This window comes from Clostridium pabulibutyricum (assembly GCF_058242705.1).
Map to the genome: position 1 here is coordinate 57,672 of NZ_JBZAYZ010000009.1, position 57,671 is coordinate 115,342.

The 57,671-nt window shown below is 33.6% G+C and carries 49 protein-coding genes, 1 riboswitch and 1 other annotated feature (2 of these 51 cut by a window edge); of the genes, 8 read left to right on the forward strand and 41 right to left on the reverse strand.

Annotated elements, in window-relative coordinates:
* The 5 genes from rho to ypeB form a co-directional block, all read right to left on the reverse strand.
* A protein-coding gene (gene rho, locus AC4CVH_RS10705) for a transcription termination factor Rho (protein ID WP_490787749.1) crosses the window boundary here: on the reverse strand, positions 1-708 show its 5' portion. The gene continues 840 nt to the left of window position 1, outside the view; only the first 708 of its 1,548 coding nucleotides appear in the window; it begins with the start codon at positions 706-708; its stop codon lies off the left edge, out of view.
* 307 nt (positions 709-1,015) lie between these two features.
* The gene (pyrG, locus tag AC4CVH_RS10710) at positions 1,016-2,623 is read right to left on the reverse strand and encodes a CTP synthase (protein WP_490787750.1); all 1,608 of its coding nucleotides are present in this window, start codon (positions 2,621-2,623) and stop codon (positions 1,016-1,018) included.
* 199 nt (positions 2,624-2,822) lie between these two features.
* Positions 2,823-3,134, reverse strand: a complete 312-nt coding sequence (locus AC4CVH_RS10715; protein ID WP_490787751.1) for a ribose-5-phosphate isomerase — start codon at positions 3,132-3,134, stop codon at positions 2,823-2,825.
* A gap of 80 nt (positions 3,135-3,214) precedes the next feature.
* A complete protein-coding gene (locus AC4CVH_RS10720; protein WP_490787752.1) occupies positions 3,215-3,631 on the reverse strand; it encodes a YwiB family protein in 417 nt (138 codons plus the stop codon).
* Positions 3,632-3,706: 75 nt separating this feature from the next.
* On the reverse strand, positions 3,707-5,071 hold the full coding sequence (gene ypeB, locus AC4CVH_RS10725) for a germination protein YpeB (protein ID WP_490787753.1): 1,365 nt from the start codon (positions 5,069-5,071) through the stop codon (positions 3,707-3,709).
* 314 nt (positions 5,072-5,385) lie between these two features.
* Here ypeB and AC4CVH_RS10730 point away from each other — a divergent pair, with 314 nt between their 5' ends.
* Complete coding sequence (locus tag AC4CVH_RS10730) at positions 5,386-6,639, forward strand: MGDG synthase family glycosyltransferase (protein WP_490787754.1); 1,254 nt, start codon at positions 5,386-5,388, stop codon at positions 6,637-6,639.
* Between the two features lie 33 nt (positions 6,640-6,672).
* Here the strand turns inward: AC4CVH_RS10730 and spoIIR are convergent, their stop codons facing one another.
* From spoIIR to AC4CVH_RS10780, 10 genes are all read right to left on the reverse strand, one after another.
* The gene (gene spoIIR, locus AC4CVH_RS10735) at positions 6,673-7,353 is read right to left on the reverse strand and encodes a stage II sporulation protein R (RefSeq protein ID WP_490787755.1); all 681 of its coding nucleotides are present in this window, start codon (positions 7,351-7,353) and stop codon (positions 6,673-6,675) included.
* Positions 7,354-7,445: 92 nt separating this feature from the next.
* Positions 7,446-9,683, reverse strand: coding sequence for a Ger(x)C family spore germination protein (locus AC4CVH_RS10740; RefSeq protein WP_490787756.1), 2,238 nt, complete (start codon positions 9,681-9,683; stop codon positions 7,446-7,448).
* A gap of 18 nt (positions 9,684-9,701) precedes the next feature.
* The gene (locus AC4CVH_RS10745) at positions 9,702-11,168 is read right to left on the reverse strand and encodes a spore germination protein (RefSeq protein ID WP_490787757.1); all 1,467 of its coding nucleotides are present in this window, start codon (positions 11,166-11,168) and stop codon (positions 9,702-9,704) included.
* Between the two features lie 141 nt (positions 11,169-11,309).
* On the reverse strand, positions 11,310-12,152 hold the full coding sequence (gene ispE, locus AC4CVH_RS10750; protein ID WP_490787758.1) for a 4-(cytidine 5'-diphospho)-2-C-methyl-D-erythritol kinase: 843 nt from the start codon (positions 12,150-12,152) through the stop codon (positions 11,310-11,312).
* 140 nt (positions 12,153-12,292) lie between these two features.
* On the reverse strand, positions 12,293-14,923 hold the full coding sequence (cphA, locus tag AC4CVH_RS10755) for a cyanophycin synthetase (protein WP_490787759.1): 2,631 nt from the start codon (positions 14,921-14,923) through the stop codon (positions 12,293-12,295).
* Positions 14,924-14,938: 15 nt separating this feature from the next.
* Positions 14,939-15,745 (reverse strand): cyanophycinase, encoded by an 807-nt coding sequence (locus AC4CVH_RS10760; protein WP_490787760.1) that lies wholly within the window; start codon positions 15,743-15,745, stop codon positions 14,939-14,941.
* A 157-nt stretch (positions 15,746-15,902) separates the two neighbouring features.
* Positions 15,903-17,456, reverse strand: coding sequence for a DUF3794 and LysM peptidoglycan-binding domain-containing protein (locus AC4CVH_RS10765; RefSeq protein ID WP_490787761.1), 1,554 nt, complete (start codon positions 17,454-17,456; stop codon positions 15,903-15,905).
* A 239-nt stretch (positions 17,457-17,695) separates the two neighbouring features.
* Positions 17,696-17,932, reverse strand: coding sequence for a Veg family protein (locus AC4CVH_RS10770; protein ID WP_490787762.1), 237 nt, complete (start codon positions 17,930-17,932; stop codon positions 17,696-17,698).
* A 203-nt stretch (positions 17,933-18,135) separates the two neighbouring features.
* Positions 18,136-19,017, reverse strand: a complete 882-nt coding sequence (gene yabG, locus AC4CVH_RS10775; protein WP_490787763.1) for a sporulation peptidase YabG — start codon at positions 19,015-19,017, stop codon at positions 18,136-18,138.
* A 137-nt stretch (positions 19,018-19,154) separates the two neighbouring features.
* Positions 19,155-20,162: a CotS family spore coat protein gene (locus AC4CVH_RS10780; RefSeq protein ID WP_490787764.1), complete on the reverse strand. Its 1,008-nt coding sequence runs from the start codon at positions 20,160-20,162 to the stop codon at positions 19,155-19,157.
* A gap of 114 nt (positions 20,163-20,276) precedes the next feature.
* On the opposite strand from AC4CVH_RS10780, the gene AC4CVH_RS10785 reads away from it, so the two are divergent.
* A complete protein-coding gene (locus tag AC4CVH_RS10785; RefSeq protein WP_490787765.1) occupies positions 20,277-21,404 on the forward strand; it encodes a glycosyltransferase family 4 protein in 1,128 nt (375 codons plus the stop codon).
* Positions 21,405-21,459: 55 nt separating this feature from the next.
* On the opposite strand, the gene AC4CVH_RS10790 is transcribed toward AC4CVH_RS10785, so the two are convergent.
* From AC4CVH_RS10790 to AC4CVH_RS10805, 4 genes are read right to left on the reverse strand one after another with little or no spacing between them, the layout of a single operon-like run.
* Entirely contained in the window at positions 21,460-22,482 is a 1,023-nt protein-coding gene (locus AC4CVH_RS10790) for a CotS family spore coat protein (RefSeq protein ID WP_490787766.1), read from the reverse strand.
* 34 nt (positions 22,483-22,516) lie between these two features.
* Positions 22,517-23,251, reverse strand: coding sequence for a spore coat protein (locus AC4CVH_RS10795; RefSeq protein WP_490787767.1), 735 nt, complete (start codon positions 23,249-23,251; stop codon positions 22,517-22,519).
* 37 nt (positions 23,252-23,288) lie between these two features.
* On the reverse strand, positions 23,289-23,480 hold the full coding sequence (locus AC4CVH_RS10800; RefSeq protein ID WP_490787768.1) for a hypothetical protein: 192 nt from the start codon (positions 23,478-23,480) through the stop codon (positions 23,289-23,291).
* A gap of 20 nt (positions 23,481-23,500) precedes the next feature.
* Positions 23,501-24,508 (reverse strand): CotS family spore coat protein, encoded by a 1,008-nt coding sequence (locus AC4CVH_RS10805; RefSeq protein WP_490787769.1) that lies wholly within the window; start codon positions 24,506-24,508, stop codon positions 23,501-23,503.
* Positions 24,509-24,674: 166 nt separating this feature from the next.
* Here AC4CVH_RS10805 and AC4CVH_RS10810 point away from each other — a divergent pair, with 166 nt between their 5' ends.
* On the forward strand, positions 24,675-25,799 hold the full coding sequence (locus AC4CVH_RS10810) for a glycosyltransferase family 4 protein (protein WP_490787770.1): 1,125 nt from the start codon (positions 24,675-24,677) through the stop codon (positions 25,797-25,799).
* Positions 25,800-25,938: 139 nt separating this feature from the next.
* On the opposite strand, the gene AC4CVH_RS10815 is transcribed toward AC4CVH_RS10810, so the two are convergent.
* From AC4CVH_RS10815 to larC, 4 genes are all read right to left on the reverse strand, one after another.
* Positions 25,939-27,195 carry an ABC transporter substrate-binding protein gene (locus AC4CVH_RS10815; RefSeq protein ID WP_490787771.1) on the reverse strand — a complete coding sequence of 419 codons (1,257 nt, stop codon included), beginning with the start codon at positions 27,193-27,195 and terminating at the stop codon, positions 25,939-25,941.
* A gap of 115 nt (positions 27,196-27,310) precedes the next feature.
* Entirely contained in the window at positions 27,311-28,699 is a 1,389-nt protein-coding gene (locus AC4CVH_RS10820) for a radical SAM/SPASM domain-containing protein (RefSeq protein ID WP_490787772.1), read from the reverse strand.
* Positions 28,700-29,040: 341 nt separating this feature from the next.
* Complete coding sequence (gene larB, locus AC4CVH_RS10825) at positions 29,041-29,790, reverse strand: nickel pincer cofactor biosynthesis protein LarB (RefSeq protein WP_490787773.1); 750 nt, start codon at positions 29,788-29,790, stop codon at positions 29,041-29,043.
* Between the two features lie 46 nt (positions 29,791-29,836).
* On the reverse strand, positions 29,837-31,066 hold the full coding sequence (gene larC / locus AC4CVH_RS10830; RefSeq protein ID WP_490787774.1) for a nickel pincer cofactor biosynthesis protein LarC: 1,230 nt from the start codon (positions 31,064-31,066) through the stop codon (positions 29,837-29,839).
* Between the two features lie 138 nt (positions 31,067-31,204).
* Between larC and AC4CVH_RS10835 the strand changes: the two genes are divergently transcribed.
* Both AC4CVH_RS10835 and AC4CVH_RS10840 read left to right on the forward strand, forming a co-directional pair.
* Positions 31,205-31,828, forward strand: coding sequence for a DNA-3-methyladenine glycosylase (locus AC4CVH_RS10835; RefSeq protein WP_490787775.1), 624 nt, complete (start codon positions 31,205-31,207; stop codon positions 31,826-31,828).
* A 7-nt stretch (positions 31,829-31,835) separates the two neighbouring features.
* Positions 31,836-32,090 (forward strand): GIY-YIG nuclease family protein, encoded by a 255-nt coding sequence (locus AC4CVH_RS10840; RefSeq protein ID WP_490787776.1) that lies wholly within the window; start codon positions 31,836-31,838, stop codon positions 32,088-32,090.
* A gap of 23 nt (positions 32,091-32,113) precedes the next feature.
* On the opposite strand, the gene AC4CVH_RS10845 is transcribed toward AC4CVH_RS10840, so the two are convergent.
* The 6 genes from AC4CVH_RS10845 to AC4CVH_RS10870 form a co-directional block, all read right to left on the reverse strand.
* On the reverse strand, positions 32,114-33,181 hold the full coding sequence (locus AC4CVH_RS10845) for a mannose-1-phosphate guanylyltransferase (RefSeq protein WP_490787777.1): 1,068 nt from the start codon (positions 33,179-33,181) through the stop codon (positions 32,114-32,116).
* A gap of 82 nt (positions 33,182-33,263) precedes the next feature.
* The gene (locus AC4CVH_RS10850; protein WP_490787778.1) at positions 33,264-37,343 is read right to left on the reverse strand and encodes an AAA domain-containing protein; all 4,080 of its coding nucleotides are present in this window, start codon (positions 37,341-37,343) and stop codon (positions 33,264-33,266) included.
* Positions 37,344-37,565: 222 nt separating this feature from the next.
* Positions 37,566-38,171, reverse strand: coding sequence for a DedA family protein (locus AC4CVH_RS10855; RefSeq protein ID WP_490787779.1), 606 nt, complete (start codon positions 38,169-38,171; stop codon positions 37,566-37,568).
* 58 nt (positions 38,172-38,229) lie between these two features.
* Positions 38,230-39,231 carry a LacI family DNA-binding transcriptional regulator gene (locus AC4CVH_RS10860; protein ID WP_490787780.1) on the reverse strand — a complete coding sequence of 334 codons (1,002 nt, stop codon included), beginning with the start codon at positions 39,229-39,231 and terminating at the stop codon, positions 38,230-38,232.
* A 168-nt stretch (positions 39,232-39,399) separates the two neighbouring features.
* Positions 39,400-42,510, reverse strand: a complete 3,111-nt coding sequence (gene ileS / locus AC4CVH_RS10865) for an isoleucine--tRNA ligase (protein ID WP_490787781.1) — start codon at positions 42,508-42,510, stop codon at positions 39,400-39,402.
* Between the two features lie 54 nt (positions 42,511-42,564).
* Positions 42,565-42,785 (reverse strand) — a binding site (T-box leader).
* A gap of 79 nt (positions 42,786-42,864) precedes the next feature.
* Positions 42,865-44,472: an N-acetylmuramoyl-L-alanine amidase gene (locus AC4CVH_RS10870; RefSeq protein ID WP_490787782.1), complete on the reverse strand. Its 1,608-nt coding sequence runs from the start codon at positions 44,470-44,472 to the stop codon at positions 42,865-42,867.
* A 175-nt stretch (positions 44,473-44,647) separates the two neighbouring features.
* Between AC4CVH_RS10870 and AC4CVH_RS10875 the strand changes: the two genes are divergently transcribed.
* Positions 44,648-45,283: an MBL fold metallo-hydrolase gene (locus tag AC4CVH_RS10875; RefSeq protein ID WP_490787783.1), complete on the forward strand. Its 636-nt coding sequence runs from the start codon at positions 44,648-44,650 to the stop codon at positions 45,281-45,283.
* A gap of 50 nt (positions 45,284-45,333) precedes the next feature.
* Here AC4CVH_RS10875 and AC4CVH_RS10880 read toward each other — a convergent pair whose 3' ends face one another.
* Genes AC4CVH_RS10880 through nrdD form a run of 3 tightly spaced genes read right to left on the reverse strand, consistent with a single transcriptional unit; the run spans position 45,334 to position 48,401 of the window.
* Positions 45,334-45,702, reverse strand: a complete 369-nt coding sequence (locus AC4CVH_RS10880) for an ArsR/SmtB family transcription factor (protein WP_490787784.1) — start codon at positions 45,700-45,702, stop codon at positions 45,334-45,336.
* A 48-nt stretch (positions 45,703-45,750) separates the two neighbouring features.
* Entirely contained in the window at positions 45,751-46,260 is a 510-nt protein-coding gene (gene nrdG / locus AC4CVH_RS10885) for an anaerobic ribonucleoside-triphosphate reductase activating protein (protein WP_490787785.1), read from the reverse strand.
* A 32-nt stretch (positions 46,261-46,292) separates the two neighbouring features.
* The gene (gene nrdD, locus AC4CVH_RS10890; protein WP_490787786.1) at positions 46,293-48,401 is read right to left on the reverse strand and encodes an anaerobic ribonucleoside-triphosphate reductase; all 2,109 of its coding nucleotides are present in this window, start codon (positions 48,399-48,401) and stop codon (positions 46,293-46,295) included.
* Between the two features lie 189 nt (positions 48,402-48,590).
* Here nrdD and AC4CVH_RS10895 point away from each other — a divergent pair, with 189 nt between their 5' ends.
* Together AC4CVH_RS10895 and thiT are read left to right on the forward strand one after the other, a co-directional pair.
* The gene (locus AC4CVH_RS10895; protein WP_490787787.1) at positions 48,591-48,782 is read left to right on the forward strand and encodes a hypothetical protein; all 192 of its coding nucleotides are present in this window, start codon (positions 48,591-48,593) and stop codon (positions 48,780-48,782) included.
* A gap of 27 nt (positions 48,783-48,809) precedes the next feature.
* Positions 48,810-48,908: riboswitch (TPP riboswitch) on the forward strand.
* Positions 48,909-48,978: 70 nt separating this feature from the next.
* Entirely contained in the window at positions 48,979-49,620 is a 642-nt protein-coding gene (thiT, locus tag AC4CVH_RS10900; RefSeq protein WP_490787788.1) for an energy-coupled thiamine transporter ThiT, read from the forward strand.
* 69 nt (positions 49,621-49,689) lie between these two features.
* On the opposite strand, the gene AC4CVH_RS10905 is transcribed toward thiT, so the two are convergent.
* The 9 genes from AC4CVH_RS10905 to metG all read right to left on the reverse strand — a co-directional run.
* Positions 49,690-49,878, reverse strand: a complete 189-nt coding sequence (locus tag AC4CVH_RS10905; protein ID WP_490787789.1) for a ferredoxin — start codon at positions 49,876-49,878, stop codon at positions 49,690-49,692.
* Positions 49,879-49,962: 84 nt separating this feature from the next.
* Positions 49,963-50,817, reverse strand: a complete 855-nt coding sequence (locus AC4CVH_RS10910) for an Mrp/NBP35 family ATP-binding protein (protein ID WP_490787790.1) — start codon at positions 50,815-50,817, stop codon at positions 49,963-49,965.
* Between the two features lie 127 nt (positions 50,818-50,944).
* On the reverse strand, positions 50,945-51,439 hold the full coding sequence (locus AC4CVH_RS10915) for a hypothetical protein (protein WP_490787791.1): 495 nt from the start codon (positions 51,437-51,439) through the stop codon (positions 50,945-50,947).
* Positions 51,440-51,528: 89 nt separating this feature from the next.
* Positions 51,529-52,797: a DUF7922 domain-containing protein gene (locus AC4CVH_RS10920; protein WP_490787792.1), complete on the reverse strand. Its 1,269-nt coding sequence runs from the start codon at positions 52,795-52,797 to the stop codon at positions 51,529-51,531.
* An 85-nt stretch (positions 52,798-52,882) separates the two neighbouring features.
* Positions 52,883-53,722 carry a 16S rRNA (adenine(1518)-N(6)/adenine(1519)-N(6))-dimethyltransferase RsmA gene (gene rsmA, locus AC4CVH_RS10925; RefSeq protein WP_490787793.1) on the reverse strand — a complete coding sequence of 280 codons (840 nt, stop codon included), beginning with the start codon at positions 53,720-53,722 and terminating at the stop codon, positions 52,883-52,885.
* Positions 53,723-53,740: 18 nt separating this feature from the next.
* Positions 53,741-54,280, reverse strand: a complete 540-nt coding sequence (rnmV, locus tag AC4CVH_RS10930) for a ribonuclease M5 (protein WP_490787794.1) — start codon at positions 54,278-54,280, stop codon at positions 53,741-53,743.
* Positions 54,281-54,343: 63 nt separating this feature from the next.
* Complete coding sequence (locus tag AC4CVH_RS10935; RefSeq protein ID WP_490787795.1) at positions 54,344-55,381, reverse strand: resuscitation-promoting factor; 1,038 nt, start codon at positions 55,379-55,381, stop codon at positions 54,344-54,346.
* 280 nt (positions 55,382-55,661) lie between these two features.
* Positions 55,662-56,438: a TatD family hydrolase gene (locus AC4CVH_RS10940; protein ID WP_490787796.1), complete on the reverse strand. Its 777-nt coding sequence runs from the start codon at positions 56,436-56,438 to the stop codon at positions 55,662-55,664.
* Between the two features lie 94 nt (positions 56,439-56,532).
* Positions 56,533-57,671, reverse strand: partial view of a methionine--tRNA ligase gene (gene metG, locus AC4CVH_RS10945; protein ID WP_490787797.1) — the 3' portion only. It continues 796 nt past the right edge of the window; 1,139 of the gene's 1,935 nt are visible here — the last part of the coding sequence; its start codon lies beyond the right edge, outside the window; the stop codon is at positions 56,533-56,535.

Sequence of the window (57,671 nt, forward strand, 5' to 3'; positions counted from 1 at the left end):
CGTTGACAAATCAGATCTTCCCGTTTCAAGCCTTATCTTCTGATTTGGATATATTGGTGTGAGAGTTTCGAAAGGTTTTCTTCCAACTGCCCTTTCAGGATTTTCTCCATTTATTTTCTGAACATAAAGAAGTGCCTTGAATTTTTCCCCCTCTTTAGGAATTCTAACCTTTCCAATAACCTCATCACCTGTTTTTAAATTGAATCTTCTTATCTGCGATGGCGACACATATATGTCATTTGGTCCCGTAAGGTAGTTTTTACCTCTTAAAAAACCATAATTATTGTTCTCAATGATCTCAAGTACTCCCTTGGCACTATCGGACTCATTTATCATTTCCTTCAGTTTTTCTTTTTTGCTCTCTTCATTCTTATGCTCTTCAGGTTTGTGTTCCTCACTTTTGTGTTCTTCGGATTTGTGAACGTCAGTTTGTTTTTGAACTACTTCAATTTTCGTCTCTGCAATTTTCTCTGAATTTTCCTCTTTATCGACAGTATGTTTGACTTCACTTTGGATTTGATTCTTAGGACTTATTTTTTCCCTGAGTATAAGTCCGTCTTTTTTTATGCAGGCAGGAGACATTGATTTTATTTTCTCAATTAATTCAGCCTTTTTGTATTTATAGGCATTTTTCATTCCTAACTTTTTTGCAGCTTCTTTAAGCTCTGCCAATTTCATATCGGCAAGTTCTTTATCTTTATTGATCAACAGGTAACACCTCTCATTATTAACTTTATAAACTTCTACAGGGAAAACTCAAAAGAGAACCGAAAATAAACAAAAAATTTATTTTAAGGAAATTTTTCATATTGAAGGGTAATATATCATAATTTATATTATAACCTCTTGGAGATTTTTAATCCATATATTGTAATAATACTCAGCATCATAAATTACTACACTTACATTATATAATATTATTATTACGTAGGATAATCAACTAGTAAACAAAAATAATTTTATGTTTTATTAAAAGGCCAGGATAAATAATATCCCAGCCTTTCCATTTAATATCTTACTGAAGAGATTTTTTTAAAACAGCTGCAATAAAATCCCTGAACAAAGGGTGAGGCTTATTTGGCCTTGATCTTAATTCCGGATGGAATTGCACAGCTACAAACCATGGATGATCTTTGATCTCGGCAATCTCAACCAGCCCTGAATCTGGATTTATACCTGAGAATTCAAGTCCAGCTTCAGTAAACTCTTGCTTGTATTTATTGTTGAATTCATATCTGTGTCTATGTCTCTCATATATAACTTCTTTATTATAAGCTTTAAAGGAATTGCTTGATTTTTGAAGCCTGCATGGATATGCTCCAAGCCTCATGGTACCGCCCTTTTCATCCATGTTTTTCTGATCCGGCATTAAATCTATTACTGGATACTTGGTGTCAGGATTAATTTCCGAACTGTGAGCACCTTTATATCCAAGTACATCCCTTGCAAATTCTATAACTGCACACTGCATTCCAAGACATATTCCAAAGAATGGCACTTTATTTTCCCTAGCCCATCTTGCTGCTTTTATTTTTCCTTCTATTCCCCTGTCTCCAAATCCTCCAGGAACAAGTATTCCGTCTACATCTTCAAGGTAACTTTGTACATTGTCCCTAGTTACATCCTCAGAATTTATCCACTTAATTTTCACATGGGTATTATTGGCATATCCTCCATGATTTAAGGCTTCAACCACAGATATATATGCATCATGAAGCTCTACATATTTTCCTACAAGTCCTATTGTAACACTACCTGATAAATTCTTTATTCTGTGAACCATGTCTATCCATTCAGTATTATCTATATCACCACATTGGAGTTTTAATTTCCTGCATACTAAATCATCAAGGCCTTCATTATGAAGCATCAGTGGAACTTCATACAAGTTTCCAGCATCAAGATTTGGTATAACTGAATCTTTGTCCACATCACAAAATAAAGCTATTTTCTCCTTCAAATCATCTGAAATCTCGTTTTCGGATCTGCATACTATTATATCCGGCTGTATTCCAATACTCCTAAGTTCTTTTACCGAATGTTGTGTAGGTTTGGTCTTTAATTCTCCAGACTTACGCAGATAAGGAACCAGGGTTACGTGTATAAAACAAACATTCTCTATTCCTACATCATATTTTATCTGCCTTATTGCCTCAAGAAACGGAAGTGATTCTATATCTCCTATTGTTCCACCAATTTCAGTTATTACAACGTCTTCGTGTTTTTCTTTTGCTACTTTATACACACGCGATTTTATTTCGTTTGTAATATGAGGAATCACCTGTACTGTACTTCCAAGGTATTCACCCTTTCTTTCCTTGGTTATTACAGACCAGTATATCTTACCCGTAGTTACATTATTGTTTTTACCAAGGCTTTCGTCGATAAATCTTTCGTAATGACCCAAATCCAAATCTGTTTCCGCACCATCATCTGTTACAAAAACTTCTCCATGCTGGTATGGACTCATTGTGCCTGGATCTACATTTATGTATGGATCAAACTTTTGTATTGAAACCTTAAGTCCTCTATTCTTTAAAAGTCTTCCTAGTGAAGCTGCAGTTATCCCCTTTCCAAGTGAAGACACTACTCCTCCAGTTACAAATATATACTTTGTACTCATAAAATTTCTGCTTTACAGCAGCATTCACCCCCTGGTTTGTGTTATTATTATCCAAGTCTATATAAAATTATAGTTGACAATAAATTTATTTAGTATTATAATAAAAATTACTCGAATAATATAAGTATTAATATAGGTTTTTTAACATACCTAATATAATAGCATATTGTACAAATATATGCTAGGTCTTTTATGATTTTTATTTTATCTTGTCTATTAAATTTTCCGCTTCAAAGTACATATCTCTTATTTTCTTGTTGAACAGCAAGTTTTCTTTGGCTTTTTTTATATTACCTTCAAGATTTGTTTCATTTATGAAAGGCAGGTCTTTTTGTAGCATTTCCACATCAAAACACTTGTATTTTTTAATCAGAAGGAAAAAAAGATATTTGCACTCCTTATCCTTCAATATTTCAAGCAAGTCATTTTCAGTTAAACCCTTGTATTTGCGCAATATATCGATAATTGCAACATATCGTGCTTCCTTGTCTATAAAATATTTATTCATCATTCATCTTCCCCATTATTTATATTAATTTTCTGAATTATACTATTTGTATTACTGTCCAGAATGGGGATATTTAAACATACTTATTTTTCAATCTTAATATTGACTTTTAATTTTGTATCCTGATACTCTTGTCCGGATATGCTTAAGCTATAATCTATGTACACATCTCCGCCTGTTTCATCCACATTTATTTCAAGTTTATTCGTTTTTATTTTAAGCTCTATAGCACCATATGGAGTATCATACACAGACATACTTTTAATTTTCTTGTTAAAATCCATACTTGTATTGGTAGTTCCTATCCTCATAAGTGAAAAACTATCCTTGTCTATTTTAAAAGTTGTATCGGTGCCTTCCATACCTGAAACTTCCGTTTCTTTATATTTTGCATAGTATGAGTCATCTTCCTTGTAGAAACTACCTGGAGTAACAACTTGTATATTGTCTTTTTCATCTTTTCTGCTGCTTGATACTGATATAATAGCCTTTTTAATCATGGATATTCCTCCTGAAATAGTAGATTGTTCTTAACCACAGGTTAATTATATCAAAACAATCAAATCATGCAAAGCTTACATTGTCAACTCTCCATTTGGTGTATTTATTATTTGAATTATACGTTCCTCATATCCAGTATCTGTATTTATATATATTTTGAAATTATCTTCCTTATATTTTCCTGAAAATTCATAGCACAATACCTCTTTGTTATTTTCTCCCGGAATAATAACAAGTCTTTCTCCTGTAATATCAAGCCTTTTACCCACTCTTTTTTTCGCCAAGTCAACACTAACCTTCGGATATTTTATATTTCTTTTATCTTCGTGGGCAGTCAGATATTTCTCCGATTCCATACTTACAATTTTTCCATTGTCCAAGGCTATTTTCAATTTTATCTGATCGGGGTAAACTACAACATCTCCTTGTTTATATACATAATTAACTACAGCTTCATTTGAATATCTTAAACTGTACGTTGGCTCCATACCTTTGTATCCAATGCTTTCCAAATACTTCTTCCCTTTTAAGATAGCACTTTTCATATCTATCTTGGAGTTGTTTATAGGCCTTGTATTTATAAAATAAAGTATTTTTCCACCGTTTTTGCTGACTTCACATACTATATTTTTATTCTTATCCGATGACAGGTTTGCGGTAAATCTATATACCTTTATTCCTTTATTCTCCACAATGTTCTCCTCTTTTAATTTTTCAGTTTTAACATTTCCAACAGCTTTTTTTGCAATACTTTCTGCAGTTTTAAGTGGAACTTCCTTCTGTGATAAAATTTTAGGCTTTATAGAAAGTACATTGTCTGAAAAAGGACCGTCATAAATCAATGCGGGATATTGAAGCACCTGTTTTTGTACATTCTGAAACATATTTGCTGCATCTTCTGAATTATTTTTTGCAAACGCTCCGCTCACTTTTTTTCTTATTTCTCCCCAGCCTATTTTTCCCTGATTTATATCATTGGATATACTACTTAATTGTGTTTCAAGTCCTGAAGATTCTTTTTTAAGTTCATCTATATCCTCGTAATCTTTATTTGTAAGGCTCTTGCCCTGACTTGACGCCTTGCCTAGACTATAGCAAAAATCACCAACCTGATTCAAAAATTTGCTTGTTTCAGATATTGCCGGCTGGGATACCGGGAGGGAGTGCAATTTGTCGCTGGCAATACTTGAATATCTGAATATTTCCTCAAATACAGCTATTCCCTGTTCTCTGGATCCTACAACCTCAGCCTTTGCAAGATTTACTCTTATATTTTGAACCGCATCTATCAATTCAAACATGTTTTTACCATATTCTCCCTGCAGATAATTTCTATAATCATTTCTCTCCAAAGTCATAAGAACAGCAAATGTACTTGAAAATACAATTATGAGAGTAACAACAGCTGTATATACGATTCTCTTCTTGGTTGCCTTCATAAACGTGCCTTCCAATATAAAAACTGGTCAGCCTTCCCTCCCTTTCTCTAATTTTATATTCAATTACACGTTTATTCTTTGTAATAATTTGAATTTGTATTCATAAACAGCCATAAAAATATTTTACGCGTATAAGTTACATATATACACAATTTATCTGTTATAATAACTTATATACATTTAATTTAATATTAATTTTTTCTTAATTGTTACCTGAATGAGTTTATTATTCTTTTTACTTTTTATATAATGTTAAGTAATACAAGCAACATATTTATTTGTAATTTATACACAATCAATCAGAAGGTGATTATATGAAAGCGTTAATTTTTTCTGTTTCTGCAGGAGGTGGTCACCTTAATGCGGCAGAAGCTATAAAAGATTATATAGAACTTGAAAATTCAAATTCAAAAGTAGAAATAATAGATACACTAAAATATATAAATCCAGTAATAGACAAGGTTGTAATAGGCAGCTATTTAAAGGCTTTGAAAGTTACACCTTTTCTTTATAGAAAACTGTATTCCTACTCAGAAGGAAATGATCCGCTTGTAATCACTCTTGCTTCTAAAATTATCGAGTCGCTAACTTGCAAGCTGTTACCTTTGATACATAAATTTAATGCCGATGTCCTTATATCAACCCATTCTTTCACTACGGAAATGCTGTCAGTATTAAAATTCAAATACAACTTAAATATACCATGTATATCTATTATCACTGATTTTTATCCTCACAGCACTTGGCTGCATCCTCATATAGATGCATATATAGTATCAGACAACGATATGCGAAAAAAAATGGTTTCGGAAGGAATAAAAGAAGACAGTATATACGACTTCGGTATACCTGTAAAACCTGATTTCAATGAAAAATACAAAAAAGAATCTACTCTTGAAAGTTTGAATCTGTCCCTATCCAAAATTACCATACTTGTAATGGGCGGAAGCCTTGGATTAGGCAAGATTATGGATATATACGAACAGCTGAACAAAATAGAATATGATATACAAATAATTGTGATAACCGGGAAAAATAAAAAATTATATTCCCATCTCTCAAAAGTTAAAAAATCCTCGCTTAAAGATACCTGTATAGTAGGCTACACTGATAAGGTGAACAAATATATGCAGTGCAGCGATATTCTTCTTACAAAACCTGGTGGGCTTACAATTACAGAAGCTCTTATATGCAATCTACCTCTAGGTGTTTTTTCCCCGATACCTGGTCAGGAAGAAAAAAACGCCCAGTTTCTCTTTAAGAATGATCTTGCAATAAATTTGACAGACATCTCAAAATGCGGTGAAAATATTTCCAAACTTTTGAAATGTCCTGAAAAATTAAAAAATATGTCCAAAAAATGTTCCAGTTTTTCCAAGCCTTATGCTGGATACAATATAGTTAAATTAATTAATTCTCTGACAGATAACAGAAGAATAAGTCCCAGTTTAAACAAAACCGTTCCAAAAGATGAAAAAATCTGTGAAAAAGACGATATAAAGACACTTGTAAAATCTGCCGGACAATACTTTTTAAAAACTGCCAACAAGCTCTTTGATGGAAATTAAATTATATAACCTAGGGTAATCCCTAGGTTATACTTATAACCCAAGTTTTTTCATAACATCCACTATTTTGAATTTAACTTGAATCTTATTATAATGCTTTTTGTCGGTATCGGATTTTTCTATTCCATTGTCTACTGAATCATATTCCTTTTCATTTAACACACTTCTCATTTTCTTTTCAGTATCCTTGTAAGATGCCTGTCCTTTTGAAATATCTACAAAACATAAAGGTGGAAACATAACACACCACCAATTTTGTCCCTTACCTTGTCCTATTATTACTCTGTAAGCTTCATATCTGCCTTGTGGCAGAGTAATATTCCCATATGTCTTTATAGGAAAATTGGTTTTACAGAAAGTACTTCTAACTCCATAATTATATCCATAGCTTTTTACCACATTCTGTGATATCTCTAAAATTTTCTTGTCGTTTTCTTTGAGTATCTTCCTTGACTCCTCTATGCTGCTCGAGTTTTTCAATTTCGGAGATATATACGCTAAAATTGAATCCCTTACTTTCAATTTTAGATCCTGATCATATTGCGTATCACTATTTGCTATAACATGAAACCTTATAATCTTTGACGCAATGCTTTTCTGTATACTTTTATCCACGTTTCCGCTTGAATCCACATAATCCCTGGAACCAACGCTAAAGTTAACTGCAAATGCAACCAAAATACTAAATACACATATCCTTAAAAATTTCTTCACAACAATCCACTCCCCCTGCTCCGAGTAATTTTCATTTCTAGTTATGAGTATTGACAAACATTTTGGTTATATTCACCCTTTATATAAAAATATTATTTTGATACTCCTATTCTTCTTATCTGAGTATCTATATTTAAATCAATTACAGCGTTTTTATATTTTTCATCCCAGTTATTTTTTATTTTTTTCCACAATACAGGATGATATTTTTGTACATATTCCCTGAATCCCACAAGGTCAGCTTTATATTTATTCTGGGTTATGTACATGGTTTTGTAGCAATCTTTTTTTATAGAGTCATTAAAAACATTTTGTATATAATTGAGTTCATCAACAGAAAACAACTTTTTACCAAGATAGTAGTCCTTTATCTGAGATTCTATCTTTAACTTTACATCAAATTTCAACTTTCCACCTGTCTCGTGAACCTTAACTTTCCTACTCACATCATCTATATTTATATCCAGAGGATGACCGCCAACATAAATTACCTTGTTGCTGCCTTTCAGCTTTCCTTTGAGTAATTCTATATCTGAAGTCTGAGTTGGATTTAGTTCGCCTGTCAAAATAAAATTTTTAATTACTGCGGAACCTTGAACTTCTATATCTTTTGTATCTTTGTTCGTATCGATTACAGGCAAAAGACTATTTCCATTCTCACTCATTTCCACCATAAAATCATTTAAAGTTACCGGTATAACCCTACTGTTTCTATAATCATTTTGAATAAGTCCTATTACATAGGTCTCCATATTTTTTTCGATGTCTGTCTTAAGTTTTATATATTTTGACGTATCTCCTTTTGAAAGGACAACATACATATTTCTATTTAAAGATGGTTCTCTGTGAAGATAGTCCAGTGTTTCTTTAAACAAATCAGGATATTTTACCAATTTTTCGCTTAATACAAGTAAATCCGTATGGCTGAATTTTATAGATCTGCTGCTTTTAAGTCTGGCATTTGAAACTGCATCTTGAAAAGAAAATCCGTCTGCTTCTATATACTTGTCACTTGCCTGTGCACCTTTATCCGGCCCCACCTGGCTGAGATCAGGCATTCCAAAGGTAAGGTGAATATTTTTCAGACTTTGTTTTGCACCATTAAAGCCCTTTGAATCTTTCACTGCATCTTCTCCAGCATCAATGCCTATTACTGAAATGAGCTGTTTATTTTCTATTTCAGTCTTATCCCAGCACCCGGTAAACAACACACAAATTAAAAACAATGGTAGTATTTTCTTTAGTCCTTTTCTGTTTTTACACACTGAAAAAAATATTATAAGAAATGGAACTAGTATTATGGTTATTAGAAAAAATATTGAAATGTACTTTCTCGTCATGTCGTATAAAGCCGCTATATTCTTGGGATAAAGTGCTGTTACATAAATTAAGATTCCCATAATTACAGAAGGCAGTTTTAGAGTTTTGAATTTAAAAATATCTTTTAACAAATCAGAAGAAAAGTAATATATATTTGCAAAATTTGTGAAACAGAATAGAATCCACATAGCCATGACAAGTCCTTCCCATCTCTGTATGAATATACTGCTTGCACTTATGGATTTAGTCATGGTAATAGCCGGCCAAAGCAGCTGCCCTGTTTCGTTTTTAGAGAAAATAGACAGTGCCACTGCAACCACTGCAGTATAAAACAACGTGACAAATAAAATACTTTTGAATGATATTCTCGCCGCTGATTTCCTGTTTTTCAAATAAGGCATTATTATATATACTATCTCTATGCCCGAAAAGCTGTAAACACTTGTCTTCAATGCTTTAAGGTATTCGTATGGCTTGCTTGTAAAAACAGGAAGCATATTACTAAAATCAGCTTTACCGAGTGTAAGAACAAGTATTACACCAACAGGAACAAACATCAGCCAAAAAGCCGTTTGGTTGAATTTTACTACATTTTCGAGTCCCCCTGTTATAAGGTAAATTCCAGTCAGTATTATAATAATGAATATAAATTCCGTTGGTGTTTTCTCAAGAAGATACATCTTGACAACTTCCGCAAATATTCTAATACTTGAAGATATTGAAACAATGTTGTATGCAATAAAAGCGAAAGCAAAAACCGTTCCAAAAATCCATCCAAAATTATTCTTGAGTATTATATAGAGTCTTTCAAATCCATTTATCTTTATGGCATAATATGCAGCATACAGCAGAAAATATATTACAATTCCTGCAAAAATAGTCACCATCCATGAATCAGTGCCCACAATCGTCTCTATTTCCTGTGGATATGAAAATATTCCAACTCCAACAATTGCAACTACAATTGTGCTGAACAGGCCAAAATCAGTAATGAAATTTTTACTATCCATGTTCTACACCCTCCCGTACTATCTCTGTCTTACTTTATCCTGTGTTTTCATATATTTTGGTCTGTTTTTAAAAAATCCTATCGGCATTCTTATGTACATATCTTTAAAATCATCAAGGTTTTCATTAACCATCGGTGAAAGATACGGTATTCCAAAGCTTCTAAGCTTTACAAGATGTATAAGCATTACTATAAGCCCTATCATTATTCCATAAAACCCCACTATGGCAGCTGCAATTATAAGCAAAAATCTAATGATCCTAAATGCTGATGTAATTTCATAATTTGGCGCTGTAAAACTTGTTATTGCAGTAATTGAAACTATGATTATCATAATCGGGCTCACAATTCCAGCCTGAACTGCCGCCTGCCCTATTATAAGTCCTCCAACTATGCCTGTAGTTGTTCCTATAGCCTTGGGCAATCTTGCCGTAGCTTCAAGCAAAAGCCAGAAACTAACCTCCATAATTATTGCTTCTATAAACGCAGGAAAAGGAACCCCTTCACGGGATGCAGCAATAAAATAAGCAAGCTTTGTAGGTATTATTCCTGTGTGAAAAGACGTGACTGCAACATACAAAGCTGGCATTATTACAGAAGCTATAATTGCTATAAATCTTATTATTCTTACTACTGAAGAATATATCCATCTTTGATAATAATCATCTGGTGATTGAAACAAATTTGGAAGTGTTGTCGGTACTATTATTGCAAAAGGCGAATTGTCCACAAGAATTGCAATTCGTCCTTCATATACTGCCGCTGCAACCACATCCGGCCTTTCCGTACTCTGTACTTGTGGAAATATCGACCATTTATCATCTTCTATAAGCTGCTCTATATAACCACTGTCCAATATGGCGTCTATATCTATATCCTCAAGTCTTTTTTGAAGCTCCTCCAATGCTTTCCTGTTTACTATATCTTCGATATAGACAAGCGCAAGATCACTTTTGGATCTCGTACCTATTGTATTTGATACTATTTTAAGTCTGGTGTCCCTAATTCTCCTCCTTACAAGAGCTGTATTAAATCTAATTGTTTCTGTAAATCCATCCCTTGCTCCTCTTATGACGGTTTCTGCCGATGGCTCTGAAATACCTCTTGCAGGCCAAAGTCTTGTGGCTATTATGTAAAAAGCTTTCATGCCGTCTACAAACATTATAGTATCGCCGGACATAACAGCATTTATTCCTTTTTCAAGATCACTCTCTTTTTTTACATCAGAAATTGTTATCACTTTTTCTTCTATGCCGTTTTCTGTTTTTATACCGTCTCTAAACTGCTTCCGTGTCATGACCCCCCTCATGAAATCACTGAGTAGATCCTTATCTGCCATACCGTCTATATAAACCATTGCAGCTTTTATATCTTCCATATAAAAGTCTCTGAATACAATGTCGGAATTATCCTTAAAAAGTTCCTTGATATATTTCATATTTTCATTGATATCAGGCGACACATAATTTTGCAAAACTTCTTTCAAAATAGTCACTTCCTTTAAAATCGAGTTTATTCTACAAATTTATCTTTTGCCACCTGATGTTTAATTATTCATATTGCCAAAACTAAAAAAGACATTGCCGAAATCTAGTTAAACCCGATTTCGGCAATGTCCTTAACTTAATTAAATTGTTCTCGTTATAAATACTTCTACATACTTACGCTTTACCCTATCATAATACGACTGTGCCTTCAGCATATCATCAAAAATAGCAAATACAGTAGGGCCACTCCCACTCATAAGTGCACCAACGGCACCTGAATATACAGCCTCTTTTTTTATCTGCTTAAGTATAGCATGTTTTTTTAACACAACATTTTCCAGAACATTCCTCATGTTTTCTCCAACAGTTCTTAAATCATTATTCTCCACTGCATCTAAAATCAACTTGTAGTCCAGGTGTTTTCTAATCTTTTTCATGTCAAGAGATTTATAGGCATCCTTTGAAGATATTCCAAAGGATGGCTTGACAAGAACTAGAATATGATCCTTGAAGGATTTTATTTTAGTTACTTTTTCACCGATTCCTTCACAAAGTGCAGTTCCCCCGGTAATACAATAAACTACATCAGCACCTACCGTCAAAGCTAGTTTTTCAAGTTCATTATTTTTAACATCCGGTCTGTACATATCTCTCATAATCTTCAGTACTGCTGCTGCATCAGTACTCCCACCTGCAAGTCCTGCCGACACAGGAATGTTTTTATTTATATCTATCTCAACACCACTTTTTATACCATATGTATTCATAAACAATTCTGCCGCTTTATAGGCAATATTTCGTTTGTCAAGCGGCACATAGTTTTTATTGCAGCTAAGTTTTATTCCTTTTTCAATCTTATTTACCGACACAATATCATATAAATCTACAGTTTGCATTATAGTCCATAAAATATGATATCCGTCATCTCTTTCTCTAATAACATCCAGTGATAAATTTACTTTAGCATAAGCTTTGACCAACATATTATCCTCCAAATCAAAGGTTTATCTAGATATTCCCAATTTGTATATTTAAAATTTAATATCATAATTGTATATTTTACTACAAATTCGACTAAAACTCTAGATTTCACCCTTTATTCCGAGGATATGATAAAAACATTTTATACTGTAACTTCAGAATTTTGAGCCTTATTTGACCTTTCTTGCTTTATTTTCTTTGCAATAATCTTTTGAAGAGGGCTAAGTCTCTCAAAAAACACTATTACTATATCGCCTGGGCGAATATTGTCTATTGCATCTTCCAATGCCTTTTCTTCATCCAATATCGTTCTAAGTTTTTTTATATTGAATGCACTTTTCAGCACACCTCTCCTTAATATTGAAGCTATGTCGCCAAGTTTTCTTCCCCTTCTGTCTTTATCTTCCTTGATATATATATAATCAAAGCTCTCACCTGCTATTCTTCCTATCTCCTCAACACTTCTATCCATTCTGTCTCCTGGTACTCCTATTATTCCAACAAGTCTTTTATGCTTAATATTCTTAATACCTTTAATCACTGATTTATACCCTTCAATATTATGACCGTAATCAAGAATTACTTTTCCCCCATGTATGTCGTACATATTAAATCTTCCCGGATTGAAAGCTTCATCTCCATAAAATGATTTGAGCCCATTGGAAATGTCCATGAAACTTACATTCAATCCTATGGCAGCTCCACAGGCAGCCATGGCATTTTCCAAATTATAGACCAATTTTCCTTCAAGGGATATCTTTATGTCATTTACCTTTATAACCGGCATTACACTATTTTCTTTTTCAACATAGATAACATTGTTATAAATATATATACCATAACCTCCTTTATTTATGTTGTTTCTGAGTATAGTGTTGTATTTGTCCTTTGAAAACATTATTATATTGCTTTTAATTCTATTTATTATACTTATACTAACAAGATCATCGGCGTTCATTACAACATAGCCGTTTTTCCTGACAGCTTCTCCCACCAGTGACTTTACAAAAGCAAGGTCCTCCATGGTATTTACCCCGTCTATTCCAAGATGATCCTCTGTAATATTTGTTATAACGCCTACATCAGCTGCATCATATGCCAGACCTTTTTTTATTATTCCACCTCTTGCTGTCTCGAGAACAGCCGCCTCTACCTCCCGATTGTTCAGCACCGCTTTTGCACTATAGTATCCTGTAGTATCACCAGTATATATACATTTTCCGTCTACATAAATTCCGCCGGTTGTCGTCATGCCAACCTTGCATCCTGTCTGTGCAAGTATATGCGCTATAAGTCTTGTAGTTGTTGTTTTACCATTGGTTCCTGTAATTGAAACAATAGGTATTGTAAATTGTTTGTCTTTGAACATTTCATCCACTATTGCCTTTGACACATTTCTTGCCTTCCCTTTGCTTGGATAATGATGCATCCTTATCCCTGGTGCAGCATTCACTTCAATTATAGCTCCGTTTTTATCCATAGGCTTTGATATATCAAGGCAGCACAAATCTATACCACATATATCAAGGCCTATGGCTTTTGAAGCTCTCTCGCATATATCTATATTCTCCCTGCATATTTCATCGGTGCAGTCAACAGCCTTTCCTCCTGTAGAGAGATTTGCATTTTCTCTTAAAATCAGTTTTTTTCCTTTTTCAAGTATACTTTCCAAATCGTAACCCTGATTTTTTATATATGATAAAAGCTGATTATCCACTTTTATTTTTGTCAGCGGTTTTTCATGCCCATATCCTCTCAATATATCTTTATTAATATTCTCTATAAGTTTTCTTACAGTCCTTTTTCCATCACCTAAAACATAGGGTGGAATCCTCTGAGAGACAGCTGTGACCTTTCCTCCCACAACACAAATTCTGTAATCTTTTCCGTCTACGTTTTTTTCTATTACTATATCACTAAATTCTCCGCAAATCTTCCTGTATGCATCTATAACATGTTGTCTATCATTCAAGCCAACAAATACACCTCTGCCCTGATTTCCCCTTCTCGGTTTCAATACCACAGGATAGCCTATATCCTCCGCTTTATATACAAGATCATCTTCATCCCTTACCAAGTCGCCTGGTGCTACCGGAAGACATTGATTTTTCAATATCTCCTTTGTAAGCAGCTTGTCGCATGCAATATCCACAGACACCGCCCTTGTATTTGAGGATATTGTAGCCTCCATGATTTTACCGTATTTACCATATCCGAGTTGAAATACACTATTATCCCCGATTCTTGTAACCGGAATGCCTCTTTTCTTAGCTTCCTGTATTATAGATGCCGTACTAGGCCCCACTTCCTCGTACCTAAACAAGTTTGTCAATGTATTCATAGCTCCGGTAAAATCATAACTTGACTGACTTACTAATGCATTTACAATATCCACTGCAATTTTCCCAGCCTGTATTCCAGTATTTTTATATATGTATTGAAATACTATATAATATTTTTGGCCTGATATCTCCCTGGATTTTCCATAGGCTACATCAATTCCAAGCATATTTTGAATGGCAATTATCATATGTTCGCATACATGTGCAAGATATGTACCTTCAAAGAGTCTTTTTCTAAATCCGTGTTCTTCATCTATCCCACATCTGTGTTCATTAAGCTGCGGTATGGTCCTTATTAATCTGTCATTAAAGTTTTCTATATCCTTAGTAGGAATTTCACTATATCCCTCCAGATCTACACACATTTTAATACACCTTTTGTGGGAATAAATGTTTCTTCCTTCAAAAACTTTAATATCATCTATTTTCATATCAATTGAATCCTCCTAATTACTATGCGGCATCCTGTTTAATATATTGAAGCTGTCACCGCTTTTAAGTACATGCAATTTCACATCAAAAATTGACAATACCTCATCAGGGTACTGTTCTGACACATTGCTGGAGCTTATGCCGGACCCGTCAATTACATACACTGCCCCTGAACCTATAACCTTGAATTCTCCCTTGTCATCCACAACTATAGCCGTATCCTCGTCTATTCCGATGCCAAGTGTTTCCGGATTCTCGGCAATTCCCACCATCAGCCTGCCAATCCTGCCTCTTTGATCAAAATGCTGGTCTATTATAACGCCTTTTATAAGTCCAAGTCCCGGGGCCATCTTTAATGTACACTTCCTTGGAGATTCCTCCTCCGGTCCTGTAACTATCATGGTATCGCTCATTACCGAAGCTCCTGCAGATGTACCAACAAAAGTACATTTATTCTCATACAGCTCCTTGATTTTTGCACATAAGGGTGTTCCCCCTATAAGGCTTGTTATTCTGAGTTGATCCCCTCCTGTAAAAAAAACAAGCGAGGCATCTTTCACTTTATCTATGTTTTCCTGCCTATAGGCATTCCTTCTATTCTCTATATCCAGTATTTCTATGTTTTTTATTCCAAGGTCATTGAATATCGTCTTATATTGCCGTCCCATTTCATCTGGCACCTGGGATGCTATTGTGGCAATTACCAATGTATCTTTTTCCTTGTCAAGCTTTCCGCAAACTTCTTTTAATATATTTCTATCACCTTGTTTGTCTTCAGCTCCTCCTATTATTATCAAGTTTCCTTCCAATTTTTCTTCCAAAGTGACGCATCCTTTCTTATTTATATATGTTATTTTCACCACATTAATGGAAATTATACATACAATAAATCTTAGGAAAATAAATAATCGAGCAAAAAAAAGCTTCAGCCCACAAATCACTGAAGTTCAATAAGTCAAATTTACTTTGAATAACCGTTTAAATTATGGCTCTGCCTGGTATTAGAAGTTTGTCGCCTATTTTTATATTGTCAGCGTCTTCTATGTCATTTAACTTTACCAGATTTTCTATGGTACTGAAATATCTCTTAGCAATTTTCCACAGCGTATCGCCATTTTGAACTACATATATGGTCAAGCTTGCCTTTTTATCAGGCATTTTTCCATCCAGATTATCTACATTTACCAAAAACTCCTTGTGAGTTACATAATTGACTCTAGCATAAACTTCCAATATAGCTTTTACTGCTATAGTATTTACTTCTATTTCAGCATTTATGCTGTCCACTGATACCTTTGCCACACACTGCATGTCAATTTTACTTCCCGGCACATCTACAGGACATGTGAATGGTATTTCTTCATTCGCCTTTTTTATATCTCCGTCAGAATTGCTGTAAAGCGCCTTTACATTAACCACGCCTTCAACAATTACCTTGTCCTCAACTATTTTCTTGTCAGTAATGCAAACATCTCCATTACACATATATATATTCTGAAGTCTCTCATTATCACCAAGCTCTATATTTGACTTCACCATATTTTCAACTGTATTTTGTCCATGAATTACATTAAGTTCATAGTCTTTTTTATCTATTTTCATGAGCGAGTTTGGCGAGTATGCATCTTCAATTATATCCATATCCTCCTTGTACATAACTTTGGTATTTGATTTTACAAGTGCTTCAATCTCAACTATCCTATCTTCTCCAAGGTCATCTTCACGCACATTGTATTCCAGTCCATCCATAATAAAGTCGGTAAAACTGTCCATTGAAGGCATTACCCCTTTTAACTCAATCTCTTTTTCAACAGGTACATCATCTTCGACCATAACTATTTCTCCAGTGTCTTTTCCTCTATACATCAGTTTTATGAGCACGGATGCAGAAACTTGAATTTTATCATCTAAAACATTGACATCTTTTTTATGAATCAAGGTATCTATTTTCAATATATCTCCTATCTGAAGCTTCTCAGAAGGAATTTGAATTTCGGTTTTTGCTATAAGATTTCCGGAAACCTTACCCATTATCTTATCTAAAGTAGCTGGATTTTTGAGCATTTGTATGTTCTCCTGACCTTCCATATCCTTTACAACTTCAAAGTTATAATTTTTATAGACTTCAGCTTTCAACTTCACTATACCTTCTATTTGTACTTTTCTCTCATTTACCACCATACAATCCATATGTTCAATATAACAGCTTGAATCACAACTCATTGTATGTTCTGCACCTGGTATCTCCACATAATTCGAAAAATCACCAGTATAGTTTACACTATATACTGTTTTCTTTTCTTCTTCCTCTGTAAGATAAAGTACGTTAAACTCAATTTTCCCTTCTATAAATACCTTATCCTGCATAACTTCCTGGTTGGTTATAACCGGAGATGCATTGAGAACTAATATACTGGAAACATCGGGATGTGTATCAGGTATTACATATTCAGCCTTTACTATAGTGTCACAAAAATTTTCATCCAAGAGTTGTTCACATTCTATATTTTCCTTAACCAAATCTATACTCATAGACTTATCCTCCTCATAGAATCTACTACTTATTTATATATAGGAAACATATAAAATATGACAAAATAAATATAAAATTATTATAAATATATTTGAATTAAGATAAGCTTTAAAGTATAATTAAGATGTGAAAATTACCCCATCAAATAGATGGGGTATAAATAAAAACTGCTTGGTGTCTTTATGTTTCCAAGCTATTATCCTATTTTACAGTGTATAGATGGAATAAATATAATATATTATGCTGAAAATACTAATTGAACTGTTTTAGTTAAAACATCTGAATAGCTATATGTGACTTTTCTCTGGGTGTCGTTTTCTAGTCTGATTACAAATATACTAGGGTAGGCTTTCTCTATTACTCCTTCATTAACAAATACTTTTCTTCTGCCTCCATTGGCCTTTAGAGTAACCTTATCGCCTACATGACCTTCAATATCTTTCCTTATAGAAACCAAAATATTTGGTTTTACCATACTAAACACCTTCTCTCTACCCTTATATTATATACCCTCGCGGGTATAATGTCAAGCAAGACATATTATTGTACATTTAATAAATACTTTTGTCAATATTAATTTTTTGTAAACAAGAACAGGATATAATGATTTAACTCATTAATAATCAAGTTTTCGTCTAATGACTTATATATACAATATTATTTACATTCTAAATAAATTTATACATAAGGTGACTTCGGAAACCCTTCTCTATACTTTCCTCTGGTTTGAAGGCCGCCTATTCCATTTGTTCTCGTTATTGTATTTTCAAGGGCTTCTTGAATTGAAACAACCTTGTCTATATTGGTATAGGCTATTTTTTCACACAAAAATACAGGATCAAGACAGTGAATAAGCACCCTGCTCGGAGAACTTGCAAAGTTTGCACCAGAGTCAAGAATCCTTTCATAACAAGATTGGCATGCACCTGCAAATATAACAAGATCATCATAATTCGGTTCATAATTTCTAAGTTCAGACACTGTTTCCACAAAATATTTCGAGTTCTTGTAATTATTCAAATCCGTATAGTTACCACTGTCTTTTGCAATAGAATCATGCCCTGTAATAACTACAATATCAGGCCTTATATTCTTTACAAGTTCAAGAACCTTTGAGGGTTGTTCCTTTTCTGGTATATTTTTTCCAACTACTTCAAGCATAAGCTGTTTATACACCTTAAGACAGACTTCAAGATACTCTGAATCACCATCTACATGCAGTATTTTTCCTGGTCTTCCAAAAGCGAGTTCATTTTTGGAATTACTTGGTGTAAATCTTAAAAGCCGGCATTCTTCTCCTCTATATCCTCTAAATCCATTCCTATTCATTAAAATATTTCTTATTGAATTGTCAACTTGTCTTGTAAATATTTTTTCATTATCGGTCATGGAATTTTCCGAGACCATTTCAAGGTCATCTTCTTTGGCATCAGCTATTATTCTAAGATTTGTACCCTTCAATGTATAAATCGTTTTATCTCCATTACAGTCAATCCCTATTATCTTAAAGGTTATATCTTTTCCATATGACTTTCTAACAACCATGTCACCTATTTTCATATATTCATCTCCGCACAGTAGTCATAATAAATATAATATGAAAAATACAAATTTAGGTGCATTATTTTGAAAATTAAAAGTCCCTTCAGCCACTTAAAAATCAGCCAAAAGGACCTTTAGAAACATAAAACAAATCATCATACTTCTTTTAGATTATAAATATCTTTGAACTTATCAATAAATTCCACATACTTTTCCTTTTCATGTATGATCTGCTCAATCTTGTTGTTAAATGTATTGACAGGCCAGTTTACTTCATTGTAGTAATATCTGTTGGCAAGTCTCCAAAATCTCTGAGGAAACAGCAAGAACGCAAACAATACAGTATACTCTTCCTCTCTAAGCTCATTCACTTCATTATAAGAGTCTATTATAAGCTTGGCATATTCAATATCCCAATTAACCCTCTTTAAAACCTTGATCATAAAAGTCGATATGTCATATGCCCTTATTTCTCTCTTGCAGTAATCAAAATCTATTACATTCACATTATTGTCATCATCTATTATGATATTGTGATATGTGTAGTCATGGTGGCAGAAGCTCATCTCTTCCTCCGTAATTGCGCACAATTCATTGTACTTTGAATTTTTGAGAATGTTCAGAGCCCGTTTTCCAAAATCTTTGTAGAACTCTACCTCCTTTATATAATTTACATCAAATCTTCCCTTACTGCTCTTTCTTCTTCCCATATCCCTCATTTTATCAAGAGATCTGACTCTCTTCTCCATCAAGTGATGCCATCTTCCAAGATCAGTTTTCAATTTGCTGTTTTCAGGTGGTATATACCCTTTGGAACATTGATGTAGATTTGCAAGACATTTTGCTGCATTTTTTATGTCAACATCATCCTTGAAATCACATTCTCTACCGGGAATCCATTCAGATAAAGTATATATATCCTCATTAACAAGTGCATAGGGGTTACCGTTTATATTAACGGAATACTTATCCACCCTTGGAAATCCATTTTTTATGAGATGCTCCTTTGCTCCATATACAAACAAGAGTTTTTGCGTTCCATAATTTATTTTCTTTAAACACTTGAGTCCCTTGTCCGTTTTTAAAAAATATACACCCCTATTAGGTTTCATTGTCTCAATTTTAATACCAAACTGCCTCTCTATTTCAAATTCTCGCATCATGTTTAATCACCTCTATATATTTATATGAGGACCCATATTAATTTAGAAGAACGTTAACACTTTTAATAGTCTTTTAATATAATAAAACATACTAATTTTATGGGGAATTTTATTATGAGAATAGGAATTGATGGACGTGCTGCAAAATGGTATAGGGGTACTGGCATAGGCACTTACACCTATCAACTAATAAATTGTTTGAACAAAATAGACAGAATAAACAACTACACTGTATTCATGCCTGAGGACTGCAGAACTGAGATGAAAATAAAAAAAAATTTCAAGATCAACGATATCGAGGATAATAAAAAGGATAATTTTTGGGATGAAGTAAATACCCCGAATATATTAAGAAATGAACAAGTACAACTTTATCACATTCCCCAAAATGGAGTTGGGCTGTCTTCTATAAAAAATTGCAAATTTGTTATAACTCTTCATGACGTCATACCATACAGGATGCCTGAAACCGTAAGTGAACGATACTTGAAACTATTTTCGGAATATATTCCTAAAGTAATACCAAAATGTGATGGAATAATCACAGTATCCAATTTTTCAAAATCAGATATAATAAAGGCCTTTGATTTTCCAAAAGACAAAATATATGTGACACCCCTTGCAAGTGAAGATATATACAAACCCCTGGACAAATATATAAGCCGCTATATAGCTAAAAAATACTATTCTATAGATGGCGACTTTATACTGTATGTAGGTGGTTTCAGTCCAAGGAAAAATATAATAGGAACAATTAAAAGCTTCAGTAAGCTTGTTTCGTTGTACCAAAAACCTATAAGCCTTGTTATCGCAGGAAACAAGGGAAAATCCTATAGTTTATACAGGAAATGTGCAGAAAAGCTTGGTATCCAGGATAAAGTCATCTTTCCCGGGTTTATATCAATAAAACACCTTCCTTATATATATAATGCATCAAAACTGTTTGTTTATCCTTCATTCTATGAAGGTTTCGGCCTGCCTACAATAGAAGCAATGGCCTGTGGAATACCCGTTATAACTTCAAACAGAACATCAATCCCGGAGGTGGTTGGGGATGCTGCTTTATTGATAGATCCTGATAATCACGATGAATTGTGTTCTGCCATGTTCAATATACTGTCCGACGAACAACTTTATTCCAGACTTGTGAAATCCGGAATATCGAGATCTTCTCAGTTCAGCTGGAAAAAAACCGCCGAACAAACATTAAATATATATGGAAAAATACTAAATGAAAATTAAATTTTAAAAAAAGTTTGCATATACCTGCAAACTTTTTTATATACAAAAACTACTTTTATTTGAATACAATATGATAGAAGTCATTTAAAAATTCCTCTCTGTCTTCTTTGTAAGAAGATTTTTTCTTCATCCTATATAAAAATACACTTTCATCCCATTCCTTGCGTCTTGTATAATAATCTCTGGATATAGTATAAAAATCATAGGGAAAGTTAAGCATGGCATTTAAAATTTGCATTTCCCTGTTGCTGAGAGAATTTGTTCTACAATAATTTTTTATTATCAATTCAGCTTTCTTTATATCAAAAGCAAAATTCTTTACAACTTTATTTATAAAATTACATAAATCTCTGACTTTTATATCAATTACAGCATAGTCAAAATCTATGAAATACGCTTCGCCGCTGGATATCAATATATTGTGGTGTGCAAGGTCGTTATGACATACAACCACCTTGTCATCTTCACTGCACAGTTTGTAGTAACCGGCTTCTTCAAGCAGACTTATGCTTTTTTTTATCTCCTCGGTATAATAATCTGCATTTCTTATAAATATCTCATCAAATTCATTTTTATTCTGATGAATTGCTGCAATCTTTTTGAAGAATTCCATTTCTCCAATTCTTCTCTTGAATATATCAATAATTTTTCCATTTGCATATTTGTTTCTCAAATCTGTTTTGAAGCCTTCCGATGCTGCATGAAGCTCTCCAAGGGTCCTTGATGCTATTGTAAGGTCTATTGGATTATTAAAATTGCATTCATTTCCACATACTACATCCATAATGCAATACATATCCCCGTTCCAAATGGTATATATATTTCCATCTTTGTTTTTTACAAAATTAACTACTTTTTTAAACCTATTCTTTATATATTTTACAACATCATATATATAATTCAATTCCTCTATGGTATACTCAACTTTCTTCAAAATTTTATCGCCCTTATCTGTAGAAACCATATACACATTTCTCAATGGAACTACATCATACGCTTTTAAATTAAAGTCTTTGAAAAGTTCGACACACAAATCATATTTTGTAAGATACTTCTTATCACTATACCTATATGCCAAGAACAATACCTCCAAATAATTGATAACACTTAATTTATGTCTTCATGATTTTCATGAGTTCCCTGACAATTTTTTTTTCTTTGGCAGGGTTATTCTTATATTTAATCCAACACTTCATGAATTCAACAGGATAACTATATACCGACATTATAAATTCAAAGCTGTCCTTGTCAAGACTGGACATTTTACAAAATGCCGCTGCAAAAGTTTCCACCTCTTCGTATCTCAATTTCTTTTTCACTTTTCTGAGTAAATTTATCTCATCCATTTCAATCATATTGTAGGCGCATCCATTTAAATTTATAACTTCTATTGTATCTCCGACTTTTCTTAAGTTATTCAAATAAACATTTTTAAGACAAACTTCGTTTTTATTCATGCTTCTTTTAAGAAGACACATATAATTATTTTCATATATATTTTCAATACACTTTTTAGCCTTTTCAACATAATACATTCCATTTTCACAAATAAGCTTTTCAAAATCCGTCTCCGGGCCTTTATTCTTTATTTTTCGGATATATTTAGAGAGCTTTCTTATATAAACCTTATACTGTTCAACATGCCTTCCAAGACTATTGCCCAATCTCTTGTTCATTCTTCCTGTATATCCACACATTCTATTATGAAAATCATTTATTATACTTGTTTGTTCTTCTATTTCGGCCATGCTTGCACTTATGTCTTTCGTCTCAAAATCATCTACTTTAATTATTTTTCTATCTTGAAGATATTTGTAAAAACATGAATCAAGGTTATCATAATACACTAAAAAATCACCTCATTCTGTATTTATCAATAGCTTCTCATCTATGCTTTTTTATTTTTTTAAATATTTTTCTTTTCCTTTTCTCCAGCTCACGAACTTCCTTTTTCTTTTTTTTGATTTTATGGAGCTGTTTTACTGTTTTCTTTAAACTGTTCACCCTGTTTTCATAATATCCAAGGTCCATATTTTCTTCCTTGGTTTTATCTTCCCGTCTCTTTTTATGAGACATTAATCTCCCTCCCTTTTGTTTCATCTGTAATTTTTTAATCTGAATTCATCTACAAATTCCTGTCTTTGTTCTTCATCATCAAATAATTTTTCAAGCTTTCTTATAAATGTATCTTCACTCCAGGTTTTCTTTTCCCAATAATACTGAATTCCTATCTGCCAGTAGTCCTGTGGAAACTCTATAAAAGAAGCAATAATCGGAATATCATTTTTATAAACTCTATTTACAGCATTATATGCATCCAATACAAATACTGCTCTCCCCATACTCCACCTTCCATGTTTCATAACTCTTATAAGAAGACTTCCCAAATCATGGAGATGCGTATCCAGCATACAATAGTCAAAATCTATTACATGTACTTCATTTTCTTTAGTTATAAGTATATTATGATTAGCATAGTCATGGTGACAAAATCCATTTCCCACAATCTCTTTTTTCATTTTGTTCAGATAATAGCTCTCCATCAGATTCTTCCTAGAAGACACACATTTTTCAATTTCATCATCCATCCTTTGTATATACATGTTATCAAATTCCGTTTTTCTATCCTTTTTTAAAATTTTTTCTTTAAAATCACGTATCTCGTTTTGCCTTGTCCCAAATGTCTCCGGCCATTTGAACCATCCTATTCTGGGATTCATTTCATCTGTAAGCCTGAACCCCAGACTCTTGTTGTGAAGATCAGCCAGCTTTGAAGCTGCAAGAGAAATATCAGCTTTACTGTTATAATCTGCATTCCTTGAATTTATCCATAATGTAAGATATGCAAACCTGTCTTCTATTTTTATATATCTTTTTCCACCTACAGTTTTTATTATTCCGGGAACATTTCTAAAACCCTTATTTTGTAAATGTTCAATAGCCGAAACAATAAAAATGAAGTGACCTCTATCATAATTTATTACTTTTAAACAAAATGTATCTGTACAAGAACTGATTTTATATACATTTTTTATTTTCTCTATACGTTCAGCATGGATATTGTAATTACGTTCAATAACATCTCGTATTGTTGAAATATCCAACGTTTTCCTCCCAAAATCACTATATTGGTAGTATATGAATAAATATTTATGTATGTTCCAAGTCTTGCAATTCACCTTTTTATATACACAGCAATAGTATATATTATAGTGCCTTAAGTCAAAGGCCCAATTTACTTCATCTTGCTTTGATATGGAGGTAGAATTAATGAAAGTTGCCATCGATGCACGGGGAATCAACTGGTATAAAGGTACCGGCATAGGTACTTATACAGATAGAATATTAACCTATATGGTTAAAAATCATAAGGAAAATTTTTATCATATATATTGGTCTGGAAATAAATATCAATCCTTTGATAAAGAAAACACCAAGATAGTACTAGCCTCAAAAAAACAACATAGATTTTTTGAACAATACTATTTTCCTCAAAATTTAAGGGATGAATCCATAGACATATATCACGTACCCCAGAACGGTATAGGCATTTCAGAAAATATATGCTGCAAAAAAGTTATAACCGTACATGATCTGATACCATATATATTGCCTGAAACCGTAGGTCCAAGTTACCTTACAAAATTCTTAAAGGAAATGCCAAGAATTATAAATACAGCAGATGCAATTATAACTGTATCTGAGTGTTCAAAGAAGGATATATTGAAATTCTTTCCTATAGACGCAGACAAGATATTCGTTACTCCTCTTGCCGCTGATGATAAATATAAACCAATCGATAAAGAACTTTCGAAAAACAAGGTATACCTTAAATACAATATAAAAAAACCATTCATACTGTATATAGGCGGGTTCAGTCCAAGAAAAAATGTAGCTTCACTTATAAAAGCCTTTTCAATGGTTCATAAAAATTTAGATAAAGACTACGACCTTGTTATAGTAGGTTCCGATAGGGATGATTCACAGAAATTAAAAGATTACTGCTGTCAGTTGAATATAGATGGCAGCACAAAATTCACAGGTTTTATAAACAACTCAATGATGCCATTTTTTTATAACGCATCGGATCTATTTGTATACCCTTCCCTATACGAAGGATTCGGGCTTCCACCTCTTGAAGCCATGAGCTGTGGTACTCCAGTTATTACTTCAGATACATCATCCATTCCTGAAGTAACTGGCGACAGTGCAATATTAATAGAACCGGGCGATACAGAAAGTCTTATGTATTCAATAGAGGCGATTTTAAACGAAAAAACCATATGGAATGAATTAAATTTAAAAGGTCTGGAACGTTCAAAAAAGTTTTCATGGAAAAAAACCGCTCAAAATACAGTTAAAATATATGAAAAAATACTAAATCATCACATATAAAAAATAAAATCTTCTAACTAGTTTTCCGCTCCTAGTTAAAAGATTTTATCTATTTAAAAAAATCCCTATGATTATCCCTTGAGATAATTATATAACAAAATTCACTTTTTGTAAACGTTTATAGGGATTTAACTTTTATTTATTTTTCCACATTGATTTTCTCAAGATTCGAAATCAATATTTTTGAATCTGTGTTTTTAATATTGGACTCATTCAATATAGTGTTTATACTGTCTTTTATATCTGGAAACTTCTCTGTATATTCCATATTATACGAACCCTGCTCACTTTTTATGAAAAGACTCCATATACTGCTGTTGTAATAAGAAATGTATTTATTTATGTCCTTAAAATAATATGCATTTTTATATACAGGAAGTCTTCCATAATTATTCAGAAGATCAATTTGAAGTTTGCTGTCCGTAAGTGCAAATTTCATAAATGCTTCTGCAACTCCCTTGTCTTCGCAATTTTTGTTTATAACAATATTGACTCCTCCAAAAGACACACTTACATTTCCTCCAGGTTCAAATGAGGGGATCTCCATAACTCCCCACAAATCCTTAGCATCAGGCATAAGTTTCATCAAGTCATGTGCAATATATGGCGTTGAAACAATAGCTAAAATTCTGCTATCCTTTGCCTGACTTAAAAGTTCATCTTTGGAATAGAAATTCATGACCGAAGAATTTTTATAAATATCCTTTTCCGTACCAAATATCCTGTTCCACTTTTCAGATTTAAAATCCAACTTTTTATCCTTTGTTAGATAACTGCTTCCAAGTTGGTTTGCAAGAATTAAATTCAGGTTGTTTTCCTGTTTATAGTTTCCTGTAAAATACGCACCCTTTTCCTGATATAATTTATTTCCAACTTCTATATAATCTTTCCATGTCTTAATGTCCTGGGGATTTACTGCTGCATTTTTAAATACATCTCTTCTATATATTATAAGCTTGGGAAGTGCATCCCACGGCATCGCATAAACCTTTCCATCTATAATACAATTGTGCATTTCATTTGACTGTATTGATCCCCTATAACCGGAAACATCCTCTGTAAGATTTAAAATGTCTTTTTTATTTTTATCTATTATATACTGCAAATCTTCATCTTTCAGCGTAAACATATCAATATTATTGTTTTTAAATAAACTGCTACTATTTTTATAATCATAAGTTCCGACTTTTACATTTATTGATACTCGTTTATACTGTTTTTCAAACTCTCTGGCTGCAAACTCAAATTGAGCTTTATGATCTTTATCCGTTAAAATATTTATATTTCCAGAATAGTTTTTTCTCTTACTCTGGTCATTTCTTTTCTGACAGGACGTGAGCATACTTAAAGTCATGATAAGTATAAAAATAACAACACACTTCATATATATTTTCATGAATATTCTCCTATCTAAAATCATATAAAATATTATAACACAAATAATGCAGCAGCTTAACTCCAATACTTTATTGGATTAAAAAGACTGAAGAACAATTTCTTCAGTCTTTTCTTCAACCTTTTGACATCTTATAGTTTCCCTGTGAATTAAATTCCTCTTTCCATGCCTTCTCTGCATATGGTCTGAAATCCCTTGATAAATCATCAAGTTTCTTTTGGAATTTAGCATCTTCAAGCATCATCTTCGCACCTTCATCCGTAGGCTTTGCTCCAGTCCTCTTTGCTATGTCCCTTATTTGTTTTGTATTGTCTATCATCATACATGGAAGAAGCAAATTGCGATTATAAGGCTGTCTGTTTCTTAATTCCTTAAAGAAATCAGATTTGAATGCGTCAACAAGCTTTTTGCCACCTTTTAAATCATCTACTGCAAAATGTGCAAATATACATGGTTCAACCTGCTCTTTAGAATTTATATGACAGTAGAATTTTCCCGCTATACATCCTCCAACATAAGGAGCGTCATTAAAGAAATCTATAGTGAAATATGGCTTTGTAGTACGTATTTTTCTTATTCTTTCTCCAAGCTTTATCCTTTGTTCCGGCGTCAGCATTCCATTTGTATCAGGCTCTTTCCCAACTGGCATAAACAGGAAATACCAACTCATCTTAGAACCCTTTTCTACAAGCATATCTATAAACTCGTCAGAAGTTACTGTATCTATATTATATCTCCCTGTTGCAGAAGAAACTCCAAATAAAATTCCCCTCTCCTTCAATAAATCCATTGAGTGCATTACCTTCTTGAATACACCCTTTCCTCTTCTTTTATCAGTTTCCTCTTCAAAACCTTCAAGTGAAAACATTGGTATTACATTCCCAAGTTTCTGAATTCTGTCTGCAATTTCTTCTGTAAACAAAGTTCCATTTGTAAATGGTGTAAACATACAATCATTATATTTTTCATATATATCAAGCATGTAATCATTAAAAAATGGTTCCCCTCCCAAAATTATAAAATAGTATATTCCAAGATCCCTTGCCTCTTTTATAATCCTGTCTACTTCCTCAAAGGGTATATCATCCTTTCTGCTGTAACTTGCTGCATAACAACCAGTACATCTTAAATTACATCTCATAGAAGGGCTTATAAGTATGGTAAATGGTGTCTTTATGCCTGTTTCCTTAAAAAATTTCTGTCTCTTTGGAACACCATACCATGCTGCATTGGCGAAAAAATTAGTAAAAAATTTATCCATACAGTTTCTATTAGTCTTTCCAACAATATTCGTAGCAAGCTCGTGTATAGCTGGATTATTATGGTATAAACCTTCGACTTTCAAAATTTGAGCTAAACTTCCCTCATTTTTTCCAACCGCCTTCTTTACAAGTCCAAATAATTTATCAAGGCTTTTTTCAGGGTTTTTACTGTTGAGTAATTGCAACCCAGCTTTGACTAATGCATCCTTAGTTGTCTTTTCCAACATTCCTGTTAAATTCATTTGCCATTCCTCCCAATTAAATTATTAAGAAATGATTATTCCAACACATAATAAAAAAAACAATTTGTATAATTACAGTTTCCATAACCGCGTCTTCATTATAACATCCACTATTTTAATCTTCAATTCAGCAATATCCTAGATATTATTTGATATTCATAATCATCCTAAGCAGTGAAGGCATGATTGCACAAATTTTATGCCAGATCACCCTAAACAGATATATTTAAATTATTTTAGAATTACAAACGTTATAATAAAATACAGACACAATGATAACGATATAATTCACTAAAAATCCACTGGATTTTGTTAAAATTTTATCGTTCTATCTTAAATCTTTAATGAATTCTATTTATCATGCTAGCTAGATAACCTGCGCCAAATCCATTATCTATATTTACAACACTCACCCCGCTTGCACAACTATTTAACATAGACAGCAATGCTGAAAGTCCTCCAAAATTTGCACCATATCCAACACTGGTAGGAACAGCTATCACTGGTTTGTCGACTAAACCGCCGACAACACTTGCCAGTGCGCCTTCCATCCCAGCTACCACAACTATCACTTTTGCCTTTCTTATAATATCGATTTTATCAAAAAGTCTATGTATTCCTGCAACTCCCACATCATATACTCTTTCCACTTTTTCTCCAAACATTTCCGCTGTTACAGCAGCTTCTTCCGAAACAGGTATATCGGAAGTGCCTGCAGTTACAACAGCTATATATGTTTTTGAAATTTCAAGCTTTCTGTTTTTTATAGTTATTATTTTTGCCTCTTCATTATATTCAGCTTTACTGCATATTGACCTCACTGCCTCATAATGACTCCTGTCAGCCCTTGTGGCAAGTATATTATCTCCCTTTGTCATCATAAATTCGACTATGCCCTTCACTTGCCCTTCAGTTTTGCCTGCACAATATATAACCTCTGGATAACCAACTCTAAGTTCCCTGCTGTTGTCTATTTTGGCATATCCCAAATCCTTGAATGAAATATCTTTGAATTTCTCTGCCGCACCATCAATACTCAAATTGCCACTTTTCACTTTTCCAAGTATATTTTTTATATTCTCTAGATCCATGCCCTCACCTTATCCTATATAATATACATTTCAACAATTTATATTACTAATTACATGATTTTATTATTTCTTTTTTAACCTCATCTATGCTGACCTTGTTCTTAATTGCAAGTTTTTTGCAATCCTCATATTCAGGCTTAAACCTTATCTTTCTGTTTTTGTAATACGAAACTTTTATATTCACATCTCCGTATTTGGTCGATACTTTTTGGGTTTCTCTCTTTAAAGTATCTCTATCTACATAAGACTTTCTAATCCCAATAGTTGTAGTATTTAAAAATACTACATTTCTTATAGAATCCTCTCTCTGACCTTTATATAAAACACTGAGCTTTACAGCAGGCCTTGATTTTTTCATTATTATAGGAGTCAAATATGCATCTGCAGCTCCAGCTTCAAACAGTTTCTGCATTACATAATCATAATTCTCAGGATTCATGTCATCAATGTTGCACTCCATTAACTTTAGGTTGTCTTTTAGAAATCCTTTTTCAGAAGAATTATCATCTGACAATGCCAGTTCATCGCTTTCACCTATAAAGACCCTTAGCACATTGGGCATTTCCTTATTATCTGTTTTTCCTATTCCATATCCTACCTTTGCTATTTTAAAGTCTTTTTTGTCTGTGTACGACGATACAAAATATGATAGGATTGCTGCTCCTGTTGGTGTAGTTGCCTCAAATGGAACCTCTGCAGTTATCGGAATTCCGGCCAGAATTTCTGATGTTGCAGGAGCCGGTACCGGAAGCGTACCATGTGCACAATTTACAAATCCATGTCCAACTTCAACCCTTGATGATAAAACTTGATCTACATCAAGATAATCAAAACATATAGCAGCACCTACAATATCGACTATGGAATCCACAGCTCCCACTTCATGAAAATGCACTTCATCCACAGGCTTGTTATGAACTTTTGCTTCTGCTTCTGCAACCTTCTTAAATATCTCAATACTTATTGTTTTTACCTTTGAACTAAGTTCACTTGAATTTATAATTTCAACAATTTGAGTTAGATTTCTATGATGATGGTGATGGTGATTATGAGAATGATTTTCCTCATGATGAGTTTTTTGTAATAAAATGACTTCTACATTCGTACCTGAAATTCCATTTTTGGTATCTTTTTGTATAAGTATATTATATTCATTAATATTTAACTTTGCAAGTTGCGATTTAACATAATTTGGATCCACCCCAAGATCAATCATAGCTCCAAGGTTCATATCACCGCTTATTCCCGAAAAACAGTCATAATAAAGTACTCTCATTGTAAAACCTCCTAAGATTTAGATAATATTATTATATTTCTTGATAATTGTAACATAATCATGTATACATAATAAGTATAAATTATTTGACAACTACATTTTACTTCATATAATCTAATATTGAAAGGCGTGAAATCCATGGAAAAACTAAAACGTAGCTTTTATGAAGAAGATACTATAAAAGTTGCTCAAAAACTACTCGGCAATATTCTTGTACACAGAACAAACAACACACTTTTATATAGCAAAATAGTAGAAGTTGAGGCCTATAAAGGAATAATCGACAAAGCTGCGCATTCATATGGTGGAAAACGTACAAAGAGAACTGAAGTCATGTATGGTATCCCGGGAATCTCCTATGTATTTCTGATATATGGAATGTATAACTGCTTCAATATAATAACTGAATCCAAAGATATTCCAACTGCGGTACTTGTGAGGGCAGCAGAACCACTGAACAATTTTGACATCATGTCTTTAAACAGATTCGGCAAACCGTATAGTGAACTTTCAAATCGTCAAAAGGTGAATCTTACAAACGGACCCGGCAAACTATGCATGGCTCTCAACATAGACCGGAGCCTCAACGGAGAAGATCTATGCAAAGATAATATATACATACTTGAAAACAACGACAAAGATTTTGATATCGAATCATCAAAAAGAATAGGTATAGATTATGCAGAAGAAGCTGCAGAATACAAGTGGCGATTCTACATAAAAGATAATATATACGTATCCAAAACCAAACCCCGGAGGTAATTGTCCCATGAACTATGTATATATGCTGAAGTGCTCGGATGGAACACTTTATACCGGATATACAAATAATATAGAAAAAAGAGTAAAGGTTCATAATCTTGGCGCTGGTGCAAAATACACCCGTGGAAGACGTCCTGTAACCCTTGTATATTTTGAAAGGTGTAAATCAAAAGGAGATGCCTTAAAACGGGAACATGAAATCAAATGCTTGTCCAGAAATCAAAAACTGGAACTTATAAAGTATAAAACCGCTCAGTTATGACATCTAAGCGGTTTTATATTTACTTATAAATATTCTTTTAAACTGCCTTTATTTTTTATAACGTCCACTAAATATTTAACCTCCTGGTCTTTGCTTTTGTCCATTACAAGAAGTACATCATCAGAGTCTACTATTATAAGATCCTTCACACCAAAGGTTATTATAAATCTTTTTTCACCAAATACAGTGCAGTTTTCACTAGCCTCTAAAAATGTATTACCTTTAACTTTATTACTTCTATAACTTTTCAAAAAACGACCTATTGCAGTAAATGTCCCCATATCATCCCAAACAAATTCGCACTTTATGACATATGCCTTTCTTGTTTTCTGCATTATTCCAAAGTCAACCGAGATACCATCTATTAAATTATATTGTTCTTCTATTATACTCCTCTCATTTCTAGTATTGAGACTCTCATAAATAGTCAGCATATTTTTATACATTTTAGGAAGGTATTTTTGCATCTCCCTCAAAAATACATCCGCCCGCCACACAAATATACCACTGTTCCAAAGATAAGTACCTTTTATTATAAGGTCTTTTGCCACTTCCAAGTTTGGCTTTTCAAGGAATCTTTCAACTTTAAAACTTGCAATTGGTGCACTTATTCTCTTTCCCATCTCTATATATCCATACCCAGTTTCAGGTCGTGTAGGTTTTACACCTATTGTTACAAGTCCCTTTTTTTTCTCCGCAATTTCCACTGCCTGTTTTATAGTGTCAATAAAAAGTTTCTGATCTCCTATATAATGATCCGACGGAAGTATTATCATGGATGCATAGCAATCCTTTTTCAAAAGTTTTACTGCTGAAAGCCCTATACACGTGGCAGTTTCCCTGTTTTGGGGTTCCGCAAATATGTTTTCGCTCTTTATATCAGGAAGTTCCTCTTGAACTTTTGATATATACTCTTCATTTGTAACTACATATATATTTTCTTTGTTTACCAGCGTAGTTATTCTATCCACCGTACTTCTTAAAAAACTTTTATTGTTTACAATTTTTAAAAACTGTTTAGGCTTCTTAGCTCTTGAAAGAGGATAAAGTCTTGTGCCTTTACCTCCAGCCAGAATCAATGCATATAACAAATATTCTCCCCCTATTTATTAAATCTTGCTTTTTATTTAAATCTCATTCACATTATATGAACTTATAGTAAATATCATGAATCTATACAACCTTTAAATTTTTCTGCTCCGAAATATCTTTTTTTGCACAACCAGGCTTTATTCCAAGGGCATCAAGTTTTTTGAAAAGCTTATTCACAACTTTTTCCGGTTCCATGTAAAACTGACTTCCCCTTATTTTCAAAAATGTCCATCCAACCCTCTCAAGATCCAATTGTCTTTCTATATTTTCTTTAAAACTGTATTTCAAGCCCTTGCTGTCACCATCACACACTATTGCAACTCTATTTCTATCACCCTCTATCATAAAATCAATATTGTATCTTCCAATCTTTATCTCAGGTATTATTTTGTACCCTCTGTTTCTTATCATAGTATATACATCCCGTTGAAAAGCCGACTGGAACACATTTTGCACACTTTCCTTCTTTGAAATAAATCTATTGTAATTCAAGAAATATTCAAGCAGTGAATATCTTACACACTCACTATTTAAATCCTCCAAATCTACAGAATGGAAAAGCCACATTTGATTCCTTGCCCTGCTTGATGCTACATTAAATCTTCTTATATCTGCATCCCTTGAAAGAGGCGCAAATTTTACATCTTTGGAAATTACCATGGAAAGGAATATAATGTCTCTCTCATCTCCCTGGAAAGAATAGGCATCACCACATATTATTCTCCTTTTTATCATCTCCTCCACACCGAGTTTTTGTCTAAGCATACCCTCAATCAAATTCGCCTGAGCTTCTCCTAAAAGCGATATAACGCCAATGGTCATTCCATAGTACCTTTGATCACCGCAGCACCGTAAAATTTGATCTACAAGTGCTTCTGCCTCCACTGTATTTACAGGTTTGGTTGTACTCCTTTTTCCGTTTACCCGTACTGACTTTACAGGCGGATAAAACGTTTCTTTCAAAGTAGGATATCTAAGTGGCCTTATCTCTCCAGAATACACATTGTTATTACTGAATCCTATTATTTCAGGAACACACCTGAAATGTTCTTTAAGCATCAATCTATTTGGGAAAATTCTCATAGCAGTATCATACAAGCTTGTTTGAAGATCAAACCACTGCTTGTCAGGTATTTTATCAAGATATTTATCTATCAAGCTTGAAACCGTTCTATGATCTATACCAACAACTTCAGGGCTTATTTGCTTGTCATCTCCAACTATCACAGCTCTTTTTGCCCTCATAAGGGCGCAAAGAGAAAATATATCACTTTGGCTGCTTTCATCGAATATAATCAGATCAAATTGGTTTGACGTTAACTTTATATTTTCAATAACCCTGTTCAAGGGCATAATCCACACCGGAATGGCATCCTTGCACTTCTCCATTTCATCCTGAGCAATTTTTCTATATTTGCTAACAAGTTTTCCTCTTCCCTTTCCAATTCTCTTGACTGCCTGCATCCATGAAAAAAGGCTCCTCTTCTGACTCTCCGTAGTACTGAGTATCTGATTGTACCATGTGCTCTTTGCAACAAGTTCCTTTACTATAAGTTTTTCCTTTATTTTTTCCCTTTCAAGATCTTCCTCTATTTTTTCAGGATTAAGTTCTTTTATTTTCTGCAGCAAATTATTCCACTGAGCCCATCTCCATGCTTTTTCAATATCATTGTAAACATGACCTACCCTGCCCCAGTTATCACTTATACCTTTTACTGTATTAGGACACATCCTGCTCATTCTATCAAGTATACTGTTTATTTTATTTATCTTTATGCTTTTTTGTTTTATATTACTTAGCATCGTTATGGATTCATTTAAACTATCCTCTGGCATATCTACAATACTTGTGCAATCTCCTATATCCTTTTTTACAACTGACATCAGCTTGTCTAAGTTGCGAAAATATATCTTAAGCTCATTGCATTCCCTTATTCTTTTTAAATTTTTAACGCAACTTTCCAAATAACTGTACGTATTTATATCATACCAGTCAACAGGCTTTGTAATCGCTATTTTTCCAAGTTTGCTTATGACTTTTGACTTGAAGCTGTCGTTCCAGTCAACAATCAATCCCAACTTGTTGAGATTCTCCTGTATATTTAGCATGTCAATATCTTCCTGTATCTCACTATTCTTGTTATAATCTTTTATTGTATTTTCCCATATATTCTCAAGTTCATCCAAAGCAGATTTTTTTTGTAAAAACAATTTGATCACAATTGCCTGATCCATTCCCTCAAATTGCTTGCCGTCTACAATACATTTTGAAAAAATATATGCACATTCCGGATGCATTATCTTAAACAACTTTCCAAACTTTTTCTTCTCCTCCAGAACTTTATAAACAATTTCAAAATTTGCTACAAACCTCTCATCATCTTCTTCAGGCATCTCAATCTTATGACTCCTAAGTTCCCGTGATATTTTAGTAATAATCATTATCAAACTCTGCGACTTATAATATAACTCCCTGAATACCTGCCGTACAACATCACTCTTGTCATAATTTTTAAATACATTTTCCCACATGGTTCCTTTAAGTAATGAAACACTATTTTCACATTCTTCAATTGAATTTAAAAGCTCATCATAATTGCATCTGTCATTGCATGGTATATGCCAGTCCTTTATGCTTTCTTCATACTCTTTATAATTCACCTTCAATTCCTTATATCTGTCTATAAAAGACTTTATCTCTTCCTCTTTTGGAAGTTTATCTATTATAGTTTTTATACTGTCAAACTTTAACTTTTCCTCTCTGCTGATCTCCCCAAGTAAATCTTTCAGCACCTCAAAATCTTCCTTTGAAACAGGCATGTCATTTTTTATATTTATAGTATCCTTGATCCATGAATATTTTGAAGAATAATTTTTAACCCACTTTGCTGCATCTATAAGGCTGTACTTTTTTCCAGAATAGCTTATTGTTTGATTTTCAAGATCCTGTACTTCTTTCAACCTTATATAAAGCAGCTTTTGCTTGTCTACGCAATAACCAAGCTGTCGCTTCAGTGCTTCTATGTCCTTTGATATATTCCGCGGATCTGAAGACAAATTATTTGTTATTTTTCTAACTGACTCACTAAGTTCCTTAAAAGACTCGGAATCGTTACCAAGAAGGCTTATGCAAAGAGGTTTTATCTCGTCAGGTATCTTTTTGGTAAGCACCCTTAAGGCCCTATCAGTTTGACTTGTTACCAAAATCCTTTTTCCATACGCAAGAAGATGACATATCAGATTTACTATAGTGTGACTTTTACCCGTTCCCGGTGGTCCCTGCATAACTACTCCACAATTATGCGATATTCTTTTTATAATCTCCTTCTGCTCTGAATTTGCTGGAAGAGGGAATAGAACCCTCTCGGATATCTTGCTCCAATCTTCTGGATCATCATTCTTGTCAGCACAATTGCAATCTTCACCTACAAGAAGTTTTATAGGCTCCGGTATAGGAAAGCCTTCTTTTATTTTGCACAATATATTGTTTATCTCATTTTGCCATAACTTCATGCTGTTCTTTCTCACAAATACAACGAAAGTATTATATAATACCGGATGTCCTTCAGTTTGAATTTTATCCTTTGAAAAATACCCCTCTTTTATTTCCCCCTTTGGATCAATACACTCCATTATATTTTTAAATATATCCCTTACATCATCTTTAATTCTAGGATCCAAATTCATATTGTTTATTTTATTCTCAAACTCCAGGCTGTCTTTGATATCAAAATTTTCAATATCTTCAAATATACTCGACTGAAACTTCGTATTACCAGACGGTACAAGATCAAATGCTCTCTTTAACGCATTAAATTCTATCTTCATTCTGGTTTCAAGCACTGGATGTACAATGTTTTTTTTATTCACATCCCAACACAGAAGTCCATATCCACATATTATTTCAAAATTTTCACCGTGTTTCTCATTTTCTTGATAAAGTTCAAAAAAATCATCATATAATTTTTTGCATTTTTTATTTACCTCTATCCAAAAATCATTACTCGGATTTTTGTTTAAAGTACATCCTGGAAGATTAAAAAATTCTTCTTCCCAGTACAATTTATCATAATCGTGTACATTTTTAACTGTCTTTTCATTTACATTCTTCAGACTAAGCAGATATAAAAATATTCTTTGAACCTTTTCTCTGTAATCCATATTATCCTCCTTTGTAAAAATTTATTATAATATTTTATACAGCTAATTCATATACTTACTTTTGTGTTAAATTATACCATCAAGAATAAATGTTGTACAATAAAATCGTTAAACAAAGTTCATGTAGAAATGACATCATTCCTTTTAATAGTTCAAACATGCATATTAAAAAAGGACTTAATACAGGAAATAAGTTATTCCTATATCAAGTCCTTTGAAATTTCAATCTTCGACTTTTCTGAACTTTAAAACCATTTTATATAATACAAATACAACTACTATAATTACCACACCTATATCTGCAAAATGAAAAAGTCCGCGTATTGCTGTCCAGTTTTCACCCATTTTATAACCCGCAAAGGCCAACATGATACTCCATATCAATGATCCAATAAAAGTATAAACCAGAAACTTTTTAAAGTTCATCTTGCTTATACCTGCTGGAAGTGAAATAAACGTCCTTATTATTGGAAGAAGTCTTGAAAAGAAGACTATGCTTTCACCATATCTGTTAAAATACTCATCACTTTTATTTATGTGAGACTTAGACAATTTCAATTTTTCAGCATATTTTTCAACAAGAGGTCTGCCTCCAATTTTACCTATGTAATAAGAAACACATGACCCAAAAGTTCCTCCAAGTGTTCCAATTATAATAACGGCAATCAAGTTCAATCTCCCGGAAAAACTCAAATACCCCCCGAAAGGAAGTATAGCCTCGCTGGGTACTGGAATGCATGCACTCTCAAGTGCCATGGCAACAAAAGTACCCACATATCCTGTCTTGTCTAAAACCATTATAACAAGATCTATCAATCTTTCTACCATAAATTTTCCTTTCCTAATAGTCCCCCGTTTTAAACTTAGACCAGGTATTCAACACAACTTACTTTTTACATGAATCTCTTTCTATCAAGTTATGTCCAAGTACATATTTCGTTGTAGCTATCTCTTTTTTGTTTATGATTTTTATGAGCATCCTCATTCCAACCGATCCCATATCATACATAGGCTGAGATACTGTAGTTATCTTAGGATAAAATATAGCAGATGAATAAATGTTTCCAAATCCCATTACATCCACATCTTCAGGAACCTTCATTCCTTTGTCTCTCAATGCGTTTATAGCTCCCATGGCTACATCATCGCTACAGCAAAATACAGCATCTATATTTTTTTGCTTGTCAAGAATGTTAATCATTCCATCATACCCATCATTAGCCTTTAACGCACCAAAATATACATTTCCTTCATTTACGCTGATACCACTTTCCTTAAGGGCATCTTTATATCCCCCATATCTAAGCGCACTTGCGTTGGCCTCGTCTCCGTCAATTCCTATATATGCAATATTTTTGTTGCCTTTCTCTATCAGGTATTTTACTCCATCATAAGCAGCCTTTCTGTTGTCAATTGTAACACTTGGAATGTCTTCTGCATCATTTGCAGTTTCCACAAGCACCATTGGAAGTTGCAATTGCTTTATAAGGCTCAAAATACTAGGCTCAAGGGAAGCACTCATGTATAAAATACCGTCCACCATTTTTTCTTTCATTACCCTTAGATATTCGATTTCTTTTTCAAAATCCAAGTCAGTATTGCACAGCATTATATTGTAGTCATATATATTTGCTACATCTTCTGCGCCTCTTACAATCTCCGGATAAAATTGACTTGATATATCCGGTATGATTATACCTATGGTCTTCGTCTTCTGTGTTTTCAAGCTTCGCGCTATTATATTCGGCCTATATCCAAGCTTATCTATTGCTTCAAGTACCTTTTTCTTTGTTTCTTCATTCACAACATCTACATCATTTAATACTCTTGAGACTGTGGCTATAGAAACACCTGCTTCTCTAGCTACATCTTTTATTGATGCTGCCATACTCTACTCACCTACCGATTCGATTTCTTTTTTTTAATTATACTTATAAAGTTAAACTATTACAAGTTAGTTTGCACTATTTCTGATAATTTAATGTCATTTTTCTGCAATACATAAAACAAGTTATAATCATAATTAATGATTATAACTTGTTGAATTATAATTTAACTAATTACTTTTTACACGTTCAACTGAAATTTTAAAATCCCTGCCATTTATCTTGTAATCACTATATAACGCATCTTCGTTGTAAAATACAGTTGTTGACAATGTTTCCTTCTTTATCTGTTCCTCGAATTTCTTAACTACACCTTCCAGATAATCATCTCCTGAAACATATAGCTTTATATTATCTGCAACCTCGAATCCACTTTCTTTTCTCAGATTTTGAATTTTGCTTAAAAGTTCCCTCAAGTCTCCCTCTTCTTTAAGTTCCTTGGTTATTTCAGTTTCGAGAACTATTCCAACAGTTTCTTCTCCTGCAAATGCAAATCCATCAAGCCCTTTCATTGTAACAAGAACATTTTCAGGATTCAAGTCTATCTTTTGTTCCTGTACTTCAATTTCAACGGTTTTCCCAGAACTTATCTTATTTGCAAGGTCAACTTGATTCATTGAGGATATTTCTTTTCTTATTCCAGGTATGAGCTTTCCATATTTTTTGCCGAGTACAGGCAAATTCGGTTTTATATCGAAATTTACATATTTAGATAAATCCGCTCCAAATTGTATATTTTTGATATTGAGTTCATCCTTTATTATATCTCCATAATAGTCTGGAAGATTTTTAAGACTAACAAGCATACCCGACAAAGGCTGTCTGTTCTTTATATTTGCTGTATTTCTTGCACTTCTTCCAAGCTTAACTATTCTATAAGCCTCATCCATATTCTTTTCAAGTTCATTGTCTATTACCTTTTCATCACATTCAGGCCATCTGCACAGATGAACACTTTCAGGAACATTTTTATCAAGTTTTACAACCAAGTTTTGATAAATTTCCTCTGTCATAAACGGTACAAAAGGTGCTGCAATCTTTACAAGCTTTACAAGTACCCTGTACAAAGTCATATAAGCTGATATTTTATCATCTGTCATTTCCGAACTCCAGAACCTTGATCTGTTCACTCTTACATACCAGTTTGAAAGTCTATCAACAAAATCTCCTATATTTAATGCCGCCTGTGTAACTTCATAATGATCGAGATGATTTTCCGTTTCCTTCACAAGTGAATTCAATCTCGACATTATCCATTTATCCATTACATTGCTGGAAACAAAATTCTTGTGTTCAAGAGGATTAAATTTGTCAATTTCAGCATACAGAACATAAAATGAATATATATTCCACAAAGTTCCAAGGAATTTTCTCTGACTGTCCTGTACTGCTTCTTCATAGAACCTTGAAGGCAGCCATGGAGCACTTGATGTGTAAAAATACCATCTGCTTGCATCTGCTCCTTCACTGTTAAGCACAACTGATGGACTAAGTACATTCCCCTTATGTTTTGACATCTTAAGACCATGTTTGTCAAGCACATGCCCAAGAACCATGCAATTCTCAAAAGGACTCTTATCAAATAGCACAGTGGATATCGCCATAAGCGTATAGAACCATCCTCTTGTCTGATCAACCGCCTCCGTTATATATTGTGCTGGAAAGTTATGCTCAAACACATCCTTGTTTTCGAAAGGATAATGATGTTGTGCAAAAGGCATGGAACCTGAATCAAACCAGCAATCTATTACATCAGACACTCTCTTCATTTCTTTTCCGCAGTGAGGACACTTTATTTTTACAGCATCTATATACGGTTTGTGCAGTTCTATGTTTTCAGGTACATTCATACCTTTTTCCTTAAGTTCCTCAATGCTTCCTATACATTCTTTATGCCCGCATTCGCATTCCCATATTGGAAGGGGAGTTCCCCAGTATCTTTCACGGCTTAGGTTCCAGTCTATAACACCTTCTACAAACTTTCCAAATCTTCCTGTCCTTATATTGTCAGGATACCAATTCGTATTGTTTGTATTCTCAACAAGTTTATCCCTCATTGCAGACATTTTTATAAACCAGGTTCTCCTAGGATAATACAAAAGTGGAGTATCACATCTCCAGCAGAATGGATATGAATGAGTAAATTTCTCAGACTTATATAATATATTGTTTTCTTCAAGGTATTTTATTATCTTGGGGTCTGCATCTTTTACAAAAAGACCTTTCCAAGGTGTAACTTCTTCTTTGTATTTTCCCTGAGTATCCACTGAATTTACAACAGGTATATCATACTTTTTACATATATTGCTGTCATCTTCACCGAATGCCGGAGCAGTATGAACTATTCCCGTTCCATCTGTAAGTGTTACATAATCGCCGTGAAGAACATAATGTGCCTTTCCTTCGAACTTTGCAAAATTAAACATTGGTTCATAGGAAAGTCCGAGAAGCTTTTCTCCTTTGAATTTGCTTATGACTTCATATTCCCCTTCGAGTTTTCCAAGGAGCGCCTCCGCAAGTATTAGATGTTCCCCTTTGTTTACTACTTCTACGTAGTCATAGCTCTTGTTTATAACAAGTGCCATGTTATTTGGAAGGGTCCATGGGGTAGTAGTCCACGCCAACATGTATTTATCAGAATCTTTCAGTTTGAATTTTACATATACTGAAGTTTCCTTTACATCTTTATATCCCTGGGATACCTCATGAGATGAAAGTGCAGTTCCACATCTAGGGCAATATGGGACTACCTTGTACCCTTTGTATAAAAGTCCCTTTTCCCATATTTTCTTAAGTGCCCACCATTCTGATTCAATATAGTCATTATGATATGTAACATAAGGATCATCCATATCCACCCAGAATCCTATTCTGTCGGACATTTCCTTCCATTCACTTATATATGTGAATACACTATCCTTGCACTTTTTTATAAACTTTTCCACTCCATATTTTTCAATTTGCGGTTTTCCTGATATTCCAAGGCTCTTTTCAACTTCAAGCTCTACAGGAAGTCCGTGTGTATCCCACCCAGCCTTTCTAAGTACATTATAACCTTTCATAATTTTATATCTTATAATGAAATCCTTCATAACTCTTGTCAGTACATGACCTATATGCGGGTTTCCATTGGCTGTTGGAGGACCATCATAAAATGTAAAATACTCTCCATCTTTATTAAGTTCAAAATTTTTTTCAACAATTTTGTTTTCTTTCCAAAAGTCAATTATATCTTTTTCTCTGTCAGTAAAATTCTTGGAATTATCGATTTTGTCGTACATAACTTAACTCCTTTCCTCATTCGTATATCTTAAAAGTAAAAAACTCCATCCTAAAAATAGGACGAAGTTAAATTCGCTGTACCACCTATGAATAAATATTCACGTGAAAATATATTAAATCTTTAACGCAGAAAATACGAAAAGTCTTACTTAATCAAACATTCGGACTTCTAGCTGTCAGGTGATATTCCCCAAGCTTCACTGCAAATTTTCACCAATCATTTGCTCTCTTTTAGTAAAATTACTTGAGTACTCTTCCTCTTCAACGCTTTTCACCAATAAAAATCTGTATAATATAATTTCCTTATCATTATATTATACAGATTTTTCATTGTCAAATTATTTGATAAATTTTTATGAAATACCAAGTGCCGTACATATTGCCTTCGCAATCGCCGCAGCTGTCTTCTGTCTTCCGGAATCATTCCCTAGAATCGAAGCATCCTTTGAATTCGTAAGGAATCCCGGTTCTGTAAGTACCGTCGTTATTTTTGTATTTCTGGTTATGTACAGCCAGCTTCCATCCTTTAGTCCCCTGTCATATGTACCAATAGCTCCTACAATATTTTTCTGGATAAGTGATGCCAGTTTCTGTCCCTCGCTGCTTCCTGTATAGTACAATGTTTCCGTACCTTCAGCAGAACTTGAGTCAAACGCATTCGTATGTATTGACACCATAAATTTTGCCCCGGAGTTATTTGCAACATCACATCTCTTTTGAAGACTTTGAGTTACAGTAGCTGAACTGGTTTTCCTCTCATCCGTTGTTCTTGTATAAACTACATTTACCCCTTTATTTTTAAGTATTGCTCCTGTTTTAAGTGCTACATCAAGAGTTACATCATCTTCCTGATATCCATTTCCGCTTGAACCTACATCATCGCCCCTGCCATGCCCCGGGTCAATGACAACAGTCGGATTTTTGCCCGAATTCGGAGGCACCTTTGTATCTCCTTCGTTGTTTTGATTTTCATCTTTATCCTCATAAGCAAGATTTAAAGACATCAATATTCCCTGTGCAATACCTTTTGCACTCTTATTTTGAAAATCAGAACTGCTTAACGCATCACTCTCACTTTGATTTGTCATAAAACCCAAATACACCATTATAGAAGGAGCATTTATTTTACTGAACTTTTCCTCCTTTTCAGCAGAAGCCTCCTTTATTCCCCTATCTTGAGAGCCTGTAAATTTCACAATCTGTTTTTGTACGCTTTCTGCTTCTGCCTTGGACTGATCCGACTTGTTCTGCGCAGAATAATACGTTTCTATTCCTTTAACATTTTTGTCCTTGGAATAAGAATTTGCATGTATGCTTACAAATTCACTTGAATTGGACTTGTTCGATATATCCGCTCTTGCATTATCGTCAAGTGCCTTGTCCTCTGTCCTCGTATAAACCACATTTACACCATTTTGCTTTAATATTTCACCTGTTTTCAAAGCAACTGATAAATTTACATCCTTTTCCTTTGCTCCTGAGTCCGACAATGATCCACTGTCCTGTCCCCCGTGAGAAGCATCAATCGTGACTGTATACTTGCCGTTTGTGCTTTTGTCCGGAGATTTTTTTGTTGAAAACTTAAATTGAACATCCCTGCCAAGCTCAATTCCCTCGGAGGTTTTTATTCCTCCTCGAATTACAACTGTATAATCCCTTCCATACTCATAATTTACTTGAGGAGTTATACTCACCGTACATCCATTGTTTTCAGTATTCAAGCCGGCAGATACCACCTGTCCGTTAGAATCTTTAACAATTATATTGGAACTGTTCACAGTAGACTTGTCCAAACTTCTATTAAAAGTTATTTTCCACACTTTATTTACTTCAACATCTTTTCCAATAGTACTGCCATCATAATTCTGCGCAGCATATACCACTCCATTCCTTAAAAACATAACAAATGAAAATATGAGAACAATGCTGAAAAGCAGTTTGTATGAAATAGGTTTCTTCAATTTAGCACCTCTCTTTCTATATATTTCACATATATACAAATTAATCTTCAATATTACAAATTATATTATAATATAAACATTATTGAATTGATACCCAATAAATCTATATATAAGAATCAAACACAAATATATGTTATATAATAGTTGTATATTATAAAAATATGAGGTGATTTCTATGAAAATAACATATATCGGTCATTCAAGTTTCCTGCTTGAATCCTCGGGTGGTACAAGAATTCTTACGGACCCCTTCGACAATACAACCGGCTACAAGGTATTTCGCGAAAAAGTCAATGTAGTAACTATAAGCCATCATCATTTTGATCATGACTATACTTCCGAACTAACCTGTGAAAATATAATCGATAAAACTGGCTGCTTCAACTTTAAAGATACATCAATTTTAGGAATTCCTTCCTATCACGACAAGGCAAAAGGGGCAAAAAGAGGTAAAAACATAATTTTCATAATAGAACTGGATGGTTACAGGGTATGTCATCTCGGTGACCTTGGACATCTGCTTTCAGATGAACAGCTTTCAAAATTGAAGAATATAGATGTGCTTTTCATACCCGTTGGAGGAAACTTCACAATAGATGGAAAAGAAGCTGCAAAAGTTGCAAAATCAATAAATCCACACTTAATAATACCCATGCATTATAAAACTGAACTTTTGTCATTTCAGCTTGACGGTCTTGAAACTTTTTTGAGAAATATTAAAAATAGTGAAAACACAGGAACAAATTCAATACAGCTTGATAAAAGCCTAAAAGAATTTAACAAAGTAAAAATATTAAATTACAGCATATGAAATAAAACTCCCCATGCAATTTTTATAAATTACACGGGGAGTTTTATTTTTTAAGAACTGTGTTCTACATGTTCAAGCCCTGCACTAAAAAGCTGATTTATATGCTGATCATCAAGGGAATAATATACTTGTTTTCCTTCCTTTCTGAATTTTACAAGATGAGCAGATTTCAATATCCTCAGCTGATGGGATATTGCCGATTGACTCATTCCTAAAACCTCAGCTATATCACAAACACAAAGTTCACTTTTCAATAAAGCATACATAAGCTTTATCCTTGTATGATCACCGAGCACCTTGAAAAGCGAGGACAACATAAGGGAAGTCTCTTCTGAAAGCATACTCTCTTTTACATTTTCTATACAGCCCTTATGAACCTCATGACAAGAGCAAACTTCAATTTCAGAATTATTATCCACAGTATCACTTCCTTGTACAATATCAACTAAATTATTACTTATTATGTTCTAAATATCAAGTAATATTATATCTTTTTTTTTCATACTTGATTTTACATCTATAATTCTCTGATTACTGGAGCCTCTAAATTTAAGATTAGGATCCAGCCTGTCAGCTTCAAACTTTCCATCGACAAGAACATCTATGTTGCTTAGAAGATATGTTCCTGCCTCTACAACGTCATTGTTCAGTATGTTTTCAATTTTGTATCCCGTATAACACCATATATCAAGTCCAAGTTTTTTTATCCTGCTGGCCATATATCCAAAAGCTTCAGCTTGATAAAATGGGTCGCCGCCTGAAAACGTAACTCCCTTTATTAAAGGATTCAAAGCAATACTGTCAATCAAATCATCAGCCTTCATCAGCTGTCCGCCATTAAAATCATGGGTTGAGGGATTAAAACAGCCTTCACAGTTATGACCACAACCCTGTGCAAAAAATACTCTTCTAAGTCCAGGTCCGTTGACAAGGCTTTCATAAGCAATCCCAGCCAACCTAACTAACTTGTTTTCCATAACCTATAATCCCCTTGAATTAAATTTCAATATTATTTAAAATAAACTTGACGTCCTGTAGCCTGCGATATCCTGTCTTTTCTTTCGGCAACTTTTCCTTCTCCAAATCTTTCATCCAATGAAAGGTATCCTGTAACTCTCGATACTCCCTGGATATCACTACTGCCGCATTTAGGACAATTATCCTCTCCGTGAAGATAAGTTCCACAGCTCTTGCAGTATCTTATATGGAAATTTATTCCTATATAACTTATATTTGTCTTGCTGTAAGCATAGTTTATTATATCATAAACTGTATCTTCGGATGGATAATCATCCAATTCTATATAACTTATATGTCCTCCATTGCAAAGTTTATGATATGGTGCTTCAATGTTTATCTTATCTCTTATTGATATTGGGAAACCCACAGGTACATGATATGAATTAGTATAATAATCCTTATCAGTAACTCCTTTTATCTCTCCAAATATTTTTTTGTCCTTTACAATAAATTTTCCACTTAAACCTTCGGCCGGAGTAGCATAACAGCTCCAGTTCAGATGAGTTTCTTTTGTAAGCTTATCAGTATAATTTCTTATATGAGTTATAATCCTAACTCCAAGTTCTCTTGATGCTTCATCTTCCCCGTGATGCTTCCCTGTAATTGCAATCAAGGTTTCTGCAAGTCCTATAAAACCTATGCCCCAGGTTCCCTGCTTCAATATAGGTTCTATAGAATCTTCATCCTTTAGATTTTCAGAACCTTTTAAAAGCTTTTGTCCTGCAACAAACGGAAGGTCTTTGAGCCTTAAGTTCTTAAGGGTGTCATACCTGTGCATAAGCGATTGTCTGGAAAGATCCAATCGTTCATCAAGAAGTTTAAAAAACTTTTCTACACTACCCTTTGACAGAATTCCTATTCTCGGAAGATTTATTGTAGTTGGTGCTATGTTTCCTCTTCCCTTTGGTCCTTCATCTCCATTGACATTTGAACATACATAAGTTCTGCATCCCATAGTAGATGGAAGTATCCCTTTATCATAATAAACCTTGTTAAAATCTGCATCCATGTTCATAAAAGTAGGATTCATTCTCTTTGCTGCCACTCTGCATGCAGTTCTAAACAAATAATAGTAAGGATCTTCCGGATTTTTATTGACGCCTTCTTTAACCCTGAATATTATGTTTGGAAATATAGGCTGTTCTCCCTGTCCAAGTCCTTTTTCATATTCCGTCAAAAACACTTCACAAATAAGAGCTGCATCGTCTGACCTTGGCACACCTATATTTATAGAGCTGAAAGGTACCTGTGAACCTGCTCTGGAGTGCATAGTATTCAAGTTGTAAATTATGCCTTGCATTGCTTGTTCTACACTTCTTCTAAGTTTCTTCTCCGCTATTTCCCTTGCCTTGTCTCCACTTATGCCAATTCCTTCGAATTCCTTTATTATTTCCTGTCTTGTAGGTCCAACAAATATTCCCATATCATTATCAAAATCAGGATGCGACTGTCCTCCGAACATGTCATTTTGAGATGACTGAAGCAAAATGCATGAAAGCTCTGCTGCTGATTCTATTCGCTTAGGCGGCCTTATATATCCATATCCTGTATTAAATCCCCTTAGGAGCACTTCTCTTGTTGGAATATGAAGACAATTGATAGTCAAATTATAGGAATCCAAATCATGATAGTATATGTCACCATTCTCATGAGCTTTTGCAAGACTCTTTGGCATCTTTGCAAGATTGTGCCATTTGTTTGATTCACTTGCTATTCTTAAAAGCTTAGAACTATAGTTGTTTCCTACATTTGCATTGTCCCTGTCAGTCTCTACACCTATTTTGTCAATAGCTTTCATAAGATCAGACTTTATTTCTCTTATATTATTTCTGTCCTGTCTATAATTTGAATATGCAAACCCTATTCTGGTATACTTTTTTTCCATAAGAACTTCTTGAACTATGTTCTGTATATTTTCCACATCTATCTCTTCAAGATTGATTTTTTCTATACGTGATATAACCTCTCTAGTTAAATCAATAAATTCACTTTCCTTTAAATCGCACCCTATTTCATCAGATGCCCCTTTTATGGCATTTGTTATTTTAATAGAATTAAATTCTACTTTTCTTCCATCTCTTTTTACAACATGTAGCATTTACCCATCCTCCAAACTACTATATATTGTATATAATTGTACTATTTAATCGTAGAAATATCAATTCACATTTAAGCCGTAATTTTAAAGTTAATGGAGTTTAACTTCAAATTCCTTGCTTATGAATAATTATAGTTATCTTAACCAAAATAATTATATCACAACCAAAAATTATATGGAGGTAAAAAAATGATAGGAAAAATAATAGATATAAACAACATGGAAGCTACAATATCTCTTGTGGACGGAAGAACCATGCATGTATCAGTCTCCTATATTCCACATCATTCAAAAATAGGTGACAGACTGAATATAGAACCTTTCCAGGCAAAACTCACCTCAAAAGTCAGTGCAAATATGTCAATTCCGCCAATGTGTTGAATGAATACACACTGCGTAGTATAATAGTGTTAATGCTAGGGGTGCTTTTGAAAGCTGAGAAATAACTTTATTAACCCTTTACCTGATCTGGACAATACCAGCGAAGGGAAGCTCTATATTATTTCGTAATAGTTATACTTAAAAGCCAAATCTCCTTTTAGTACCTCAAAGCAAATAAAGGAGGTCTTTTTTTATTATGTCACTGCTTAAAAATTTTCAGGAAGTAATTTCACATCCAAGTTCTATATTTGCACTTATAGCCCTTATAATTATACTTTTATTTATAATAAGGGTTAAAAAAATAGAACTCAACTCACAACTCATAGCACAAATTGGAATAGCTCTTGCCCTGGCGACAATACTTAAAGTATTCAGAATATATCATCTTCCCCAAGGTGGAAGTATAACTCTAGGAAGCATGGTTCCAATACTTTTGATGTCGTTTCTGTATGGTCCTCAAGTTGGTTCGTTAACCGGTTTTCTCTATGGCATCATAACCTTGATACTGGATCCCTATATATTACAACCAGTTCAGGTGTTATTTGATTATCCTCTTCCTTTCATGGCAATTGGGCTTGCAGGATATTTTAAAAATCATAAACTCGCAGGAACAGCCATTGCAATGTTCGCCCGATTTGTATGTCATTTTATTTCCGGTATATTGTTTTTCGGAAGTTTTGCACCAAAAGGAATGTCACCCGCTGTTTATTCATTTACACTAAATGCAGGATATTTGCTAATAGAATCAATTATATGCATGGTCATAATAGGATTGCTTCCTTTCAGGCAGCTTGAATCCATACTTAAAAAGAACATTGCCCATAATACTGGAAAATAATTTTACAAATGTTTAAAAAGCTGTGCATTCAAAACACAGCTTTTTATAAATTTAATTTATACTGAAAATCTACTCCACAGATATGGCATTTACAGGACAATTGTCCCTTGCTTCCATGGCAGAGTCCTCACTTGTTTCTGGAACCTCGTTAACTATTACTCCAGCTTTTCCATCATCCTGCATTTCAAAAACATCCCCGCATGTATCCGGACACAGTCCGCAGCTTATACAGGCTTCCTTATCAACTGATGCTTCCATTTGCATTCATCACCTTTCTTGTGAAATAATAGTATAGTTATTTGCAGATTTTCTTATATATATTCATAAAATTTCATTCACATACTAGAGAAGCTTTAACTTCTTCATAAAATTGTCTATAAGCGTATCATAGTCAGTTGAATTTGATATGTATTTTTCCACATTCCCACTTTCCATGCTGTCTGCAAGTTCAATATCCATAGGAAGTTCGGCAAGAAGCGGAAGTCCAAGATACGCAGCCTGTTCTACTGCTGATTTCTTACTGAATAACTTTATTTTTTCATCACAGTTTTTACATTTTACATAAGACATATTTTCTACAGCACCTATTACATTTATGCCCATTTTTTCTGCCATTATAACTACCTTTTTGACTATCATGGATACCATATCCTGTGGAGTTGATACTATGACAATTCCATCAAGAGGTATATCCTGCATTATTGTAAGAGCCACATCTCCAGTTCCCGGAGGCATATCTATCAGAAGATAATCAAGCTCATCCCACTGGGTGTCCGAATACATCTGCTTCAGAACTCCTGTAATTACAGGTCCCCTCCATATAACAGGCTGTTCTTCTTTTTCAGTCAGAAGATTCAATGACATTACCTCAATGCCAAGTCCTGTATCAACAGTGGAAAATTTCACATCATCAGTTCCATTTATTGGAGTCATACTTGCTCTCTCCTTATTTATGCCAAAAAAACGCGGCATTGAAGGACCTGTTATATCACCGTCCAGAACACCGACTTTGTATCCCTTGTGTTTTAATCTTATTGCCAGTGCACCTGTCACAGTAGATTTACCAACACCCCCCTTTCCGCTCATAATACCAACTATATGTTTTATTGTGCCAAACCTAGGTGTAGACTTACTACATTTATTTTTGTCTTGTACATTACAACTTGAATTACTTGGACAATCATTACAACTACCCATTTTCACTACTCCCTTTCGTGAATATATTAACTAATTAAACCTAAAAAGTTTCATCAATCATTATAACATATAATTCTATAAAAAAATTTCCTTTCAATTAATAACAAAACTTGAAAGGAAGAAAATATCAATTATATTTCAAAGTTTTAACTATACGCTCAAACAGTGAAGACATAGCTTCACTAAAATCTTTCTCCTTCACAAAAAAAGTAAATCTATAAAACCTGTTGTTTCCTTCAAGAAAGTATTCCTCGCCCACATAACTTCCTCCTATTTCCTTTGTCATATCATACTTTATGAGATATAACTTTCTGCCATTCATCCTCTTGCTTTCCAAAGAATATTTCTTGTATAAATTATTCTGCTTATTGGATATTTTCTTACTGTTCGTCAGGAATTTTTCCAGGTTTCCATTCGATCTCCAAACCTGGAAAAAACCATTTATCTTTCCGTCTTTATTTTTAAAATCAGTATGACAAAGCACTTCACTCCCAAAAGTATCCTGTCTGACAATCTGCCATGAACCTGGTATTTCATACTTTACACTTCCACCAAGCTCACTGTACTGGCGTAAATTATTCAAATTCTCATCACTTGATACCGTAAATTCCAACTTATTCATAAAAACTCTTCCAAGAGTACATATCACAATTGTGATTCCCAAAATCATTAACAAAAAGCCCAACTTTTTCTTACTTACAGTTATTAACTTCATGCCCCGCAATTTTCCACTGGTATGTCTACCGTACCCGTTCTAAAATCATAAAACATCAACCAATATCCAAAATCATCCTGTCCTTTTTCAGGCACCCATGTTACAAATCCCGTTCTGCCCTCATATGGCTGTTGGCTTTTATCCTTTGTACCCGGTATACCATAAATCATATACTTTACATTTCCATCTCCATCATATTTGTATCCCATTAAAAAATGCGAGTAATTCTTTATATAACCATAGTAAGAAGTCATAGGATAATAAATAAAGGTATATTTATCATAGTCACTTGTATCATACATGTTTTGACCATTGCCTGTCGGCACTTCATACCACTTACACCTTTTTAGTTCACTACTGACTTTGGATGTCTCTTGAAATCCACTTATCAAGTTATCGAAAAACTCATCATCAGACCTGTCATCTGCTTCACTTCTCGTATCTTTATCCAATTCAACTGATGAATTGTCTATATAAATTTCATCTTTGTCTCCTGTTTCAACCTTCAAGTTTTCTTTGTCTTCCGTTTTGTCTTCTGTTTTATTTTCATTTTTGAGCTTTTCAAGCTGCTCTTTATGTTCTTCTTTTACAAGATCCGAAATTTTATTTGTAAATTGTTCCTGTTTTTTATCCAATCTCTGTTTCTTACCCATTTCAACAGAAGGCTCGTCTTTTAGAATATCTTCATTTTTACTTTCTTTTTTAGCCTTTTTCACTTCTATTTTTTCTTCATATTTATCAAATATACTTTTATTTTCGTCCTTATCCCTTTTATCATTCTTGTCAGCTTTCTTATTCTCAGTATCCTTGATTTTTTGTTTTTCAGGTACGGATTTTTTACCTATAAAATCAAAAGATCTCCAATTTGGTACCTCCATACTTGAAAACCCGCTCATAACTGATATTATATTTTTATCTAAAATTCTGATAATGGCCGCCCCTGATATTTTATCTATAGATATACCACTGTTGCATATATTATCTACAGGATATTCATATCCTATATCCGCCCTGCCATAATCATCTATGTTCATTTCACCTACATTAATTATTTTTTTTGTATCTTTCTTATTGCATATAAGTATCATGTAATACGGGGTATTGTCTTTCTTTAGGTTTTGTACATAATAAGATATTTTACATTTATTATTTTTAGTCTCTAATTTGGCGTATCCCGAAGCTATTTTGTCGGAAGCTAAAGAGTATCCCTTTTCATCTTCCTGCAGTATTATAAAGTACCTGCTATAACTCTTTTTTTGTGCCAATTTGCTGTACCTCCATATATTTTATTCATTATAATATATGAGGCAACCTTCAAAAAGTGAACAATAACTTTTTATTTGATGAAATTTATTGTAACACTTTATATATACAATCACTTAATTTTGAAAACTCAAAAATTGAAAGTGTTTCCCCTCTTCTTCTTGGATCAATGCCGGCTTCTATAAAAGCCCTCTCGATATCTTCCTTCAAAATTCCCAACGGTTTTAATGCATTCCAAAGTGTCTTTCTTCTCATATTGAAAGAAAGACTTACCAATTTAAAAAATAACTTCTTGTCTTTTAACTCTACCTTTGGAGAATCACGTTTGATTAATTTTAGTACAATAGAGTCTACTTTAGGTCTCGGAACAAAAGATGAGGCACTTACATACCTTACCACCTGAATATCACAATAGTATTGAACAAGTATTGACAATGCACCGTACTTTTTACAATCCGGCTCTGATGAAATCCTTTCTCCAACCTCTTTTTGGACCATCACAGTAAATGAATCAAACATTACATTCTCATTCAATAATTTTGATATTATAGGTGTAGTAATGTAATATGGTAAATTTGCAACAATTTTCACCTTCTTACTTCCACCAGTCAACTTGTTAAAATCAAATTTCATAGCATCTGCATGTATCAAATTAAAGTTATCGAAATTCCCCAATTCATTGTTTAAAATTGGTATTAAATTATCATCAAGCTCTATGGCAGATACGCATTTTGCCCTTTGCAAAAGTTCCCTGGTTAAAGTTCCAACTCCCGGTCCTATCTCTATTACACTATCCTCCTCTGATATTTCAGATGCCTGCACTATATCATCAAGTACAGACTGATCCATAAGGAAATTCTGTCCCAAATTTTTTGAAAACCTAAAAGTATATTTTTTAACAATATCCTCAGTATAGTTTTTATTCATAATTATCCCCTTATCAAATTAATACAGTCCTGTCTTTTGGGCTGCATTTATAAATTCTTCCCTTGTAATTCCATAGTTGTTGAGCCTTTTTAAAAACTGAGCAGTATTAGCATATCCTATTCCAAGCTCTTTACCTAGTTTGTCCCTTCTATATTTTGATTCTTTTCCTCCTGTAAGCTTAAAAAACACCATATCATTTATATCAAATTCACATCGGCTTTTCTTTTCTTCGCATTTGGCATTTTTAAGTGCTTCCCTTATTACTTCCGGAGATGCATTCTCCACACCTATGTCTCCATCTTTCAATCCGTCTTTCTGCGATATGTATGCATGTTTTATGTTAGCAACTCTTTTGGAAATAATTCTTCTTATTTTTTCACCTGCAAAATCAGGATCTGTCAGAACTATTACTCCCTGTCTTCTCTGTGCTTCCTTTATTTTGTCTATAACCTTTTTATTTATTCCAAACCCGCCAACAGCTATCAACTCGGCATCTACTGCTTTTTTTACAGCAGTTACGTCATCTCTTCCTTCAACAACTATAATTTCTTTAATCATATAAAACAACAACCCTTTCCCAAACCAAACTAAATTAAATCAAAAAAATAGGGGCCTAGACCCCTATTCGGCGACATACACATTAACCCATTTTACCCCCCAGTCATTTGCTTCTGAACTGGAATTAAAGAACAAATCTATTCTGTTGCCCTTAATGGCACCGCCTGTATCTTCAGCTATGGCATATCCATAACCTTCTACATATAATTTTGTTCCCAAAGGTATAACTCTCGGGTCAACTGCTACAGAACTAACAGAGCTGTTTCTCCTCGCTACTGTTCCGGTTGCCGTTATTCCAAATCCTTCATCTCCAGGCGCCTTGCCTGTACTACTATAATCTGCAGTATATGCAGTAGCTCTCATTTTAATTGATTTCTGATAAGGAATACTGCCTCCTCTTGAAAAACTCATAGGCGTTTCACCCATAGCAATAACTTTATTTACCGGCTGTTTTTTTACTGCTTCAGATATTACTTTTTCTGAAACTTGTTTTCCATCATTATAAGTAATTCTTGTAACAGTCTGCTTTTCGCCATTTTGTCCCTCTTGCAGAACTTTTTGACTTCCATTCTGCATATTAGAATCTTTTTTAATAACTGTTTCAAAATCTATTGGTCTATTTTCTTTTATGTCTTTAATTTTCACTCTAGTCACAACAACATTCAATCCATTTTTCAATTTGGAATCTCTCTTTGGAGATACTATATCAAGATTACTTAATTTAATTTTTTCAGTTTTCAGCATATTGTAGACGGTATCCTCTGCTGAATCTACAACTAATTTTTTCCCATCTACATTGATTTTAAGTTTCACTGCTTTTTTTATGGATATTTTACCATTATCATGAATTCTACTGTTCAGACTAGGTGTTACTTTGTCCTTCGGTCCTGGTTTAATTCCATTGTCCTTTAATGCTTGTGCATATGTGTTTTTGAACGTAGTTATTTTTTTATCGTTTCCATCAATTGAAACCACTACAGATTTTCTCATATTAAAAAACACCGCAATTAAAATTAACATCAAAACTGCTGCAATAAGTGCTGCGGCCTTAGGACCATTGGAAAAATATTTGTTTACGCAGGTCTTTGCTTTTTCCATCATAAAAAATACCTCCTCCGGGCAAGAGCGACACACAACATTATAAACATACGGTTTATTTATGTCAAATGAACACTCCACCTTAAATGCCAAATGCACGGTATGCATAATCAATAAAATAATTATTTATTTATGAGTCCAAAATACTTTAAGTTATGCATTTTAAGATATTTAACAGATGAAACTTTAAATGACCATTACACTAATAATATAAACATATGCTAAAACATAAGATTTAATTACTAATAAATTAAATTATAAAAATTTTTATTATAATTTTATATTATTCTTCTAAATTAAGCAAGTTCCTCGTATTTGAAATTGTTATGCAACTTAGTTCACTGCTGCTCATATTTCTTATTTCAGCTATCTTATCCATTGTAAAGCCTATATATTCAGATCTATTTCTCTTCCCACGCATAGGAACCGGAGCCATATAGGGACAATCTGTTTCTACAACAATTCTATCAAGTGGAACTTCCCTTGCTACATCAATGACCTTTTTTGCATTTTTAAAAGTAACTACTCCTGTAAAACCTATATAATACCCAAGCTTTATACATTCTCTCGCAAACTCCACACTTCCCGAGAAGCAATGAATCTCACCCTTTACATTTTTAAACCTGCTTATTATTTCAAGTGTGTCACCATGTGCCTCTCTGTCGTGTATTATAACTGGAAGCCCGAGATTATCTGCAAGTTCCATCTGTCTTGTGAAAACTTCCTTTTGAACATTTCGTTCAGGATTTTCGTCATAATGATAATCAAGACCTATCTCCCCAATTGCCTTTACTTTTGGATTTTTAGAGAGCTCTTTGATTTCCATTAAACTTTGATCACAAAAACTATCCGCAAATTCAGGATGGACTCCAACCGCTGCATAGAACATTTCATACTTGTCAGCCAATTTTACAGAATATCTTGATCCTTCCATGGAAGCTCCACAATTTAGTACTCCTACAATTCCATCCTGATGAAGTTCTTCTATAACCTGATCCCTGTCACTGTCAAATTGTTCATCATCATAATGGGCATGTGCATCAAAAATATTAAATTTCATCTTTAATTCTCTCCTTGTGAAAAATATTTATACACTTTACCATAAGTTCCAAAATAAATGCGGGCACAAAAACTCATGTCCGCACTTTGTATTGTTATTTAACTGTACTTCCACTTTCAATATCTCCCGATATTGTTGTCGTAAACAATTTGTCTCCACTTTCAGACGCAGCTGAAAGTATCATTCCTTCTGAAAGTTCACCTTTCAACTTTATAGGTTTAAGATTGGCAACAACTATAACAGATTTTCCTATAAGATCCTGAGGATTATAATATTTTGCTATCCCCGATACAACCTGTCTTTCCTGTCCGCCCAAATCAAGCTTGAACTTCAAAAGTTTTTTGGAACCCTTTATAGCCTCACAGTCAATAACTTTGGCAACTCTCAAGTCAATTTTGTCAAAATCATCAATTGTTATTTCATCTTTTATAGGCGGAATATCAACTTTCTCTTCAAATTTGACACTTTGTTTCAATTTATCCAGTTCCTCGAGTTTCTTGTCAACATCTATTCTAGGGAATATAGGATCTCCCCTGTATATTTTGATACCTGCCTGAGTCCCATCAAAAGACTTTATACTCTCCCATGATGCATTTTGAATGTTCAACTGTTTATTTATCTTTTCACTCGTTTCAGGCAAAAACGCTGAAATACAAACAGAAATCACCCTAAGGCTCTCTGCGAGATTATAAAGTACCGTACCAAGTCTCTTTCTTTTGCTTTCATCCTTTGCAAGCACCCATGGTGTAGTTTCATCAATATATTTATTTGATCTTCCAATAAATTCCCATATCTTGTCAAGGGCTTCAGGAATTCTAAGCAGATTCATATTTTTCTCAACTTCGTCCGGAAGCTTCAAACCCATATCTACAAGTTCTCTGTCCAAATCATCTTTCTCAAGTGGTTCCTGTATTATACTGTCAAAGTATTTATCTATCATTGCACAGGTCCTTGACAGGAGATTGCCAAGATCATTGGCAAGATCCGAATTTATTTTATTTATAAATATTTCATTGTTGAACATTCCATCTGCCCCAAAAGGTATCTCCCTTAAAAGATAATACCTTACAGGATCCGCACCAAATTTATCTACTAAAACTACAGGATCCACTACATTACCCTTTGACTTTGACATTTTTCCTCCATCAACCAAAAGCCATCCATGTCCGAATACCTTCTTTGGAAGTGGAAGTCCAAGTGCCATGAGCATTATCGGCCAGTATATAGTATGAA

Excerpts from the sequence above, each read along its gene's own strand:
- AC4CVH_RS10940 (WP_490787796.1), bottom strand. The coding sequence starts at position 56,438 with ATGAAATTTAATATTTTTGATGCACATGCCCATTATGATGATGAACAA.
- AC4CVH_RS10905 (WP_490787789.1), bottom strand. The coding sequence starts at position 49,878 with ATGGAAGCATCAGTTGATAAGGAAGCCTGTATAAGCTGCGGACTGTGT.
- AC4CVH_RS10715 (WP_490787751.1), bottom strand. The coding sequence starts at position 3,134 with ATGATGAATAAATATTTTATAGACAAGGAAGCACGATATGTTGCAATT.
- AC4CVH_RS10835 (WP_490787775.1), top strand. The coding sequence starts at position 31,205 with ATGGAAAAACTAAAACGTAGCTTTTATGAAGAAGATACTATAAAAGTT.
- AC4CVH_RS10815 (WP_490787771.1), bottom strand. The coding sequence starts at position 27,195 with ATGAAAATATATATGAAGTGTGTTGTTATTTTTATACTTATCATGACT.
- AC4CVH_RS10820 (WP_490787772.1), bottom strand. The coding sequence starts at position 28,699 with ATGAATTTAACAGGAATGTTGGAAAAGACAACTAAGGATGCATTAGTC.
- AC4CVH_RS10935 (WP_490787795.1), bottom strand. The coding sequence starts at position 55,381 with ATGATGGAAAAAGCAAAGACCTGCGTAAACAAATATTTTTCCAATGGT.
- yabG (WP_490787763.1), bottom strand. The coding sequence starts at position 19,017 with ATGAAAATAGGTGACATGGTTGTTAGAAAGTCATATGGAAAAGATATA.
- AC4CVH_RS10810 (WP_490787770.1), top strand. The coding sequence starts at position 24,675 with ATGAAAGTTGCCATCGATGCACGGGGAATCAACTGGTATAAAGGTACC.
- thiT (WP_490787788.1), top strand. The coding sequence starts at position 48,979 with ATGTCACTGCTTAAAAATTTTCAGGAAGTAATTTCACATCCAAGTTCT.
- AC4CVH_RS10895 (WP_490787787.1), top strand. The coding sequence starts at position 48,591 with ATGATAGGAAAAATAATAGATATAAACAACATGGAAGCTACAATATCT.
- ileS (WP_490787781.1), bottom strand. The coding sequence starts at position 42,510 with ATGTACGACAAAATCGATAATTCCAAGAATTTTACTGACAGAGAAAAA.
- ypeB (WP_490787753.1), bottom strand. The coding sequence starts at position 5,071 with ATGAAGGCAACCAAGAAGAGAATCGTATATACAGCTGTTGTTACTCTC.
- pyrG (WP_490787750.1), bottom strand. The coding sequence starts at position 2,623 with ATGAGTACAAAGTATATATTTGTAACTGGAGGAGTAGTGTCTTCACTT.
- nrdD (WP_490787786.1), bottom strand. The coding sequence starts at position 48,401 with ATGCTACATGTTGTAAAAAGAGATGGAAGAAAAGTAGAATTTAATTCT.
- AC4CVH_RS10765 (WP_490787761.1), bottom strand. The coding sequence starts at position 17,456 with ATGAGTATAGATTTGGTTAAGGAAAATATAGAATGTGAACAACTCTTG.
- AC4CVH_RS10855 (WP_490787779.1), bottom strand. The coding sequence starts at position 38,171 with ATGGTAGAAAGATTGATAGATCTTGTTATAATGGTTTTAGACAAGACA.
- AC4CVH_RS10915 (WP_490787791.1), bottom strand. The coding sequence starts at position 51,439 with ATGAATAAGTTGGAATTTACGGTATCAAGTGATGAGAATTTGAATAAT.
- AC4CVH_RS10875 (WP_490787783.1), top strand. The coding sequence starts at position 44,648 with ATGAAAATAACATATATCGGTCATTCAAGTTTCCTGCTTGAATCCTCG.
- cphA (WP_490787759.1), bottom strand. The coding sequence starts at position 14,923 with ATGAAAATAGATGATATTAAAGTTTTTGAAGGAAGAAACATTTATTCC.
- AC4CVH_RS10720 (WP_490787752.1), bottom strand. The coding sequence starts at position 3,631 with ATGATTAAAAAGGCTATTATATCAGTATCAAGCAGCAGAAAAGATGAA.
- rsmA (WP_490787793.1), bottom strand. The coding sequence starts at position 53,722 with ATGAATAAAAACTATACTGAGGATATTGTTAAAAAATATACTTTTAGG.
- AC4CVH_RS10730 (WP_490787754.1), top strand. The coding sequence starts at position 5,386 with ATGAAAGCGTTAATTTTTTCTGTTTCTGCAGGAGGTGGTCACCTTAAT.
- AC4CVH_RS10785 (WP_490787765.1), top strand. The coding sequence starts at position 20,277 with ATGAGAATAGGAATTGATGGACGTGCTGCAAAATGGTATAGGGGTACT.
- AC4CVH_RS10780 (WP_490787764.1), bottom strand. The coding sequence starts at position 20,162 with ATGATGCGAGAATTTGAAATAGAGAGGCAGTTTGGTATTAAAATTGAG.
- AC4CVH_RS10740 (WP_490787756.1), bottom strand. The coding sequence starts at position 9,683 with ATGGATAGTAAAAATTTCATTACTGATTTTGGCCTGTTCAGCACAATT.
- rnmV (WP_490787794.1), bottom strand. The coding sequence starts at position 54,280 with ATGATTAAAGAAATTATAGTTGTTGAAGGAAGAGATGACGTAACTGCT.
- AC4CVH_RS10910 (WP_490787790.1), bottom strand. The coding sequence starts at position 50,817 with ATGGGTAGTTGTAATGATTGTCCAAGTAATTCAAGTTGTAATGTACAA.
- AC4CVH_RS10850 (WP_490787778.1), bottom strand. The coding sequence starts at position 37,343 with ATGGATTACAGAGAAAAGGTTCAAAGAATATTTTTATATCTGCTTAGT.
- AC4CVH_RS10840 (WP_490787776.1), top strand. The coding sequence starts at position 31,836 with ATGAACTATGTATATATGCTGAAGTGCTCGGATGGAACACTTTATACC.
- AC4CVH_RS10770 (WP_490787762.1), bottom strand. The coding sequence starts at position 17,932 with ATGGTAAAACCAAATATTTTGGTTTCTATAAGGAAAGATATTGAAGGT.
- ispE (WP_490787758.1), bottom strand. The coding sequence starts at position 12,152 with ATGTTGGTCAAAGCTTATGCTAAAGTAAATTTATCACTGGATGTTATT.
- AC4CVH_RS10800 (WP_490787768.1), bottom strand. The coding sequence starts at position 23,480 with ATGTCTCATAAAAAGAGACGGGAAGATAAAACCAAGGAAGAAAATATG.
- larB (WP_490787773.1), bottom strand. The coding sequence starts at position 29,790 with ATGGATCTAGAGAATATAAAAAATATACTTGGAAAAGTGAAAAGTGGC.
- AC4CVH_RS10860 (WP_490787780.1), bottom strand. The coding sequence starts at position 39,231 with ATGGCAGCATCAATAAAAGATGTAGCTAGAGAAGCAGGTGTTTCTATA.
- nrdG (WP_490787785.1), bottom strand. The coding sequence starts at position 46,260 with ATGGAAAACAAGTTAGTTAGGTTGGCTGGGATTGCTTATGAAAGCCTT.
- larC (WP_490787774.1), bottom strand. The coding sequence starts at position 31,066 with ATGAGAGTACTTTATTATGACTGTTTTTCGGGAATAAGCGGTGATATG.